This is a genomic window from Nostoc sp. (genome assembly GCF_036917935.1).
Lineage (GTDB): Bacteria > Cyanobacteriota > Cyanobacteriia > Cyanobacteriales > Nostocaceae > Nostoc.
In genome coordinates this window covers 346,030-403,700 of sequence record NZ_JBALEL010000037.1, presented here as the reverse complement: position 1 = coordinate 403,700, position 57,671 = coordinate 346,030, and the positions used below count along the sequence as shown (strand labels likewise).

Below are 57,671 nucleotides of genomic sequence, written 5' to 3'. Positions count from 1 at the left end.
CATTGTTGATTTTTTACCTACCCTTGAACCTCCTCTGCGTCCTCTACGCCTTCTCTGCGAGACGCTGCGCGTTGGCGAAGCCTCTTGCAGAGAAAGCGGTTCGTTCTTTTCCGAAATCCCCAACACAGGCGCAGCCCTCAAAACAACCGAAGATCAACTAGATAGCCTAATTTGTGCTTACGTTGGTGCATACTGGTGGTATTGGGGAGAACAACGTAACTTAGTTCTAGGCGATGTCTACGACGGGCTACGCCTACGCACCACAGGCTACATTATCATCCCTCAAAGAATATTAGCCTAAAATTGTAATATCCTAAGATTTAAGTCGAGGAAGTTTTATGCAAGGAGTTAGTTCTAACTTGAGTTTAAAAGAGCTTTATGAAATTGATGATCATCTCTGGTTAGAGGAAACAATCAAGCTATTAAAAGCTAACCATTTAGAAGAATTAGATTTAGAAAATTTAATCGATGAGCTAGAAAATTTGGGTCGTAGAGACAAAGCCAAGGTTGCTAGTTTATTAGAACAAATTATTAGACATCTTTTATTGCTGCAATATTGGACAGAAGAATCTCAATATAATTCTGGACATTGGAAAGCAGAAATTAGAAGTTTTAGGAATCAATTAAAACGTAATTTGACAACGAATTTATATCAATATTTAGAAAATGAATTAGCATCAATTTATGATGATGCTTTAGGGTATGTAATTGAGAAAACCCAGGGCAAGCTAGATAACTTACCTCAATATTGTACTTATACCTTAGAACAGCTACTAGATATTAATTATCTACCTGAAAAGTTGTAACATAAAAGGCGTTGCTAAACTTAAATCAGCAACGCCTATTCTTAAGTATTCAATAACTACTCACTACTCTTATTCTGCCCAAGCAATCAACCTTGGTTCATAAGGATTAGCCAGATTTTGATTTTTCGGCAATACACGCAAAGACAAGCCTTGCAAACCAGAAGCAGTATAGGTGATATTACCTGTGTAAATACTCAATTGCTGTGCATCTTCCCCTTGGTAATGCATCACCACTGGCACAGCGTTGACAATCTCACCATTGGCATCGATCGCACCTTGATATAGCTCCACCTGCACATCATCATTCGTCAAAGTTGCCAAGTCAACCTTGGCTTTGACAGCAACGGTTTGGTTAACCTCAATGTCGTCTGAAGCTGCCGATACGTCAATATCTTTAATTTTGATGTCGAACCAGTGTTCGCCCAGTTTTTCTTTCCAAGCAGCTAGTTCTTTAGCTGGGGCATAGTTATCAACAGTCAGGGTATGATAGCGATCGCTGGCCGGGAAATAAGCCCGCCCAGCATATTCTCCTACCATCCGCGCTGTATTAAAGAAGGGACAATTCAACCGAATTGCATCCTTCATTTTGGCAACCCACGGACGGGGCAAACCATCAGTATCCCGATGTTCATAAAATAACGGTACAACTTCCTTCTCTAACAACTCGTAGAGAGCATTTGCTTCTACTTCATCTTGGTAGTTGGGATCATCGTAATTTTCTCCATGTCCAATCGCCCAGCCCGTGCGGACGTAATCAGCTTCATCCCACCAGCCATCTAGTACACTTAAATTTGGCAATCCATTCATTGCCGCTTTCATGCCACTAGTACCAGAAGCTTCCCGTGGACGACGCGGTGTATTTAACCAGATATCGCAACCCGCAACCATCAACCGGGAGATGTGAATGTCGTAATTGGGAACAAACACTACCTGTTTTTCTAAATGTTGTTCGCGGATAAAGTGATTGATATCGCGGATCAGTTCTTTACCTGGGATATCCTTGGGATGTGCCTTACCAGCGATTACAAATTGCACTTTCCGGTCTTTGTTAGCCAGCAGAAGCCGCTTAATCCGATCCAAATCACGCATCCAGAGGGTAGCGCGTTTGTAGGTGGCAAAGCGACGGGCAAAGCCAATGGTGAAAGCGTAAGGATCTAAAACTTCTTGGGCTTGGACAATTTCTGAAGCCGAAGCGCCGCGATCGCGCAAGTGCTTAACTAAATGCTCTCGCACATACAAAACCATATCTAAGCGACAGCGTTCGTGATTCCGCCACAACTCCTCATCGGGTATAGCGTCCATCCGCTCCCACAATGGGCTATCTGGTGGTGCTGATGACCAATTTGGGCCCAGGTAGCGATCGTACAATTCTTGAGTTGATTTCGCCACACAACTCCGAGCATGGACACCGTTGGTAATTGCGGCGATCGGCACTTCCTCTACTGGCAGGTTCTTCCACAAGCCTTGGAACATTTGCCGTGACACTACACCATGCAGTTGTGCCACACCGTTAGAAAATGTTGCCATCTTCAGCGCCAGCACCGCCATACTGAAAGGCCCAGATAAATCGCCAGTATTCTCGCGCCCCAGTCCTAAAAATTGCTCTTTGGGCAACCCAAATATCTCTGCATAGTACCCCAGGTAGTACAACATTTTGTCGGGAGCGAACAAGTCAATTCCCGCTGGTACTGGCGTGTGGGTGGTAAAGATATTGCTGGAAGCTACCACCTGTCTAGCTTGGGCATAATTCAGTCCTTTTTCCTGAATCAGCAAGCGGATGCGTTCTAAGGCAGAAAAGGCGGCATGACCTTCATTCATGTGGTAGGCGGTGACTTTCAGCCCTAAAGCTTTGAGCATTTGCACACCACCGATCCCCAGCATGATTTCCTGGTGGATACGCATATCAATGTCGCCACCATACAGCTGGTCTGTGATGTCGTGGTCGTAAGTAATGTTGGGTTCAATGTTGGTGTCCAGCAGGTATAGAGGTACTGTTCCTACCTGTACGCGCCAAACTCTGGCATATACCTTGCGTCCTGGATAATCTACCGCAATCCGCAGTTCTGAACCATCAGCATTGCGCTCTAGATGCAAGGGCATATTGTAGAAATCGTTCATCAGGTAGCGTTCCTGCTGCCAGCCATCAGCATTCAAATACTGGGCAAAGTAGCCTTGCTGATACAGTAAACCTACACCTACAAGCGGTAGCCCCAAGTCACTGGCAGATTTGAGGTGATCCCCCGCCAGAACGCCCAAGCCGCCAGAATAGACGGGCAAACAATCTACAAGTCCAAATTCCGCCGAAAAATAGGCGTAGCATTCCTTTGGTTTATCTTCCCGTTGTTTTTGATACCAAGTCCGCTCTTGCAAATAATCTTCTAACTGACGGTCAGCTCGATCCATTTGCGCGAGAAAGCCTTCATCTTCGACAACTTCCAAAAGCCGCGATTGAGAGATAGTACCCAGCATTAACACCGGGTTATGATGGCTAGACTCCCACAGGTCAGAGTCTAATCGACGAAATAAATCTTTAGTATCAACGTTCCAATCCCAGTGCAAGTTATATGCTAGCCGCCGCAGTGGTTCGAGTCGCGGCGGTAGTGAAGGAGATACATTAAATGTGCGAATTGGCTGCATAGGTTGGCAAAACTCCAAGTTTAGCTATGGTTATTGTTTACTCTCTTTACCAATGTTGCCAATTCTTTATACTCTAGTTTGTGAAAAAGCGATGACTTTGTTAAGCATTGAGAATTCTCTTTAACCTGGTTGCTAAAGTTTACACCAAGGTGTTTCTAATTCTATGCCTGACTCTGAGTCATGTACTTGGTATATTAAGATTTAATCATTTACTGGCACTGCATCACTTAAAAAAATCTAGTTTGGAATAAATAATTTATATTTATTTTAGTATTGCTTCCGGGGATCAATTCTAGAGTCATGGCTGAAGGTGAAAATTCCCCATAGCTGTGTCTAGGAAAGTTAAATTTTTAATTATTTTTTAATAAAATGGCGCTGGGAAAGTTGCAGTGTCAGAAGGTAGCAGGCAGAAGGGGAACCGCATAAATAATCGGATGAAAACCGTACCAAGCAGTTAACCAGGAAAAGCGATGCCTGCGGCGGGCTACGCCGACTCTAACTACTTGGTATGAAATATTAGCACTAAATCAGGAAAATAACTTACGATGTGTTATCTTATGCACCTAGTGAAGGCTGATCTTTAGTATTTTTTGTCATTGTCAGAGCTACAGCTGCTGCATAAGCAATCTCTGCTGCCATTTGATAAGCAAGTTTGATACTTGATGAAGTGTCCTTGGCTTTAGGAGAGGGGGAAGCTTTTTTTCGGCGTGACTCTTGTTTGACACCACCTGCTGCAATAGCTCGCTGTAAAATAATCCAGGCATCTAGGTCTTCTGAGTCATAATTACTTTGAAGCTGCGATCGCAGTTGATCTTCGGCTACAACACTCAGATAGCCAGTATTTAGAGCTTCTTGTACAATTTCTTTAATTAAAGCCATAATTTGAACCAAGTGTGTGAGTTAAAACCGATACCTCAATTTGGGCAATGTGATATTGTTTTGTGAACTTCTCCTAGAAACTAAGTTAGGTTTTAGCTTTCTTTTAATAAAATTTATAACGAGTAGTACCAAGCACGCATCACCCGCTTGGCTCACCCGAATGGGTGATTTACAAATTTTTAGATCCAAATAATAGGGAAGAGGAATATTTGTAGCTCTTTGGCTTTTTAACGAAGAGACTATCATAATACCATTTCTTTGTGAGGCTGCGCCAAACCTTTTTAACTTCTTCTTTCTTTGTGCCCTTCTCTACGTTCGCGAACAGCGTGTCGCAGACAGAGGCTACACGAATACGGAATTAATTTCATCTAAGTGTATAAAATTATTTTTGAGTAGCGATCGCTCCAGTAAAAAAGTTAACTTATTTCCACCATTCTCATCAACAAGCAACCTGGAAATCAACTTCTTTAATCAGAGTGTTCCACTAAAAATAAAATGTGTTATCGTTAAAAACAATTGTTATTAAAAGCCATTCATGTAATTACAAACGTGAATTGGTTAGTCTGTAAATCATCCGTGTGCAACATGATTGGAGCAGCATACTCTAGAAATTCGTTGCAAGAAAGCCGTCATAGCAGTCGGGGAAGCGCTTACTTGTTTGCACCGATGGTTAACTTCAATGTGATGGCTGATGTGGGAGATAATCCACCCTAATTGGATTTTATTTGGGCAAAAATACCCAGAAAAATCCAACAATAATTACATTGTCATCCTAGGCAGAAATTTTATCTAAACTTTGAATATAGTCTAGTTAAATGTATTTTTTGTTGTCAAATAGCTTGTGAAACTGAGTTGTTTCAAAAGACTAAAACCGCTTGAGAGAAAATAGCCTCAAGACAAACAACACTATCCCTAGTTGCTTTAGGAGTGTTGTTAGCGGTAGCAAGCTTTTCCAATTTGCCGGATCACCAAAACAGTAGCCGATCTAAACCAGCAAATTTTCTCATCAGACAATTTAACAGTCTGAGTTTTGACCTTGCAATGCACTGAAATTGTTTTGTTAATTGATTTTGTGAAAAAGAAGCCAAAGTTTTACGTACATATAGTACGAAAGCTTCTAGCGAATTAACGCAATTGTGCATATTACTTGAGTAATTCTACACATCTAACCTCAAGAATCGCTCACATAGTCAAAGCCAGACTCTAGTTTTTCAACATTTGAAAAACCATCTAAAAATCTGGGGAAATTTTGGTGATCCTGCTGCCTTAGCTCATGTATTAACACACACAGAGCTTATTGGTATTGGCAGAAGATTAGGATACAGCCAAAACAACTTTCAACACTGTCAACAACAATTGATTGAAGAGATATGTAGCCATGCAGAACGAGCAATATTTTTCCCAATTGCAGCGCGTGCAAGAACTTTTAGTGACTACAGTGTTAGGAGATATTCCGACACTTCTTCTCGGCCCAAAGTTGCGTAATTTGGGATACCGTAGTATTTTTGCTCAGATAGGCAGCCCAGTCTATATTCAAAATGGTGTTGAATTTAACGGTACTTCTTGTATTGAGATCGGCACAGGAGTCTATATTTTCAACGGTGTGCGGCTGAATGCGAGAGGACACAAAAATAATAAAATTCATCTAGGAGATAGAGTCGCTATTGAGCGTAACGTTGATATAGGGTCTTTGGAAAATACGTATATACATATTGATGAAGACACCTTTATTGCTCCCAACGTGTGTATTGAGGGGCCAGGAGACATTAAAATTGGTAAACACTGCTTGATTGCTGCCCACTCAGGGATATATGCCAATAATCATAATTTTGCTGATCCGATGAAGCTGATTAAATACCAAGGTGTTACTCGCAAGGGAATTGTGATTGAGGATGATTGTTGGCTAGGACATGGAGTAACAGTATTAGATGGCGTTACTATCGGCAAAGGCAGTGTTATTGGTGCCGGAGCTGTTGTCAATAGAGATATTCCTCCTTTTTCCGTTGCTGTCGGCATACCTGCACGAGTAATCAAAAACCGAATTGGCAAAGATATAGCAAAGCTTCAAGCTGAGAAATAGGGTATGGGGTATGGGGTATGGGGAATAGTAACTATCCCCTGTAACCTGCTGCCTTTTTTGGGAAACCTTTGCGGTGAGTCAGCGTCACAAGAGTAAACAGTCTCTGAGTTATTTTTTAAGGGCATCTAAAGTCAGACAACTGACATCTTGCACCATTCTCAATAACCGTAGGATCGGCACTGCCAGTCCTTAGTCCCCAGAGTCCTCTAAAAAAGGGACGAGATTTGGGTAATATAAAGTAGCTATCTTTTCTGCATGGCAGATACTGAAAGAAAAGCTCTCTTTGTTTTACCCGTTGGAGATATTTCTATGCTGACTTTAAAAATCGCTGTTTATATTGTTGTTGCCTTCTTCGTAACTATCTTCATCTTCGGATTTTTGTCGAACGATCCAGCTCGTAACCCCGGCCGTCGGGACTTAGAGTAAAAGGGCGATAAATCATCCGCGACTTTGGAAGGCGGAAAATACTAAACGCCACAGAAACTTACTAAGCGAAAATTTAGTAAGTTTCTTCCTCCAAGTAGCTTGCTGTAGGTAGCAGAAGGCGACAGTCGGAAGGCAAAATGTATGTTTATCCTTCCCTTTGTTATTTGGCTGTTTGTTAGCCCGATTTTGCTCACTTATGCTTCATCCAGTTCTGCCACCCGATCCGCCTCCTATTGTTGAATCTTTACAACCTGTAAATCCCGCCTCATCTGCTAGTCATACAAAGTTTCTTTCAGGTGTAGATACTGGAATACACGAAAAAACAGATAAATCCAAGCAGCCAAAGGTTTTGGCTCAGTTGGCAATTGCGGGTAACACCAAGCGCGATCCTTTATTGTCAACTCCGATCAACTCAACTCCAGATGACTTGGTAGTTGCGGAAACGTCCTCTGTACCTCATTCACCAGAAACCTTCCCACCAGAAAGTTCCCCACTCAGGGATTCTGCAACTGCTGGGCTTTTGGGGCAGCCGCTGGTCGCTGGTTATCCCATACTGGAGGTTACAACCTCTAATCGCCAAAATCAAGAAGACACAAAGACAAATCCGAGCGTCGAACGCCGCCGCTCGGAACTTCTCCTCATGTCGGCGCTGCATAAACGGGAGATGCAAAGAGAAGCCGCTGTGTTGCAAAGAAAAGTTGCACTCGAGGCTTCCGACCGAGACGCAAAAGGTGAACCTTCTCCTCATGTCGGTGAGCGATCGCTACATCCAAACTCTAATGATGGAGAAAAACAAACCTTTTTGGACTCTTCTAGCTTTAGCTATAGAGTTTCTCCAAGTCCCCTTGTCGCCCAATCCCCGCGCCCTCTTCCAATTGCCCCAACTGTCACAAACAGCAACAAGTTAGGCAAATCCAAGGCGGAAATTTTAGCTGAGAAGTTAACCCAACAAAAACAGCAACGTGATATTACTGCACAACAGTCTCTAAAAAAAGACAATATCTCTGTATCTGCTGCCGATCTGGCACCGAGTTCTCAATCAGTACAAAATTTTATAACATTCAAGTCTCGTAACCCGACAAACAAACTCTCAACGCCCATCACTGTAGAATTTAAGTCCCAAGTCCAGCAACAAGCTCAAGTAACAACGCCCACTAATCAGCCGCAAGCTCAACCATCTGCTACAACTGCGCCAGCTACCACACCGCCAGCCGGGCCGAGAATTGTAGAAGTCACTTCAGATCGGCAAGAATATGACGAGCAACAGCGAATTATTACAGCTGTAGGTAATGTAGTTGTGCGATTTGATGGGGCGGTGGTGGATGCCGATCGCTTGCAAGTCAATTTGGATAACTTGATCGCTGCGGGGGAAGGCAACGTAACTTTAACACGGGGCGATCAGATATTGCGTGGACAACGCTTTACCTATAACTTTGTTCAAGATAGTGGGGAACTGGAAAATGGTAGAGGAGAAATTTACGTACCTTCAACACAAACCGATTTTGCTTTTTTACCCACCGATGTAAGTGCTGGTGGAGTCCCAAAACGTCCGCCAAGCGATCGCATTAGAGCTAATCAGCCCGTTTCCGGTGTGAGCAGCCCTGGAGGAATTGATCTGGGATTTGGTGGTCAAGCAGATGCTAGCAACATCCCAGTATCGAAAACAGGGGGTGTAGTCAATCGACTCAGGTTTGAAGCTGAACATATTGACTTCTACCCGCAAGGCTGGCAAGCGAGAGATGTCCGCATCACCAACGATCCTTTTTCGCCCCCAGAACTAGAATTACGCGCAGATAAAGTAACTTTGACGCGAGAATCACCCTTGGTAGACCGCATCAGGACACAGAAGCAGCGTTTGGTATTGGATCAAAGAATCTCCTTACCAATTCCGTTGAATGAGCGTACTATTGACCGCCGGGAGCGGGACGTTACACCTGCAATAGTATCCCCCGGCTATGATGGAGATAAGCGGGGTGGTTTATATATTGAGCGTGGCTTTCCAGTAATCGATACAGAGCAGACACGCTGGACAATCACGCCCCAGTTATTAGTACAGAGAGGTGTGCAAGAAGGCACGGGCGACTTAGGCGCACTGTTTGCTGTGAAGAGCAAGATAAATTCTGTTTTGAGTCCACGGACGATAGTTCAGGGAACTGGGGAGTTAACTAGTTTTAACTTGAACAATGTCGAAGACAATTTGCGGGTGAATTTGGGAGTACGCCAGACATTAGGGACTTCCCTTCCCCACACATTGAATGTGCAATATAACTACCGCGATCGCCTCTACAACGGTACTCTGGGTTTTCAAACTGTCCAGAGCAGTTTTGGTGGCATTATTACCTCTCCGGTGATTCCTTTAGGAAAAAGTGGCATCAACCTCAGCTACCAGGGAAGTGCCCAATATATTGATGCCAATACCGATCGCCAAGACTTGCTAGAACCAGTGCGGGAAAACGATCGCATCTCACTAGGTCGTTTACAAGGTAGCGTTGCCCTAAATACTGGGGTGTTGCTATGGCAGGGAAAACCATTACCACCTACTGCCACTGAGGGATTACGATACACGGCTAACCCTGTAGTTCCTTACTTGCAAGCGATCGCAGGTCTTACAGGCACTACCAGTTATTACAGCAATGGGGATAACCAAAGTACCTTAACTGGTACAATTGGCTTACAAGGGCAAATTGGTCATTTTTCTCGACCTTTTTTAGACTATACCGCCTTTAATATCAGTTTCTCTCAAGGCTTAAATAACGGATTATCACCCTTTTTGTTCGATCGCTCCGTTGACAACAAAGTTTTGACGGCTGGAATATCACAGCAAATTTACGGGCCTTTTCGCTTAGGCTTTCAAACATCTGTTAACTTGGATACTGGTAAAGAAACTAGCACCGACTACATTTTGGAATATAGCCGTCGCACCTATGGCATCATCTTGCGTTACAATCCGGTGCTGGAGCTAGGCGGCTTCAGCATCAGAATTAGTGATTTTAACTGGGGTGGCGGCACCGATCCATTTTCGGAAGTTAAGCCAGTAGTGAACGGCGTGCAACAGGATAATTAGTCTAAGGGCTGGGGACGATTTGACAGCCGATCGATCTCACAATTGGTTGATGCACCATCAGGTATTCTCAAGCTGGCATAGTCACCGCTTAGTTGAACGCGTGATGGTGGTTGGTGTAGGGTTACACAGCATCTGTGAACTGCGGCTTGGTACTCTCGCCATTGCTTACGGATTGCGATACTGGCAGCATCGTCACCTAAGTCGGAAAATCTTAGCCCCGCACGAATCAGCCAAGATTCCACCTCAGTTGTTTCACCAACTATTTTTGGAATGGGATTAATTTTTTTCATGAGTAATATCTTATACGTATATTCCCGATTACTCATTTCACTTTAAGAGAAAGTATCAATACTAGCCAATATCATTTTTTATCAAAATCATCAAAAAAAATGATTCATACCTGAATATGAATACTCAGGTATGACAGAATGAATTATTATTACGGCCGGTAAACATCATTACTTTAGCTTCCGAATAAGCCGTTTTCTAGCTCGTAATCACTAGAAGCGATAGCCTAATCCGGCTTGGAAGCTGACGGCATCAGCATCACTATTTCTGTAAGCGTCAATCCCCCATTTAGTATCGCCGTAGGCAATGACATTTTTGCTAACTTCTGATTCAATACCAAGGGTGACTACAGGTGAATTCTGATTGCCCAATGGGGTTTTTTGACCTTCGTCAGTTACAAAGGAATAACCACCACCGAAGTAAACGTTAGTATTTTTGGCGATGGGTGCATCATAAGTGACTAAGGGCATAATTGCAGCAGCATCACCACCATACAGCACAGAACCCCGCAGTGAAACAGGTGTTTTGGGAACGGCGTATCGTCCTTGAATATTACCACCAATTTGTGCTTCATCGTTTCCTTGTCCGCCACTGGTTGCACCAACCGCAACACCAGCACCGATGTAGTTACCGTTAGTACCTGCTGTTTGAGCAGATGCAATCCCAGCTGAAAGGACGATAGAAGCAATAGCAAGTGCAGAGGCAGCTAATTTTGTAAGTTTCATAGAATTATTCTCACTAGAGTTAGGTAAAATCAATGTTCTCTAGTACTAGAATCTCTTTTTTTACAAAATGTAACCTCGCACACCTGGTTCACCCAAGTGGCTGAATTATTTCTCACCCACTTGGGTGTAACAGTTATTTCTTCAAAAAACGCTGACGTAGACGAGATATAAATATATTCACCTCTGGTATTTTCAGCCATGAAGCGATCGCAGCAAACACCGCAATCCCTACGAAGCCAGATACACATAACTGCAACACCAAAATCAGTAAACCTGTTTTACCTAACAAGTGCTGAGAACCAACCAATGTCCCATAGCTAGCAACACCACCTAACACGCTACCAGCAGCCAAACCCAGAATCGGCAAACTCCACTCGCGCCAAGGTAAACCATTGAGTTTGCGATCGAGCAACCATAACAGCATTAACATTGAGCTACAATTTACACCCACCGTTGCTAACACCAAACCGGGAGCGCCAAAAGGTTTAACGAAAAACCAATCTAATAAGATGTTGAGCAAAATGTTAAAAATACTGATGCGAAAAGGTGTCTGTCCATCCCCCAAGGCATAAAATACCCGCACCAAAACATCACGCCCCAAATAGACAAACATCCCAATTCCATAAGCCACTAGCAAGGATGAAACTAGCTGTGTGGCTTCTGGCTTGAAAGCACCGCGCTCATATACCACCTGTACAATGGGTACAGATAGCGCCACCATCAGCGCCCCTAACGGTAGCATGGTGAAGGCAGTGAGTAGGAGTCCTTGGCGAATGCGTGATTTTAACTCTGGCCAATTTTCGGGGCCGGCAAGTTTGGCAAATATCGGTAATAGAGGCAGTAAAATGATATTAGAAATAATCCCCAAGGGAGTTTGTACTAATAGATTGGCATAGTTAAATCCCGCCGCAGCACCAGGGATAGGACTAGCAAAATAAAGGTCAGTGGCAACATTAATTGGCATCATTCCAGAGGAAACTGTTGCCGGAGTCATGATTTTAATTACTTCTTGAACGCCTGGGGATTTAAACTCAAACCGCAGACGTAATGTACCCAATCCTAACCGCCACTGGACAATTAGCTGCACTAACCATTGGAGAATTGCTCCTGCCAAGGTTCCCCAAGCTAACACCATTCCCCCGATTAAAGCGTATTCCGGTTTAATAATATCCTTGCCCAGTTGCATCGCCAAGATAGCAAGACCGCCAACAACGGTAATACTGGATAATAAAGGGCTAATGGAGAGTAACCAATATTGATTGGCTGTATTGAGAGTACCGAAGCCTATGCCAATTAAACCGGCAAATAAAGCCATCGGTGCCATAATGCGGAGTTGTTGAATGGCGATCGCTCTGGTTGTCTCTTCCAAACCATGACCGACTAAATCAATGATCGCATCCGCAAATAAAACTTGAGCAACTGTCACCAACAACAGCACTCCAGCCACCAGCGTTGTCACGGTTTCCACTAGGGGAGCCGCTTCTTCTCGCCGCCGCTTGGCTAAAACGCTGACGATCGCACTGTGTAATGGCCCATTTACACCACCCAGTAAGATCAATAGAAAGCCAGGGATAATATAGGCATAACTATAGGCAGTGGCAGCAGCACCAACACCAAATGCGGCAGCGATCGCTTGCTGCCGCACTAAACCGAAGATTTTACTAATTAATGTGGCTGCGGCAACAATGCCAGCAATTCCAGCGAAAGAACGAGAGGGTTTTTGGTCTTGTTGTGTCACGAATAATACCCGACAACTCTTGCAGAGTGCATACTTTAAAACATTTAACCTGAAATCCTGTAGTCTGTCAGGTAAATTTTGACAAATTAGTAATTTTAAATGCCTACGCCCAGAATTAAATTCCTGCGATCGCTATGATACAGCGAATTGCAAGTTAGTTAGATAACGATTCAAAGGGGGTCAGATCGCTTTTCTGATTTATCCCAGCCACACTAACTTAGTCATCTCCTTTCTTATGTACAAGCCAAAATTATTTTTTAACTCATTACGAGGATAGATCAAGAAAGGGGAACTATAACAATAACCATCTTCTCTGGTAAATAGTTGCACACTATACAAATTTGGAGTTTGTCATACTTTTGACACCCTTTAAGCCGATGAAGTTTGGTGTGAGGAACCCTTATATAAAAACGATATAATCCAGAGCAATGGAACCCAATTCAAATTTCACGGAAAATCAACTTCTCTTATCAAGCGCTCAACTTCAAGAGCAACTAGAGCAACAAAAGGCTTTGGCGAGTGTAATTGTCCGAATTCGGGAGTCTCTTGACTTAGAAACAATTTTTCAAACGACTGTTACACAAGTGCGTCAGTTGCTAAATGCCGACCGAGTAGCAGTCTTCCAGTTCGATCGGGAACAAAACTGGGAGGGAGAATTTGTTTCTGAAGATGTTGCACTTGGCTGGGACTCAGCAATGGCAGTAAAAGTTGACGACCACTGCTTTGGAGAACAATTTGCTAGTTATCAACAAGGTCAAGTGCAAGCAGTAGCAGATATTTACAAGGCGGGACTGAGTGATTGTCATCTGGCAATTTTGAGTAAATTTCAGGTACAGGCTAATCTTGTTGTCCCTCTAGCGCGGAAGAAAGAACTGTGGGGATTGCTTTGCATTCATCAGTGCAGTCAGGCTCGTGACTGGAAAGAATCAGAAATTGAGTTTATTCGTCAAATTGCTGACCATCTTGTTGTTGCGATTCAACAAGCAAAGCATCTCCATGAAGTCCAATTGCAAGCTGTAAAATTAGCTCAAGCAGTTCAGCGCGACCAAGTAATAGCTAAAATTGTTGATGAAATTCGCTCACCCCTTGATATTGAAACTATCTTTAAAACCACAACTCAAGAAATACGTAAGCTGCTGCAAGCTGACCGAGTTGCCATCTTTAGCTTCAATACCGATTGGAGTGGTAACTTTGTTGCTGAATCATTTACTCAAGGCTGGACTCCCTTAGTTGGTGTTCAGCCTACAATCGCTGATACTTATTTACAACAGACGCAAGGCGGACGTTACGTTAACAACCAGACATTTACAGTCAATGACATTTATCAAGCCGGATTAACAGACTGCCATGTAACCCTGTTGGAGCAATTCCAGGCAAAAGCCTTTGCAACTGCCCCTATTCTCCAAGGAGATCAACTTTGGGGAATCATCGCTGCCTACCAAAATGCCTCACCCAGAGAGTGGCAATCTTATGAAGTCGAATCATTGACCAAAATCGGTACACAAATTGGGGTGGCAGTGCGACACCATAAGTTGCTGGCATACGCCCAGTACCAAGCAGAGCAACAAAAGACATTAACTAGCGTGATTACTCGAATTCGGGAGTCTTTAGATTTAGATACAATTTTCCAAACTACTGTCACCGAGGCGCGGCAAATGCTGCAAGCAGACCGAGTGGCAGTCTTTCGTTTTGACCCGCAAAAAAATTGGGAAGGAGAATTTATTTCTGAGGATGTTGTACCTGAATGTAACTCGGTAATAGCAGAAAAAGTTTATGATTATTGCTTCAGTGAAAACTTTGTACCCCTTTACACACAAGGTCGAGTAAATGCGATCGCTGACATTTATCAAGAAAAGTTTCCCGGTTGCTATGTCCAAATCCTAGAAAAATTTCAAGTGCGGGCAAATATGGTCGCACCTCTATTGAAAAAAGGTGAACTTTGGGGATTGCTGTGTATTCACCAATGCACCGCTCCTCGTGACTGGCAACCCTCTGAAATTGAATTTGTCAGTCAAATAGCCCAGCAATTGGGAGTCGCATTAAAACAGGATACTTATTTAAAGCAAGTTCAAATGCAGGTTGTCCAGTTAGCAGAAGCCACCGAACGCGAGAAATCAATGGAACGGCAAGAATTGCTGGCTGCAACCATTGATAAAATCCGCCAGTCACTCGATATTAAAACTATTTTTAGAACCACTACTCAAGCTGTGCGAGAGTTGCTCGAAGTCGAACGAATTGCAATTTACCGCTTCAACCCGGATTGGAGTGGTAAATTTGTGGCAGATTCCTTTAAAGATGGATGGAAACCTGTTGCACATACCCAACCAATGATTATAGAAACTTTTGAGGACACAGACGACGATAACGAACTTCCGCGTAACGAAACCTTTGTTCCGATTCGGGAAGGTGAAAAATTATGGGGATTATTGGTTGCTTATCAAAATTCGCAACCGCGTTATTGGAAAAATGAAGAAATTAATTTACTGGCTCAAGTCGGGGTGCAATTGGGAATTGCGATTCAGCAAGCGGAATTACTCGAACAAACTAAACGTCAAACCTCAGAACTGACTCAAGCCCTGCAAGAATTAAAACAAACTCAGACTCGGTTAATTCAGGGTGAAAAAATGGCAGGTTTAGGACAACTACTTGCTGGAGTCGCTCATGAAATCAACAATCCTGTCAGTTTTATTTTTGGCAATCTCATCCATTTAAATGAATATGCTCAAGAACTGCTAAATGTAGTGAAACTTTATCGGCAAAACTCCTCCCTATTGCCAACTGTCCAAGAGCAAATTGACAAGGCTGATTTGGACTTTCTCATCGAAGATTTGCCCAAAACCCTTGAGTCAATGAAAGTAGGGACAGAGCGAATTTGTGAGATTGTGTTATCACTGCGAAACTTTTCTCGTACAGATGAAGCTGAATTAAAGCCAGTAGATATTCATGAAGGGTTGGATAGTACTTTGCTAATTTTAGGGCATCGCCTCAAAAATAATAACGATCGCCCAGCTATTGAGATTATTAAACAATATGATAATTTACCTTTGCTCGAATGCTATCCCGCGCAATTAAATCAAGTTTTTATGAATCTTTTGAGTAACAGTATTGATGCATTAGAGGAAAAGTTTAAAACTATACAGCAAAGATATTTGAAATTATTGCAAACGTGTCCGAGAATACCTTTGACTATCTGGATTAATACGCAAGCCGTTCATAACCAGATTGTAATCAGAATAGCTGATAATGGTCTGGGGATTCCCGAAGAAGTGCGATCGCACATATTTGACCCCTTCTTCACCACCAAAGCACCTGGTAAAGGTACAGGCTTAGGATTGTCTATCAGCTATCAAATAGTGGTTGAAAAACATCATGGTCAAATTAAATGTTCCTCCAAACCAGGGGAAGGAACAGAATTTTTGATTGAAATTCCCAGCGGTAATTAGAGGCGACTGATTTTTGACAATTTTAACAATACTATTTCACGAAATACCTGGTACAAATATATGGGTAGTGGCGTACCTAACTTTTCACGGTATCTGGAAAACCTCTCTCTAAATCTCTCTCCTAGAAGGAGAGAGATTTTGAATTCTCCCCCTTCCCGCGTCGGGAAGGGGGTTAGGGGGTTAGGTTTTCGTGGGACTTAACTGATGGTATTGAGGGAGGTGTTAATTTGAAGCGAGAAAACTTTTGATCGTCTTAACTATTTCTTGTTTCTCTTCAAACCCAGAACTATAGCACCCACTCAAAGGTACGGTTTCACCAGATACTAACATTAAGGTAACTCGATAAACAAAGCCACCTTCGCTAGAATCAGAACTTTCAACTTTAATATCAACAATTTCATTCAACGAGTACAAAAAAACTGCTTTTCCTAATTTTCCAAACCATCTATAGCGGCTGAGAGTGAAACTATTTGATTCTTTATCAAAATTACAGTTGATAAATGAACCTGTAGCTATTATGAATAAACCTAATAAAAAACAAAATAGGGTTCCGCCAATTGCGGCATAGCCTTTTGAGGTATCATCTTGCTTAACTACTAAACTTTGTTCTAAAGGTTGTGCTAAGAAATTATGAATTTTTAAAATTATCAACTCTGTTTCAGAAAAATAATCAGTGTAAGCAATTCGTGTAAACGGAACACTTTCTGTATTAGTTAATAACTGAACTCTGTATCTATATAGAATTTTTCCCTCTTTATCAGTCTCAGTTTTTTTTTCTAAACGACTTCCAATTAATCCAGAAATTTGTTTTTGGCTTTTTTGATGACCAAAAAAATCAAATTCTCTCAGTTGACATATAATTGTTGATGACTTTTGCTCAATACTTGAAGCTTTTAAATTTTGCGGAACACGATCACAATCAAGTTGGGTGACAGGTATAATCAGAAAAACACCATATAAGAAAATTATCCCTACTTGTCCAATAAAAAACCCAATAAACCGAAGTAACTTGGGCTGAATAGTGAAATTAAGTTTATTTTGTGTTTGCTCATGAATTTTTAGATTTTTACCTCTGGACAAAAACCAAAATAAAAGTAAATTGGTAACTAATAATACATAATTTAATAAAGAAGTTTGATTTTCCATTTTTTCGCAAAAATGTCTCTATCTTTATGCTCAAAGCGGAGATTCTTTACCTACAACCCAAACTCTCTCGCGTTGACACACCCGTAACCAGATTTGCGCCATCGGCTCTTTCACACAGCAACGACACTTGGTAGCGGTCAATTAAAGCATCGGTAAAATCAGCACCAGTGATATCAGCATCGTAAAAGCGACTGCTCGTCAAAGTTGCTTCAGTAAAGATGGCATTTTTCAGGTTAGCACCATCCATAGTGACGCGATCGACTAAAGCGCCGCTCAAGTTCGCATCTTCCAAATTTGCCTTTAATAAAACTCCTTTAGTCAGAATTGCGTTGGTTAAATTCGCTCCTTGGAAATTCGCCCCTCGCATTTCCGCCGCGACAAAAGTCACACCTGCCAAATCAGCATGAGAAAAGTCACGATTTTCTAAATTTATATTGTTGTAATTGATTGTGTTTATCTGAGCAAAAGCCGGTTTGGGATTAAGTATTATCCACCCAAAGGCTAGTAGCAAAATCGCAATCAAACCTAAAAAGCGCAGTAAAATCTTTTTCATAACTTTATTATTTTTCAGTAGTCCTTTGTCATTAGTCCTCTCTTACAAAGTTCTGTTAGCGTAGCTCCTCCGAAGGAGGCTCGGAGGAAACCTCCGCTCAGACTTTGCGCTTTGTCATTTAAGCAATGACTAATGACTAATGACTAATGACTCTTAGCTATTTCCAATCTTTCCCAATGCGGATTGTCAGATCGGATTCTAAATCACCAATGGCAGACACCTCAATTTGACCCAAGCCTAAGACTTTTTGCAAATCAACTCCAACTCGTCGGTTGCCTTTTTGGACAATAATCTGAGTTTGACGTTGAGTATCTGGCCAATCAGGCACTTTGTAAATATTATTAAAGCCTTTCTGTTTGAGATAAGCAATAACTTTTTCAGTTAGCTGAGGTTGATTTGAAGCATTTTGAATAGCAATTTTGAGGTTAGGAACCTGACGCATATCTGGTTTTAGACCAGGTACATTTACCCCAACATAATCATTCAACAGGCTCTGTTGTCCAGTCATATTCAGCCAATAGCTATCAGGGTCTTTGCTAAAACGGCTAAATGTACCAGGCAACACGGTCATTTGGAAATTATCTCGATCTAGGTTAAGACCGAAATTGACCAACGCCATCATTTCTTCCATCTTCAGGTTGGTATCAAAATATTTTCGCATTAGGCGAGTTAATTGAGGCAACCTGGGTAAGACGGTAGGACTATTTAAACGTTGCAGCAGGGCTGCTGTTAGTGCTTGCTGACGCTGCACTCTCGGCAAATCTCCCAAACCTGGTTCGCGGAATCGAGCAAACTGTTCTGCTTGTTCGCCGTTGAGGGTTTGCCAGCCACTGACTAAATTAATCGACAGGCGACTGCTAGAGTCTTTATATTCCATTGATTGAGGAACAAAGACCTCTACTCCACCTAACTGATCGACTAACTGACGTAAACCGCTGGTAGAAATACGGATGTAACGATCGATTGGGGCGTTATTTAAGGTACGGCTAACTACCCGTGCTGCCAAGACTGGGCCGCCTTTAGCATTGGCATCAGATACCTTAGTTAAACCCTTTTCTCCCTTTTCAGGGATGGCGATCATTGTATCTCTGGGAATGGAAAGCACCCTTACAGATTTTTCACTAGGGTTAAGTCGTACCAGTAGCATGGAGTCGCTTTTCCCTGCAAAGCTTTCTGGAGAACCATCAACGGTACCGCTGACTGGTTCAATCCCCATGATTAAAATATTCATCGGTCGTGAAAGCTGGTACTGGGAGAGTTTGCTCCATAACTCCCCTGGTAATGGGATTTTTACTTCGTCTTTAGCAGCAGTTCCTAAATCTTCATCTGTTCGATCTAGATTGCTCCATAAAGGAGTCCACAGCGCTAACGTTGACACCAGCAGCCCAGATAAGATGATGCCAATGACAACCGTCATAATCCATAACAGCCATCGAGGCATGGTTAAGCCCAGTCTCTCAGAAAGCTGATTGGGAAACGCGCCCACAGATTCGACGACGCTACGGTTCGGATTCGCTGGCTGGTTTAGTTCGACCTCCTCCTCCTCTGAGTCGGCTACTGGTGCAGGCGTTACTTGATTTTCCGTCCGTTGAAGTTGCGGCGATCGCACTTCATTTTCAAACTCTACAACTTGTTGAGATGTAACCGGATTTTCCGACCATTCGATTTGTTTTATCACAATTATTTCCCCACTCAACCACTCCCTAAAAGTATGTTAATCCAAGCTACAAATATTGCCAGTGGAAAAGCTCACTGTAAACTTGTAATGTTCTTCGGTAAGCGTGTATGACAACATGAATACTTTATTGTTCCCCGTAATCCTTGCTGGTGGTAAAGGTGAACGTTTTTGGCCCCTAAGCCGCAAAGACCGACCCAAGCAATTTTTAAGTCTTGATGGTAGCTCTAGAAGTCTATTACAAGCAACCGCCGATCGATTGATTGAACTCGGTGGCGGTTGGGATTCCTTGTGGGTCATAACTTCTAGTCAGATAGCTGAAGGGGTACGACAACAATTACCTGATCTACCAGTTGAAAACTTACTGATTGAGTCGGAAGGAAGAGACACTGCCGCAGCCGTTGCTTGGACAAGTTTAGAAATCAAACAGCGCTATGGAGAAGACGCTGTTATTGGCTTTTTCCCTGCTGACCACTGGATTGCTGACCAAAAGGCGTTTGCACACACATTAAGCGCGGCTACGCAACTGGCAGCAAGCACAGCAGCGATCGTTACACTGGGGATCAAGCCTACTTTTCCATCAACAGGTTACGGCTACATTGAACAAGGTGAAAAAATAGGTAGCTTTAATGAGTTGCCAGCTTATCACGTCAACCGCTTTACTGAAAAGCCCAACCGGGAAACGGCAGAGACTTTTTTATCTACGGGACGCTTTAGCTGGAATAGTGGAATGTTCGTTTTTCGGGCAGGGGTTGTTCTCAAGGAACTACATACCCATGCTCCAGAAATTATCGAACCTTTAGAACAACATGGCCCTGATATCTATCCCCAGTTGCCTAAGAAGAGTATAGACTATGCGCTAATGGAAAAGACAACTCTAGCATACGTTTTGCCAGTTGATTTTGGTTGGGATGATTTAGGAGATTGGAATGCGATCGAACGTTTACTGAAGACAGAGGAGACTCCAAACGTGGAACTCGCTACTCACGTAGGTTTAGATACGCAAGGGGCGATTATTTACGCCTCAAATCCAGAAGATGTAGTTGTTACTATTGGTTTAGAGGATGTGGTGATTGTGCGCGATCGCAATGTCACCCTCATTGTTAAAAAAGAACGTACTCAGGAAATCAAGCAGATCCTCAAAATTCTCCAAAGCGATTCCCGATTTACTGACCTGCTATAAAAGTTAGAACCCTTGGCAGAGGCGAAAAAGTCTATTTTTCCATTATAACTTGACTGTCGAAAAACAAAGCATTGGGTATTGAGCATTGAGCATTGGGCATGGGGCATTGGGCACAAGAGGCAGAGGGGCAGGGCGCAGGGGGCAAGGGGGAGAATTAAAAATTACCTCTTTCCCCTCTGCTCCCAGCTCCCTGCTCCCCTGCCTCATCTCCCCCATTCCCCACTCCCCACTCCCCACTCCCCACTCCCCATTCCCCATTCCCCACTCCCCACTCCCTACTCTCAAAAATGTTCCTCACCCAAACTGTTCCCCGTCAACGAGAAATCCTTGAAGTATTCCTTCGCAATGGCTGGGACTATATGCGAAGGTTACTTACTGGTGGCAAAGCTGATGAACCCCAGCTACCTACACCTGCGGTTTTAAAAAATATTTTGGTAGACTTGGGCCCAGTTTACGTCAAACTTGGTCAACTACTTTCCACCCGCCCCGACTTACTTAGCGCCGCCTACATTGAGGAACTATCAACCCTACAAGACGAAGTACCGCCAGTTCCTTGGTCAGAGATAGAAATAATCCTCCGTAAAGAATTAAAACGTCCACTCGCAGAAACCTTCAGCACAGTTAACCCGATCCCAGTAGCAGCCGGATCAATTGCCCAGACACATCGCGCTACATTAGCAGACGGTCGAGAAGTCGCTCTGAAAGTGCAACGTCCGGGAATTGATATTACTATTGCCCAAGATATTGCTTTAATTCAAGGTATTGCCGATTTAGTGGCGCGGACTGAGTTTGGGCAAACCTATGAAATCAAATCTACCGCTGAAGAATTCACTAAAGCTCTAGAAGCCGAGTTAGATTTTACACGGGAAGCGGGTTTTACAGACCAGCTACGGCGTAACTTATCTAAAAGTCGCTGGTTTGATCCCACGCAAATAGTGGTTGCGGAAATTAACTGGGAATTGACCACAGAAAAATTACTAGTGATGGAATGGCTGGATGGGGTGCCGTTCCTGGCGGCGGATTTGGATAGTGACCCCAACGTTAAAGACCCTGCTGTAAAGCGTAAAGAAATAACTACTTTGTTGTTTCGGGTATTTTTCCAACAACTATATATTGATGGCTTTTTTCACGCTGATCCTCATCCAGGGAACTTGTTTTATCTCAAAGATGGCCGTGTCGCTCTATTAGACTGTGGCATGGTGGGAAGACTTGATCCCCGTACACAGCAGATATTAACAGAAATGTTGTTAGCGATCGTTGATTTAGATGCTCAAAGGTGCGCTCAATTAACTTTGCAGCTATCAGATTCTGCTCAACCAGTAATTTTGTCGCGGTTGGAAAATGATTACGATCGCATGTTGCGAAAGTATCACAACGTCAGCCTAACGCAAATCAACTTCAGTCAGATAATTTATGAAGTTTTACAAGTTGCCCGCAACAATAAAATTAGGTTGCCTAGCAATATGGGTTTGTATGCCAAAACTCTAGCAAATTTAGAGGGTGTGGCGCGGACATTCAACCCAGAGCTTAATTTTTTTGATGAAGTCAAACCATTAATTACAGACTTGTTTCGTCGGCAATTACTGGGCGATAATCCGGTGCGATCGCTCTTGAGAACAGCCTTGGATCTGAAAAGTCTGTCTCTCCAATCTCCCCGCCAAATCGAACTGTTATTAGATCGAGTTACTTCAGAAACCTTACAGTGGAATCTCTCACTGCGGGGCTTAGATGGCGTGCGGCGCACTATGGACGATGCCGCTAACCGACTATCTTTTAGTATTTTAGTGGGTTCGTTGATTATGGGTGCGGCAATTATTTCTACCAGAGCGCAGACAACTCAGCTATCTTTTTTAAGCACCATCCTATTTGCAGTCGCCAGTTTATTGGGTTTGTGGTTAATTATTAGTACATTGCGATCGGGACGTTTACGGTAAAACCATTTTAGATTTTGTTAGCGCAGCGTTAGCGAGTCCACGTACTCTTACAGAGAAGCAAGCTAGCAAGAGCGTCTGTCTGCGACACGCTGTTCGCGTTCGTAGAGAGCGTCATTTTGAATTGAAGGAAAAATCTAAAATCTAAAATTGAATGACTCCTGTTGTAAACAGCGCTAAACACCAATTGTTTATGTGTGTTTACCACCGAAGTTCTGAGTGGCGACTTCCATCACTCAGACTTCCCTGTGTGTGCATCTGTGATTCTAAATATAAAAAATATGTCAATTATCATTGCGGAAAATCTGAGTAAATCTTATCCAGTAGCAGTTAAAAATCCGGGAATTAAAGGTACAATCACTCACTTTTTTCGCCGCACCTACCGCTCAATTAAAGCAGTTCAGGATGTTTCCTTTGAAATTGCCCCTGGTGAAATAGTGGGGTTTTTAGGCCCAAATGGCGCTGGTAAAACCACCACACTCAAAATGCTCACAGGGCTGATTCATCCCTCTAGCGGTAAAGTCAGAGTCGCTGGACAAGTTCCCTTTCACCGTAAAGAAGCATTTTTGCAAAAAATTACCTTGGTAATGGGGCAAAAACAGCAGCTAATTTGGGACTTACCAGCACTCGATTCTTTGAAAATTAATGCCGCTGTATACAATATCTCTGATAAAGAGTTCCAGCGGCGAGTGGGAGAATTAACAGAGATGCTTTCCCTAGAAGGCAAGCTTACCCAACCAGTGCGAAAGCTGTCTTTGGGTGAGCGGATGAAGGCAGAATTGTTGGCAGCACTTTTGCATCGTCCCCAGGTATTGTTCTTAGATGAACCGACGCTAGGATTGGATGTAAATGCTCAAGCAGCAGTGCGCGAGTTCTTGCGCGAGTACAATCAGCTTTATCAGGCTACAGTGCTGTTAACGAGTCATTACATGGCTGACATCACAGCTTTGTGTCAACGAGTACTGTTGATTCACCAGGGAAGCTTGATGTATGACGGCAGCTTAGAAGGACTGCTGGAACGTTTTGCTCCTTACCGAGAAGTGTATATAGAGTTAGCCCAACCTCTACCAATAGAAAAACTCATGACCTATGGTGATGTGAAACTCTTAGAAGGGCGAGCAGTGCGTTTTATGGTATCGCGAGAGGCGCTTACCCGCACCGTCTCTCAGATTTTAGCGGATTTGGAAGTAATTGATTTAACTGTCACCGAACCACCTGTAGAAGAAGTAATTGGACGAGTTTTTCAGGCGGGTGTTGTATAGAAAGTGGTGAAGGTGAGCAATTTTTGTAGTGGGAAGTGAATAAATGAAGCAGATAATCAGAAAAGCCCTAACTTTGCTGTCAGTATACTACGCCTATATGGTTGAGTATCGGGCAGAACTAATCTTATGGGTTTTAGCTGGGTCTTTACCCATTATCCTCATGGGTGTCTGGATACAGGCAGCACAAGGAGGACAGTTTGGGCTATCACCTGTGGCTTTTGCCCGTTACTTCATCACGGTTTTCATTGTTAGACAACTCACAGTTGTTTGGGTAATTTGGGACTTTGAAAGAGAGGTCGTGGAAGGAAAGCTTTCGCCCAAGTTACTACAACCACTCGACCCAGTATGGCATCACGTTGCATCCCATATTTCTGAAAGATTTGCCCGCTTAATGTTTGCTTTTTTATTAGTGGGATTATTTTTTATTCTCTATCCTCAAGCTTTTTGGATACCAAGTTGGGATAGATTTTTACTGTTTACATTGGCGGTGGGGCTAGCTTTTGCTTTGCGGTTTTTGATTCAGTACACCTTTGCCATGTTTGCTTTTTGGACAGAACGGGCTAGTGCTTTAGAAAATTTCTGGTTGTTATTTTATTTATTTTTATCTGGTTTGATAGCACCTTTAGAGGTCTTTCCAGAACCTGTGCGGAAAATAGTTATGTTTACGCCTTTTCCCTATTTGATTGATTTTCCCGCGAGTCTTTTGGTAGGGCTACCTGTGGATATAGGACGGGGATTTTGGTCAATGGTGGGTTGGATATTAGTATTTTTGGGTGCAAATCGCTTGCTTTGGCGTATGGGTTTGAAGCGTTATTCTGGGATGGGAGCATGAACAATTTTGCTAGAGATTTTATAAATTGCTCGGTATTGTCTTAAACTTCTGCGCCGACCCCAAAGAATAATCTTCTAATTTAAAATCAGCAAAAGGCTTCTTTTCTAACCTATTCCGTAGCGCCTCATCAAGAATTACACCTGGTGATTCTCTTTTAACACCAATGATTATAACACTTCTCTGATATGCAGTTAAATCCTTATTGACCTCACAATTAGGGCGCTGAAATTGACCCAAATTTAATAAGCGATAATTTTTGACCCTTGGTGTATTAATAAATAGTTTTTTTACTAAAAGTTGTATTTGTTTGGAACGTTCTAAAGCCACACGTTCTTGAACTGATGTATCACCTTTACAAGAAGCTATACCTAGAGAAATAATCTCACTGGGAGATTCCATTATCTTCTCTATATCTTCTTGTTCTAAGTTCAATTTTAAAAGGTCAACACTAATAATCTGATCATTATATTTAAGTTGAAAGCTACTACCTAAAAACCATTTATATTCTCGGGATAAAACCGCTATATTAAACTCAGCTATTCTTCCCTGACTATCTCTACCTTCTTTATAAGAAAAATAATCAATCTTACCTTTTTTTTCGGGATATTGTGTGTAATTTGATATTCCAGAAACCTCTGATTTTCGCGTTGCTAAAGCTCCTATACTAAGTAATCCTAATACCACTAGCAGCACTGCAAAAAATGTTAATAGCGGCACTTTGTCCGGTTGCTTATGTGGAGGTAATAAATCGTTATTAATATCTACAGGTAAATGTTCAATTTGAGAAAATTCTAGGAGATTACTATTTATCGGAGTAGTGTCTGTTAATTGAGTTTCGATTTCTTCTAGAGAATGCAAAATTTCCTGGGCATTGGCAGGACGTTTATCTATATCAGTTGCTATTAGCCAATCAATTAAATTTAATAGTAAGGGTGAAATATGGATAGCATGATTTTGCCAGTGTAATAAATTGTGCTGGACATCATACATCTCCAAAGGATGGTATCCGGTCAGCAAAAAGACAAAGGTGCGTCCCAAAGCAAAGAAATCTGATTGCGGTACTGCTTGACCATTCATTTGTTCTGGGGCGCTGTAGCCAGATGACATAAGTGCTGTCATCTTTTCGCCGTAGCTGAGTTGGTCTTGGTAGGTTTTAGTAATTTCACTGGCGGTGCCAAAATCAATCAGTACTAGATTCCCCCAACCCTTCTCAAGGGGGGATTTAATCATGATGTTAGATGGCTTAATATCTCGATGTAGGTACTGTTTGCTATGCACTACATCCAAAATTTCTATCAACTGTCTTAACCAGTCTATGGTTTGTTCTTGAGATATGGGGCTATTTTGCTGCTGTAGCCACTGTTCTAAGTTGTAGCCATCGATTTTTTCCATTGCAATGCAATGCAATGCAACACCATTTCGGGTTTGATACTGGAAGTAACTATCTTCTTTGGGAATGCCGGGATGCTTGAGTTGTCCCAATACGGTTACTTCTTGCTGAAATAGTTCTACTGCTTTGGCGTCGCCTGATAAATCCTCTTTGAGTATCTTGAGGATTTTGGGGGTATCTTGTTCGTATGCCTCATAAACTTTACTAAACCCTGTTTTGTCACTCAACAGGCACGTCACCCGATAACGCCCTAACAATTCTAGATGGGAACCACAACTTTGACAAAAGCGGTTTTGATGATTATTCGGATGATTTGGTTTAGAGCAAACGGGATTGATACAAAGGCTCATGACTAACTGGGGAGTGGGGAGTGGGGAAGGTGGGCCCCCTCTGGGGATAAGGGGTGATGGGGAATGGGGGAGATGAGGAAGATAAGGGAGATGGGGAGATGGGGAGATGGGGGAAATAACCAATGCTCAATGCCCAATGCCCAATGTCCAATGCGCCATGCCCCATGCCCCATGCCTAATGCCCAATCCCCCTAGACATCGCTCCTATTAATTCTTCTGTTGCCGTATGATAATCCCGTCCAATAATCATGAGATTTTTTATCTGTGTTCTGCCAAGAAAGCTGCCACAGTTTGGTTAAATGCCTCTGGTTGTGTCAAAAACGGCCAATGATTGCCGGGAACTTGGCAGATACGTAAGTTTTGAAGATAGGTTTTGTAGGGTTGGATTTGCCAATCTTGGCGGTTTAGTCCTTGTTTTGGTTGGACGAATAGGGCAGGGGTGTCAAGGGGAATTGTAAAACCGGGCACTTGCATTACTGCCTCAAAAATTCCGTCGCGGGCGGTTATGGTAAATTTGCTGCCCCAACTCCCATCGGGTTTTTGTTCTATTCCTGCTTGGAAGACTTGCTGTTGTAAGGAAGTCCATCCTTGATATTGCTTTAACTGCCGTGCTTGTTGTTCGGCTTCTTGGTGGCTGGCAAAAGGGCCCATACTTTTGAGAAAAGGCAAGAAGTGATATAACATCGGGAAAGTTACCCTGAGAAGACTGGGCATTTTCCAGATGAAAATCGGATCGACGAGAATTATACTCTGTAAACGCTTTGGATTTTGCCTTGCCCAGATAGCGGCTAATTTGCCTGTCCACGAGTGACTTACAATATGGGCAAAAGTCCATCCCAGATGATCCATGAGTGCTTCAAGGTCTGCGATCGCACTCTCAAAGCTATAATCTATCTCTGGCTTACTGCTTTGCCCATGTCCGCGCATATCTGGCGCAACTATATGGTAGTCTGCCGCCAAGTAATCTCCTAAGCTAGACCACACCAGAGCATGGTCGCCTAAGCCATGTAACAGCAGTAAAGGTTCTTGACCTTGGTTCCACTCTAAATAAGAAAGTTGGATATCAGGTTTTGATAAAGTTTGACGTACAGGCATCATTGCATATCCAGCTGTAGATAGTTTTGCGCTTATATGTTACTGCCAAAGGAGATGGGGGAGTGGGGAGTAGGGACTGGGGACTCGGAGACAAGGAAGAATAACTAATCCCCAATCCCCAATCCAATTGTTACCAAATACCACTTTGTGACTCTGAGGATTGTACCAATTGACACGAAACAATGAGGCTAATGAATGCCAAGATCAAGAAAAGGATGCCCCAAGGATATTAAAAGTACTATGCCAGAATTACACCAATCAATTGCCCAGCATTATCACGAACGGACTAAATACAACCCTGAGACTCTCGCCTCCAAAAGTCAGCGGTTAGACTGGACTAAACAGCCAGTGCCCTTTAAAGAGTACAAAATTGGCTCTACTTTTGATCTCAAACCCTATATTCAAGAAAAACCAGAGGCTTATGCTAATAACCCAGATGCTCAATGGTGGCAAAGACTCTCGCGGCTGTTGTTTCGCAGCTATGGATTGACGGCGAGAATGCCTTCTATGGGTAGTGCGGTGTATTTACGCGCTGCTCCTAGTGCAGGTGGATTATACCCTGCTGAGGTGTATGTGGTTTCCCGTGGTACGTCGTTATTGCCGCCTGGTCTGTATAACTACCAGTGTCGGACTCATTCTCTCATGCATTATTGGGAAAATGATGTTTGGCAAACTCTCCAAGCAGCTTGTTTCTGGCATCCTTCTTTAGAAAATACCCAATTGGCAATTATTGTGACTGCGGTATTCTATCGTTCGGCGTGGCGCTATGAAGATCGGGCTTACCGTCGGATTTTTCTGGATACGGGACACTTGTTGGGTAATATCGAATTGGCTGGTGCGATTACTAACTATCGCCCTCACTTAATTGGCGGTTTTGTAGATGAATCGGTTAACGATCTGCTTTATGTCGATCCTACACAAGAAGGTGCGATCGCTGTATTACCTCTGGCAGACTTGTTAGATGTCAATCAAAATTTGCCATTGGGATGTACTGCTTTACCTTCCGCTACCGAAACCAGTTATCCTCAAATCCCCGATGGCGAACTACTAACATATTTCCATCGACACACCCAGATCCAATCAGGTGTAACTGGCAATCTCAATCTACCAGTTATCAAACAAGAAAAATCTTTGGAGGATAAATACAATTTTCCTTTCTGTTTAAAAATTCCCACCACCACTGCACCTATAGACTGGGGAAAAAAGCTAGCAGAATTGGACATCACTATGTACAAGCGACGCTCTACCCGCGCCTATAATGGTGATGATTTAAGCTTCGATGAATTGAAAAATTTACTCGATTTCACTTACCAGCCGCAAAATTACATCGACCAAAGTTTAGATATTTCTCCAGACTACTTTGATCTAAATTTAATCGAAACATTCATTGCTGTTTGCGGAGTCAAAGGATTGGAGGCGGGTTGTTACTATTACGCGCCCAAAGCCCAAGAATTACGCCAAATTCGGTTTAAAAACTTTCGGCGAGAGTTACACTTTCTCTGTTTAGGACAAGAATTAGGGCGGGATGCAGCAGCGGTGTTGTTTCATACAGCCGATTTGAAAGCTGCGATCGCACAGTATGGCGATCGCGTTTACCGTTACTTACACATGGATGCTGGTCATTTGGGACAACGCCTGAATTTAGCCGCAATGCACCTGAATGTAGGCGTCAGCGGTATCGGTGGATTCTTTGACGATCAAGTAAATGAAGTTTTGGGTATTCCTGCTGATGAAGCTGTTTTATATATCACTACATTGGGACGCCCAAGATAAAAATAATCCCAGAGGCGTGGAGAATGCAGGGAGTTTCTTTCTGTGTCCTTTACGGCTCTGTGCAAGTTATATTTGCTTAGTGTAAACTATCAGACATACTTGACAGTGCAAGATTCGCATGAAGATTGAACCGACATATTACTATCAAGAGTTACTTGTAATTAGGCAAAATCCAGATTCCTACAATACATCAAACTTGAGGCAAAAGTTAAGGAAACTAATAGATGAGAAAGCACCAGAACGTGTATTTAAAACTAATCTTGAGACTCTTGAATATAGAGATTCAGGTGGTAGCAATAAGCCACTAAAATACTTTTTAATGACGGTTGAATATTACTACCAGTGGTATAAGAATGGTGCTGTAGTAAATCCCGAATGTGTAGACAAAAGTAGAGTTTATGACTTTGCTGGCACATCGATTGAACATATATATCCACAAAACGCAGAGATAAGTTTTTTAGACTCTAATCTAGAACCTCTGAAAAATACGTTGGGAAACCTTACCATTTTAGACCCTGCACAAAATACTTATGCTGGAAATGATACCTTTGTTGAAAAAAAACCACTTTATCAAGCTTCATCTATGTTATTGAATAGAGATATAGCAGTGCAAGCAAATTGGACTCAGCAAGAAATAAACAATCATAAAAATTTACTTGTAGATGTTGCTCTCAAAATTTTTTATCCATAAATTATAAGTTTTGACACATTGAAGTTAGAAGTTTAATATAATATCAGAAAAAACAAATTTTACAAATAATTAATGAGTATTTCCGATTAAAGTAAATTAAATCTAGTACATAATAAAACTTTTATCACACAACCACTAATGCTATTTCCTGAGAATGAAAGCCAAAGGAGTTTTAATCTACTTTTCTCTAAAAATCCCAATCCAATGTGGGTATATAACCAGAATAATTTGAAATTTTTAGATGTAAATGAAGCCGCTGTTGTCCACTACGGCTATTCACGAGAAGAGTTCTTGCAAATGCAAATAACTGACATTTGTCCTTCAGAAGATGTGCCTATTTTGCTGGAATATTTCAGACAAAAGTACTCTAACTTACATTTTGCTGGACAATGGCAACATCAGCGAAAAGACGGACAGATTATTGATGTTGAAATTTTCATACAGATAATAGAGTATGGAAATTATAACGCTCGGTTGGTTAATATACGAGACATCACAGAACATAAAGAAATAGAAAGAACTCTACAAGAAAGTGAAGCTAGATTTCGAGTCATTTCTGAAGCTATTCCTGTTCCATTTATTATTTCGCGTGTGTCTGATGGGTTGATTTTATACGCTAATGCAGAGTTGCTTCAAACATTTCAGTTTTCTCCAGAGTATTTAGTTAATCGCAAAAAATTTGGAGATTTATATCATAATTTGGCAGATTTAGAAGCGCTGTTAAAAATTCTTAATCAACAGAATTTTATTCATAATTATGAGCTTCAATTAAAAAGAGCAGATGGAACTCATTTTTGGGCGATCGCTTCATTACAATATTTAATTTTTAACAATGAATCAGCAATTTTAACAGTATTTAATGATATCAACGACCGCAAAAATGTCGAAACAAAACTCCAAGAGCAAAATGAGTTTTTGCGGATAATTTTTGAGAGTATCCCATTGATGATTGCCCTGATCAATGCCAATGGTAAACTCCAGTGGGTGAACCAAGAATGGGAAAATATTCTCGGCTGGAAATTTCAAGATTTCCAAACTTGCGATGTCTTGGAAGCGCTATACCCTAATCCTGAATATCGGCAGTATGTAATTAATTTTATTCACTCTGCACAACGCAATTGGGGTGACTTTAAAACTCAGGTGCATGATGGTCGTTTACTAGATACGTCTTGGACTAATGTTTACCTTTCAAATGGTCAAATTATCGTTATTGGGCAAGACATCACAGAACGTAAGCAAACTGAACTAGCTCTAAAAACCCAAGCCGAGCGGGAGCAATTGATGCGAACTGTTGCTCAACGGATTCGTCAATCTTTGAATCTCCAAGATATTCTGAATGCAACAGTTCAGGAAGTGCGAGATTTACTTGGGGTTAATCGAGTAGTAGTTTATCAGTTTGACTCAGAGATGATCGGCACAATTATGGCGGAATCGGTGGAACCTGGATGGACAGTTTCTTTGGGTGTAGAGATTCATGATACATGTTTTGAAACAGGCACAGAAGTGGAGTATTATCAGGGACGCAAACGAGCGATCGCTAATATTTATGAAGCTGGACTAACTGATTGCCATCTTCGCCTGTTAGAACAGTTTGAAGTGAAAGCAAATTTAGTTGTGCCCATTTTACTAGAAGTAAGTTCTCAAAACCCTGGCTCTCACCTTTGGGGTTTACTGATTGCTCACCAATGCTCTGGTTTTCGCGAGTGGGAAGAAAATCAATTAGATTTGCTCGATCAACTAACAGTCCAATTAGCGATCGCAATTCAACAATCCAGCATCTTAGAGCAAGCTCAAACTGAACTTGTTCAAAGACAAAAAGCTCAAGTCAAGCTAAAAGCTGCCTTAGCTGAAAAAGAAGTTCTTTTAAAGGAAGTTCATCATCGAGTTAAAAATAATTTGCAAATTGTCTCCAGTTTATTACAACTTCAGTCTCAAACACTCAAAGATCCAGAAGTAATCAAAGTTCTGCGAGAAAGTCAAAACCGAATTGAGTCAATATCTCTAATTCATAAAAATTTGTATACTTCCGCTAATATTGGGCAAATTGATGTTGCTGACTATATTAATAATTTGGCTGCAAGTTTGCTAATCTCCTATCAAATATGGCCTGGTAAAATTGCTCTAGAAACTGACATAGATCCATTGAGTTTGAATGTTGACCAAGCTATTGCTTGTGGATTGGTGATTAACGAATTAATCTCCAATGCTCTCAAGCACGCTTTTCCCAACCAACAAGTAGGCACAATCAGTATTGCTTTACGTAATGCTGGCAATAGTATCGAGATGACTATCCGAGATAATGGGATTGGTTTACCAGATAATTTAGATTGGACAAATACTGATTCTTTGGGTCTGTCGTTAGTATATGACTTGGTTACAGAACAACTGGAAGGCGACATTACTCTAGAACGCAATCATGGAACAGTATTCAAAATTAAATTCACGCAGTTAACTTTGCATCAGTAAATATCAAATGGGTCAAGCTAGGATTTTAGTCGTTGAAGATGAAGTGATTGTGGCTAGAACTATTGCTAGTCAACTCACTCAACTAGGGTACGTTGTTACGGGTACAGCTTCATCTGGAAAAGTTGCCATTGCCAAGGCATCGGAAACTCAACCAGAACTAGTATTAATGGATATTATTCTTAAAGGTGAAATGGACGGTATTGCTACCGCCAGTCAGATTCGCGAGCAGTTAGATGTACCTGTAATTTATTTAACTGCTTATGGCGACGATCATACTTTAGAAAGAGCCAAAATTACTCAACCTTTTGGATACATCGTTAAACCATTTACTACAAAAGATTTAAAAATCGCGATCGAAATCGGTCTTTTAAAACACCAGTTAGAACGTGAACTACGGGAGAATCGAGATCAGTTAGCAACCCTTTTAAACTCAATGAGTGATGCTGTAATTGCTACAAATGAGCAGGGAAGAGTAACATTTATGAATCCCGCAGCTGAGGCGCTGACTGGCTGGCAGCAAAAAGATGCTTTAGGAAATGAGGCAGCGAAAATTTTTCATATTGTCGATGAAGTGACAGAGACTACATTAGAAAACCCTGTGACAAAAGTTCTCCGGGAGCAACAGGTTGTTTATTTAGGGGAATTCACATCTCTGATTACAAAAAACGGCAAAAGAGTTCCAATTGGTGATAGTGCTTCACCACTGAAGCGAGGATCTGACCAAATAAATGGTGTAGTAGTTGTTTTCTGGGATCTTAGCGAACGACGCCAAACAAAATTGCTAGAGCAAGCATTAGAGAAGGAGCAAGAACTTAACCGTCTCAAGTCCCTATTTATCTCTACTGTATCTCATGAGTTCCGTAATCCTCTGACTGTTGTTCAAACGGCAGTAGAACTCATAGAAATGCAAGGAGCAAATTTGACAGATGCAAAAAAAGGCATCTATTTAAAGCGAATTCAAGGTGCTGTACAATCTATGGAAAAACTGATGGAAGATGTGCTGTTTATGGGTCGAGCGGAAGCAGAAAAACTCATATACAACCCTGCTCCACTTAACCTAGAGCAATTCTGTCGAGAGTTAATCGAAGATTTTTCGATTGTTAAAAGTAGCGGATGTGAAATTGTTTTTACCTGTCATAGTGCTAATACTAATGCTGTAATGGATGAAGTACTCATACATTACATGTTTGTAAATCTTCTCTCAAACGCGGTGAAATATTCTCCCAAAGGTGGCAATATTCAGTTTGATTTAATATGCGACTCGATTGAGAAAGTAGCAACTTTTTATATTCAAGATCAAGGTATGGGCATTCCTGAACCAGACCAAGCTGGAATTTTTGAATCATTCTACCGAGCCTCAAATGTCAAATCAATTCAAGGTACTGGATTGGGGTTAGTAATCGTTAAAAAGTGCGTTGATGCACACAGAGGTCAAATAAGTGTCACAAGTCAAGTTGGAGTCGGTACTACATTTACAGTAATTTTGCCCTTAAATTCCGAATTATCCTTGACTGAAGCTTCAGAATTGTGAATTCTTCTTCAACTTACATCCTGATTTTTGTTACCAACTTGGGTTTGATAGTGGCGCCATTTTTCCTGCTGACGCGCTCTTTTCTCTTCGGTGAGGCTATCGAAACAATAGGGACAAGAGATACCTTGCTCATATTTGGAAGATACCTTATCTTCCTCAGAAATCGGACGTCCACAACTGAAGCACCGCTCACAACTCCCTTCTTCTAATCCATGACTAACGGCTACCCGCTCATCAAAAACAAAACATTCTCCTTCCCATAAACTTTCTTGGGCTGGAACTTCCTGCAAATACTTGAGAATGCCACCTTTGAGATGATAGACTTCTGCAAAGCCTTGGGCAAGCATGAAGGATGAGGCTTTTTCACACCGAATGCCACCTGTACAAAAGAGAGCAACCTTTTTGTGTTTAGTTGGGTCGAGATGGTGTACCACATAATCGGGAAATTCGCGGAATGATTCAGTTTGGGGATTTTCTGCACCGTGGAAAGTACCGATATTCACCTCATAATCATTGCGGGTGTCAATCACGGTTACTTCTGGATTGGAAATCAAATCATTCCATTCTTGGGGATTGACATAAATGCCAACTTGCTCATTTGGGTCGATTTCTGGCAACCCCAAAGTAACAATTTCTTGCTTCAACCGCACCTTCATCCGCTCAAAAGGCGGGGTTTCGGTATAGGACTCTTTGTATTCTAAGTCTGCTAAACGGGGGTCAGAACGTAGAAACCAGAGAACAGAGTCAATGGCCTGACGCGAACCAGCAATTGTACCGTTAATCCCTTCAAGTGCCAGCAAAATTGTCCCCTTGACACCTTGCGCTTGACAGTAAGACAGCAGAGGATCTCGTTTCTCGGCACAATCTGGCAGCTTAACAAATTTATACAGTGCGGCGATAACTTGGATATTTTCTGGCTTCATCCCTTTGGTAATAGAACAATATAAGTTACAATAACAACGGTAATCAAAGTTATCTACTATTTTAACTTTATGGGGGTTTAGCTCAGTTGGTAGAGCGCCTGCTTTGCAAGCAGGATGTCAGCGGTTCGAGTCCGCTAACCTCCATTGGAAATGTTTGATTCAAATGTGCGATGCCTGGGGTGGTCACTGAGCTTTGTCGTACCACTTTCCTACGGGACGCTACGCGAACGTGGAAGCAAGCTAGGCGCAGCGTCTCGTAGAGAAGTGCGGGCTACGCCCTACGCACATTCAAATCAATCAAAACCCCATTCATTATCAAAAAATGGGGTTATTTTCCTTGGTAGGCAACGGGTTAGGGGAGAGGAAAGTATGGTATTACATCCATCCATTGCCCCGATTCAAAACCGTACTCAGTTAGAGGAATCTTTGGATAAGGAGGTGAACTCTGAATTGACGGTACTCAGGTAATTTTGATCGTTCAAAATTTGCGGTGGTAATTTGTTAGCACTGACAGCAGCCTTAACTAAATTTTCCGCAATAATTTTTCGGTTCTGGCGTTCAAAGATCAGAGTTCCTGCACTTAGTTCACTCGCTTGGTTGGATTGTTTCTCACCCATTCGGGTGAGGTTAAGAATTTGTCAGGAATAGTCTAGTAAAAAAGATTTAGTTTACTTGTTGGGAAAAGTGGAAATATCAGGCGATAAAGTACTGCTACAATAAGCGTCTGACTTGGCATTATCCAGAGCCAGTTAATCAAAAATTTACTTATATATACTTAGGGGGTTGTTTGAAAAAGCGTCCATTGGGGTTAGTGGCAATTGTTCTCTACAAATCATTTACCGCCTTGCTGCTTATGGTTACTTCGATCGCTTTATTATTGACATTAAAAAATTATCAAACTCTAGAGGCGTTTTCAGACAATTATGTTTTAGAAGGTAAATCGATAATTATTGATTGGCTTTTAAATAAAGTTGTTAACTTAAATCCTAGAACTCTGGCATTTAGCGGTATCGGAACCGGAATTTATGCTATTGTTACTGTTATAGAAGCCATTGGTTTATGGTACGAAAAGCGTTGGGCACATGTCTTGGTATTGGCACTTGTCGGTATCAGTATTCCACCAGAGATTTATGAATTGATTCGGGGAATATCTCTGATAAAAATATTAGTTTTTGTGTTGAATTTAGCTGTATTTGGTTATTTATTCCGAAATTTTCCTAAACATCCAAACTAATTTTTGATTCGATACTTACGGTCTATCTTTGAAGACTTTAGGAGTGCTGAGTAATCAAGAGAGGGAAACGTGGTGATTAAAATGTTTGACGATAAGAGGCTACGGGTTTACGCAAAACCAAGACCCCACGTTGTACAATCGCTAGAAATACAATCTGGAGAGCGACTTGCCTAGATCGATTCAGTCTACTCAACCACCACTGAAATTTATTCCCCAACGGTTGAACCCGCTGGTACTCCAGATTGTTCGGTGGTTACTGCCGATCGCACTACGGTTTCGCACTCGCCCTTGGCTGCCAGCTGGTATTGTCAAGATTGAAGCCAAGAATGTTGAGGTATTAGCTGAACTTTATCAACAATTCCAGACTGGAAAAATTCGCTTTTTGTTGGCATTTCGCCACCCAGAGGTAGAAGATCCCCTGTGTATGTTGTATTTGCTTTCTCACATTGTGCCACAAGTTGCTCGTCAAAAAGGTATTACACTACAATCCCTGGTTCACAGCTATTTTCTTTATGACCGAGGTATGACAGTTTGGGCTGGAAAGTGGCTAGGTTGGCTGTTCTCTCTGTTGGGGGGTGTGCCGGTTCGTCGTGGTAGGCGACTAGATCGGCAAGCTATCCAAAATGCACGGGAGTTGTTTGCTAATGGCGAACTACCGATCGCAGTTGCACCGGAAGGCGGTACTAATGGTCATAGTGGTATTGTTAGCCCCTTAGAACCTGGTGTTGCTCAAATGGGGTTCTGGTGTGTGGAAGACTTACAAAAAGCCAACCGTTCTGAGATTGTGATCGTTGTACCGATCGCCATCCAGTATCGCTATGTTGAGCCACCTTGGTCTAAACTGGATTGGCTGTTGAGTAAATTGGAAGCTGATAGCGGCTTGAAAGTTTTGGAAATTGATTCGGGCAATCACGAAGAGATTTACTATCAACGCCTCTGTAGGTTGGCTGAATATCTGATTACCGAGATGGAAGAGTTTTATCGTCGCTTCTATCATCAAGACATCCCAAAAACCATCTCAACTGATGAATCTGCTAGTGCTAATCAGGTATTGATTGCCCGACTCCATCGCCTACTGGATAAGGCTTTACAAGTTACCGAGCAATATTTTGAAGTTCAAGGGCAGGGTAATTTTATTGACCGCTGTCGCCGCTTGGAAGAGGCTGGCTGGAGTTACATTTACCGAGAAGATTTGCCAGATATGAATGCTTTAGCACCCTTCAAACGCGGTTTGGCAGACTGGATTGCTGAAGAAGCCGACTTGCGAATGCGGCACATGCGGATAGTGGAAAGTTTTGTTGCAGTCACAGCTACTTATATTCAGGAACAACCAACGGCGGAACGGTTTGCGGAAACAGCTTTACTGGTATTCGATATGCTTTCCCGAATTCAGGATACAACACTTCCAGGGCGACCTCGGTTAGGTTTGCGACAGGCACAAATCACAGTGGGGGAGCCAATTTCAGTTACCGAACGCTCTATAAATTGTCAAGGCGATCGCCAAGCGTCTAGACAGGCTGTGACCGATTTGACAAAAGATTTGCAAATCGCTTTAGAGAAGATGATTAGATAACGGAAATTCTAAGACTTTTTCGCTCGAATTTTGTCAAATATAGCACCTTTTATCACCGTACTGAAATCAACCAGCAAGAAACGGACGCTGTTCAACTAACCTTGATGCGACAACAAGCAATAATTGACCACGGTGACAACCAGTAGTTGTCCAAGAGTCACTCTGAAATCCTTATTCTTTCGTCAATAATGGGCACGATACACGATCTATTCAGCACTATCTAGGACACAAAAACATTCAGCATACGGTGCGCTACACAGAACTGTCTCCACAATGTTTTAGCGATTTCTGGCAAGATTAGGGCATCTTGAGGAGATCAGATTGAACTAGCAGTCTCCCTAGCAACTTCTCGCAACCGCTCCACATCACGCATCGGTGGGGCACCAAAGAGCCGCTTGTATTCACGGTTGAAGTGCGAGGCATCGTCGTACCCCACTCGATAGGCAGCACTGGTAGCGTCAAGGTTTTCCCCCAGCATCAGACGGCGAGCCTCCTGGAGCCGCAGTTGCTTCTGGAACTGCAAGGGACTCATTGCAGTCACAGACTTGAAGTGATGGTGAAAGCCCGAAACACTCATTCCCATTTCTCGGGCGATGTTTTCAATCTTGATCGGCTCGTTAAAGTCTTTACGAAGTCGCTCGACGGCTCTGGCGATGTGGTAGGTATAGCCACCCAGAACTGCAATATGACGGAGCCGATTACCTTGGTCTCCCATCAGGAGTCGGTAAATGATTTCCCGCTTAATCAGTGGTGCCAGAACATCAGCTTCAGCAGGGGAATCTAGAAGCCTGACGAGCCGCACCACAGCGTCCAAGAGATTTACATCCAACGGACTTACGTCAATCGCTTTCACATCAGCACTGTTGCGCGATGAGGGATACCCTGCCTCGACCATGACTGAGCCAACAAGGATGGGGTCAAGATCGAGGCGAAGGCTAAAGTACGGTTGCGCCTTGGATGCTTCCAGAATTTGGCTGACAATCGGCAGTTCGACCGTAGCAAGCAGATAATGCATCGGGTCGTACTGATAGCGATCGCTACCCAGAAGAACTTCTTTGCTGCCCTGAGCGATCGCACAAAAGGCAGGGATAGAGACACTATGAAGGCATTCCGAAGGCGAGGAGGCGCGGTTGAAGTGCAATCCTTTCAGTGGCTCAATCGTCCCATCATGACGAATAGCCTGTGCAATACGCTCTTTCAGTTCGTCTCTGTTGGCTTGCGCTCTGTCTGCCTCGCGCTTTGCTTGCGGGTCATTCATTAAATCGATATCGGACTTTTCACTCGTTTTGGCAGCGTTCATTTCTAAGTTTGCAGGATTGTACAACAATCTTAGACGATCGTCCTATTACTTATTCTTCAGGATTCTTAGAATGAAGCTAAAGCAATCAAAAATGATTTCGGCTTCTTGTAAACATTCTGGATTTTTATTCAAGAGAAAACTCAGTTTTGATTGGGCAAGAGACTTGCCTGCTAGCCACGAAAATGGCATCAAGTGAAGGAATTAAGAAAATGGATATCAAAAAAAGTGGCTCACAGCCTTCCGCCAAAGGAGCGGCTGAGTATTTTACCGGCACTGTCCGCATTGACCCCCTATTCGAGGCACACGATCCAGCACGCACGTCTGGTGCCAGTGTCACCTTCGAGCCTGGTGCTAGGACAGCATGGCATACTCACCCGTTGGGACAAACTCTGATCGTGACAGCTGGCTGTGGCCTCGTACAACGCTGGGGCGGCTTGATCGAGGAAATTCGACCGGGGGACGCGATCTGGATCTCGCCGGGTGAGAAGCATTGGCACGGTGCTACAGCAACCACGTCCATGACGCACATCGCCATTCAGGAATGGCTCGACGGCAAGGCTGTGGACTGGATGGAACAGGTGAATGACGAGCAATATCCCAACTGATCTCCGCATCCGGTGGTTTTAAGACCTTGTTAGGTGAAAAATTGAAGGAGAAAAATAATGACAACGAACGAGAATGGAAACTACACAGGAAAAGTTGCGTTTGTGACCGGAGCAGCGAACGGCATCGGTCGAGCTACGGCGCTGGCATTTGCACGTGAAGGGGCTAATGTAGTGGTCGCTGACATTTCAGAAGAGGGCAATCAAGAAACGGCCCGCATGATCGAGGAACTCGGCGGGCGGGCGATCGCACTCAAGTGTAACGTAACGCAAGCCGAAGACGTGAAGGCAGCTCTTTCCAAGACCATCGAGACCTTCGGGCGGTTGGACTTTGCTTTTAATAACGCTGGTGTGGAACAGAAGAATGCAGCAACAGCAGAAATTGAAGAGCAAGAGTGGGATCGGATCGTAGACACCGACCTGCGCGGCGTTTTTCTGTGCATGAAGTATGAAATCCCGCTGTTACTCAAGCAAGGCGGTGGCGCGATCGTGAACACATCATCGGGTGCCGGCATCATAGGCATCAAGGGCGGAGCCGCATACACCGCCGCAAAACACGGCGTGATCGGACTCACCAAGTCGGCGGCTCTCGACTACGCTTCGCAGAACATCCGCGTCAACGCCGTTGCCCCCGGTTACATTGACACATCGATGATGGATCGCTTCACCGGCGGCACTTCTGAAGGCCGCCAAAAGGTGGTCTCAGAGGAGCCGATTGGAAGGATGGGTCAGCCCGAAGAGATCGCCAATGCCGTCGTCTGGCTGTGTTCGGACGCGTCCTCCTTCGTCGTCGGACACGCCTTGGTCATCGATGGCGGTCAAACGGTGTAGTGAGGTTCGGAGCAGCCGTCTTCGCCATGAGCCAGTCGGAAAACGTGGATGTGAACGAGATTCTGTTCCAACCCACGAGCCAAGTGATCTAAAGACTCGTAATTGACGAACAAAGGCAAGCAATCGTTTTTCACAAGGAGATTGTTCGATGAAAGCAAGCGTTAACAATACCAGTCGCCAAAAGTAAACAAATAGGAGCATCAATTCATGTACAACACGAAAGCTTATTCCGCAACCAGTGCAACATCACCCCTGTCCTCCACCCAGATCAAGCGTCGCGATCCAACTGAACACGACGTGCAGATCGAAATCCTCTTCTGCGGCATCTGCCACTCCGACCTCCATTCGGTGCGTAACGAGTGGAGCAGTATCATGTCCACCGTCTACCCAATTGTACCAGGTCATGAGATCGTGGGCCGCGTCACCAAGGTTGGCTCGGCAGTTACGAAGTACAAGTCAGGCGACCTCGCTGCGGTCGGCTGCCTGGTCGATTCGGACGGTATCTGCCCCCAGTGCAAGGCTAGTCTTGAACAGTTTTGCCCCAACCAGACCCTCACCTTCAACTCCCCGGACAAGCATCTTGGAGGTGTCACCTATGGGGGCTATTCCGATAGCATCGTCGTCGATGAACGCTTTGTGCTGCGCGTTCCCACCAACCTCGATCTCCCTGGAGTCGCGCCACTCCTCTGCGCCGGGATTACAACCTACTCCCCCCTGCGCCACTGGGGCGTCACCAAGGGCAAGAAGGTCGGTGTGGTTGGTCTTGGCGGGCTGGGACACATGGGCGTGAAGTTCGCCCGTGCGTTCGGTGCCCAGGTCGTCGTCTTCACCACCTCGCCCGACAAAACAGAAGACGCGCTCCGCCTCGGTGCTGACGAAGTGGTCGTCTCCCGCAACACCGATGAAATGCAGAAGCATGCTGGCAGCTTTGATTTCATCCTCGACACCGTCTCCGCCAAGCACGACATCAACGCCTATCTCAACCTGCTCCGCCTCGATGGCAACATTACCCTTGTCGGCGCACCTGAGAAGCCCCTGGACGTGTCGGCATTCAGCCTGATCATGGGTCGCCGCAGTCTCTCCGGCTCTAATATCGGCGGCATCGCCGAAACCCAAGAGATGCTGGACTTTTGCGGGGAACATAATATCACTGCTGATGTTGAAGTCATCCCCATCCAGAAGGTCAACGAAGCCTACGAGCGACTGCTCAAGTCTGATGTGAAGTACCGTTTTTGTATCGATATGGCATCCCTTAAATCTGCATAACCGAGGTGGAACTCGATCTGACGCAGGACGAATTGAAGAGCATCGACGAGGCATTGGCGCAAATTACAGTGGAAGGCGTGAGCTATCCTGAAGAGTTGGAAAAGCGAACGGGATTACGGTTACAGGCGACGCGCCAATGAAGAGCTATCGAAATCAACAGACGGTTCGTTCTAGCGATCGCGCAAGAAGTATCATCATCAAATCCACGGCCATGATGCACATCGCCATTCAGGAACAGCTCGACGGCAAGACCGTGGACTAAATGGAGCAGGTCAGCGACGAACAATACCAGACCTGATCTTGGAGTAGACAGTTCCGACCTTTAATTCACCTTTAATTCAAAGACAGGAGTTCAAAAAATGCAAAAGCGCAAACTTGGAAACAGTAATCTGGAAGTCTCGGCTATGGGGCTTGGCTGCATGGGAATGAGCTTTTCTTATGGCCCGCCCAAAGACACGCAGGAGATGATTGCTCTTCTGAGGTCTGCCGTCGAACGCGGCATTACATTCTTTGATACCGCCGAGGTCTACGGCCCGTTCTTGAACGAAGAGCTTGTGGGCGAAGCCCTCGCTCCCTTCCGGGGGCAAGTGGTCATTGCCAGCAAATTCGGATTCGACCTGAGTCCTAATTCTGATCCCCGTGGCATGAAGGGTTCACCAGGACTGAATAGCCGACCGGAGCATATCAAGCAGGCCGTGGAAGGCTCGCTCAAGCGACTCAAGATTGAGACAATCGACCTGCTCTATCAGCACCGGGTTGACCCGAACGTGCCGATCGAAGACGTGGCAGGAGCGGTGAAGGAACTGATTGAGTCAGGTAAGGTTAAGCACTTTGGACTCTCTGAAGCAGGAGTGCAAACGATCCGTCGCGCACACGCGGTTCAGCCGGTCACTGCTCTCCAGAGCGAATACTCCCTGTGGACGAGGACTCCTGAAAAGGAAGTGATACCGACCCTTGAGGAACTCGGAATCGGCTTTGTCCCGTACAGCCCTCTGGGTAAGGGTTTTCTCACTGGCAAGATGGACGAAAGCACGACCTTCGATAGCTCCGACTTCCGCAGCACTTTACCTCGCTTCACGCCGGAGGCGCTCAAGGCGAATCAAGCACTGATTAATCTGCTCGGCGGCATTGCAGAACGGAAGCAGGCGACACCTGCTCAGATCGCGATCGCCTGGCTGCTGGCCCAGAAGCCCTGGATTGTTCCGATCCCAGGCACCACGAAGCTGCATCGCTTGGACGAAAACATCGGGGCAGTCTCAGTCCAACTCACGCCCGACGATCTGCGTGACATCGATGACGCCGCCTCAAAGATCGCGGTGCAAGGGGCTAGGTACCCCGAAAAGCTGGAGCAAATGACCGGTCGTTGAGCGGCAAAAAATGTGTTCTCTGCTTGCATTTTCCTTGCCTTCCTCTCCCTCTCCGTCGTGCGACAATTGACAACCATTAGTTGTCCTTTGAGAACAACAAGCATAAAGTGACCTTTTTGGACAACTAGTGCTTGTTGTCGCACTTGACAGGTTTTGACTAGGTAGGTTTTAAGAATGGAGCTAAGCGGATTCGAACCGCTGACCCCCTCAATGCCATTGAGGTGCGCTACCAACTGCGCTATAACCCCTTAAAATCCATTATACATAATGGCTTAATTATTAGTACTTTGTCAAGCTTTTTGGGGAAGCTAAATTTTAAATATCTCCTCTGCCATTCAGCACTTACAATGACACTTGCAACAAATAAGTCATACAGTGCCCCATCAAAAAGTAAACTACTAACATGGCAGCAGCAGCCAAAGCAACCAATGTACCAGCTAACATGAGAGAAAATTCCTTACTCTCGTAGGCTCTTTCCATTAAGTGCAGTGACCACGCTACCAGGGCTACATCAAAAAGTAAAATAGGAAGCAACATATTTTTTAATATTTGTTAATACTTGTAAAATAATATTAACACCCTTTTAAGGAAGTGTGTCTAACCTCAGATGGATGTCATTAAATGGTAAATGGTGTGTCAAAAGAATGTTCTGACTGGCACGTTGCGATCGCGCAAGTAATTTTTAATTTCTGCTACGCTTAGATGTCCGTAATGTAATAGGGATGCGAGTAATGCTGCTTCAGCTTTGCCTTCAGTTAGGGCTGTGTAGATATGTTCACAATTACCTGCACCACCAGAAGCAATAACTGGAATTTCTACAGCATCGGCAATTGCCCGTGTGATCTCAATGTCATACCCGGCTTGGGTTCCATCAGCATCCATACTTGTGACTAGCAGTTCTCCGGCCCCCCGTTTTTCAACTTCTTGTGCCCACAATAGGGCATCTAAGCCTGTATTTTCCCTGCCACCCCGCACATACACATCCCAACCTGGGTTTTCCGGGTTATTTCTGCGTCTGGCATCAATAGCAACAACTATGCACTGATTACCAAAGCGATCACTAGCCCGATTAATCAAGTCTGGATCGCGCACCGCCGCAGAATTAATACTAACCTTATCTGCCCCCGCTCGTAACAAAGCTTTAACATTTTCTAAGGATTGAATGCCACCACCCACAGTCAATGGAATAAAGACCTGTTCAGCAGTCCGGTAGACCACATCTAAAATTGTAGCTCGGTCTTCATGAGTAGCTGTAATATCCAGAAATACTAACTCATCAGCACCGGCTTCGTTGTAAACCTTGGCCAGCTCTACCGGATCGCCTGCATCTTGGAGATTGACAAAGTTAACTCCTTTTACAACGCGTCCCGCCTTCACATCTAAGCACGGTAAGATTCTTTTAGATAACATAATAACTTTTGTACTTCTGGGTAATTGACCGGAATTTAAATTTTAAATTGGCGCGGGTATTCTCAAACGAAAATTTTCACGGACATGGGGCATTGGTTATTCTTTCTCCCCTGCCCCATGCTCCCTCTGCCCTACTACCCCAGTTCCCAGTCCCCAGTTTCCAGTCCCTTAAAAGTAGATAGCTGAATTATGGCGATAATCTCCTCGAAAAAACAGCCTCCAGAACCCAACGGACAACCAAAGCAGCTTCGAGAGTCGGTGAAAGCACCATCCACAGAAAATATTTTGAAGCCTGAAGCTGCTATTGATGAACAAGAACAGCAGGAAGAAGGTATTCGACCGCACCGATTTGCTGATTACATTGGGCAAAAAGATTTAAAGGATGTGCTAGATATTGCCATCAAAGCAGCCAAGTCTCGTGGTGAGGTGCTGGATCATTTGTTGCTGTATGGGCCGCCGGGATTGGGCAAAACTACAATGGCCATGATTTTAGCATCGGAAATGGGGGTAAATTACAAAATTACCAGTGCGCCAGCCCTAGAACGTCCACGGGATATTGTCGGGCTACTGGTGAACCTCAAGCCAGGGGATATCTTATTTGTGGATGAAATTCATCGCTTGTCGCGAATGACGGAGGAAATTCTCTATCCGGCGATGGAAGATTATCGCTTAGATATTACTATTGGTAAGGGTTCTGGCGCTCGGATTAGAAGTTTGCCGCTGTCAAAGTTTACCTTAGTTGGGGCTACAACGCGTGTGGGTGCTTTAACTTCACCACTGCGCGATCGCTTTGGTTTAATTCAAAAACTGCGATTTTACGAAGTTGACGAACTGACTAAAATTGTACTGCGAACTGCTCAATTACTCAAAACCCCCGTTACAGAAGATGGTGCCACAGAAATTGCCCGTCGTTCACGCGGAACGCCACGTATTGCTAATAGGTTACTGAAGCGGGTACGTGATTATGCGGAGGTAAAAATATCTGGGGAGATTAATGAAAACATTGCATCCGAGGCATTGCAACTATTCCAAGTAGATCCTTGCGGTTTAGATTGGACAGACCGCCAGATGCTGAGTGTGATAATTGAACAATTTAACGGTGGGCCAGTGGGGTTGGAAACAATGGCAGCAGCGACGGGTGAAGATACCCAAACAATTGAAGAGGTGTACGAACCTTACCTCATGCAAATTGGGTATTTAACTCGGACTCATCGTGGGAGGATGGCGACTAAGGCTGCATATAAGCATCTGGGGTTTACGCCGCCGAATGAACAGTTGTCATTATTGTAATTATGGGAAATTGGGCAATTCAATTTTGGATTTTGGATTTTAAATTTTGGATTAAATTTCAATCTAAAATCCAAAATCTAAAATCTAAAATTCTTGCTCCCCCACTCCCCATGTTCAAAAGAGACACAGGTAAACCTAGATGATTAAGTTGATTGGTATTTTTCTCAGTCTGTTAATTGTGTTTGGCTGGAGTACTCCAGTCATGGCACAATCTCAACCGCCCATTACTCAAGAACAGTTAAAACAAGGCGATGAGTGGGCAAATCAAGCGTTTATAGCGACGAATCAAGGTGATTTTGCCACGGCTGAAACTTACTGGACAAAGATTATTGAGCAATTTCCCACTAATGCGGGGGCGTGGAGCAACCGGGGAAATTCGCGGGTGAGTCAGAATAAGTTACAAGAGGCGTTGGGAGATTATAACAAAGCCATAGAACTAGCGCCGAACGTCACCGATCCTTATTTGAATCGGGGGGCGGCGTTGGAAGGGATGGGAAAATGGTCAGATGCGATCGCAGATTATAATCATATCTTAGAACTCGATCCTAACGATGCGATGGCGTACAACAATCGCGGCAATGCCAAAACAGGTTTAGGAAAATGGTCAGATGCGATCGCAGACTACAAAAAATCTAATCAGATCGCCCCAAATTTTGCCTTCGCCCGTGCTAACTATGCCCTCGCTCTTTACGAAACTGGTCAAAAAGAGCAAGCAATCCGCGAAATGCGAAATATTGTCCGTAAATATCCTAAGTTTGCTGATGTGCGTGCCGCCCTGACAGCTGCATATTGGGTAAATGGAGAACAAGGCGAAGCTGAAAGTAACTGGGTAGCAGCTTATGGACTTGATAGCCGCTACAAGGATATCGACTGGGTAACAAATATTCGTCGTTGGCCGCCCAGTATGGTATCAGCTTTAGATAAATTCTTGAAAATCAAATAGAGGCATTAACTATGACTCATTTTGGCATCATCTGTCCTGGTGCAACAAATGGCCCCCTCAACACTATGCTTCCCTTGGGGCAGGAACTTCAACGGCGTGGGCATCGCGTCACCCTCTTCGGAACACTAGATACTCAACCTAAAGCACTGGCAGCAGGAATAGAATTCCAATCAATTGGTGAAAAAGATTTTCCCTATGGCTCAACAGCAGAATTTTTTACCAAGTTGGGGCAACTGCGTGGATTGGCTGCATTTCGACATACTATTGAACTGCTGAAGCATATTTCATCTGTGACACTGCAAGAGGCTCCAGCATCACTTAAAGCAGCAGGCGTAGAAGCATTACTAGTAAACCAAAGTTCAGTAGAGGGAGGAACAATTGCCGAGTTTCTCCAAATTCCTTTTATTACTGTATGCAGCGCTGTGGTGCTGAATCGAGAACCTAGCATTCCTCCTTTTTTCACAACTTGGAACTATAACCCAGCTGCGTGGGCACGCTTACGCAACCAAATAGGTTACACGTTACTTAATAGCGTCGTCAAACCACTTGAAGATTTGATCAATGAATATCGTCGAGAGTGGAAATTACCCCTGTACTCTAATCTTAAAGATAGCTACTCTCCACTGGCTCAAATAAGTAATGCACCTGCTGAGTTTGAATTTCCCAGGGAAGAATTAGCTCCTTGGTTCCATTTCACAGGAAGCTACCATACTTCAGCCAGTCGCATACCTGTTTCTTTCCCCTACGAAAAATTGACAGAGAAACCGTTAATTTACGCTTCGATGGGAACATTGCAAAATCGTCTGATTTGGGTTTTTCAGACTATCGCTTCAGCTTGTGAAGATTTGGATGCTCAGTTAGTGATTTCTCTGGGAGGTTCTGCTAAACCAGAATCACTGCCAGAATTGGCAGGAAATCCTTTAGTTGTGGAGTATGCACCTCAATTAGAAGTGCTGGAAAAAGCCACCCTCATGATTACTCATGCGGGAATGAATACAACAATGGAATGTGTGAAAAAAGGAGTACCAATGGTGGCGATTCCAGTTGCTAACGACCAGCCAGGAGTAGCAGCGCGTATCGCTTGGACAGGGGCGGGTGAGCTTGTCACTCTCAAGAAACTGAATGTTCCCACATTGAAAAATGCGATCAAGCGGGTGTTGACAGAAGAATCTTATAAACAGAATGCCCTGAGATTACAAGCAGCTACTCACGCTGCTGGAGGGGTAAGTCGAGCCGCTGATATTATTGAGCAGGCTGTTTCTACAGGCAAGCCTGTATTGGCTGAAACAAATTAATTAACAGATTAATTATCAACAAATAAAATAATATGAACTGGGACAAAAACTCAATCGTAATTTATTCCAATTTTCACTTCTATGTGGAAGATTGGGCACCTCCTTCTGTTAAAAAGGGTATTGGAGGCAGCCAAGAAGCCGTCATTTACTTAAGTCAAGAACTAGTGAAATTGGGTTATCAAGTCACAGTGTTTAATAGATGCGGTGACATGGAGGGGGAATATAATGGTGTAGTTTATCAGTCTGTTGATAAATTTAATCCTCAAGACAACTTTAATGCCTTAATCTTTCATCGCGCTTGGACGCAACCGATGATGATGAAAGTAAAGTCAAAAAAAACTGCTATTTGGATGCAAGACAACCCTAAATTACTTCCTTCAGTAGAAGATTCTCAGCAATCAGAATTTTTAGCAAGTTTTGACAAGCTGTTTATGCTGTCAAATTTCCATAAAGCTATGCTCCCAAACTGGATTCCTGAAGAAAAAATCTTTCTGACAACTAATGGTATTAATCTAGAAGATTTTAATTTAACAGGAATTTCTAGAAATCCCAAAAGACTGATTTCGATTAGTGACTATACAAGAGGCATTGAACATTTACTTACTCAATGGGACAAGATTATCCAAGAAGTACCTGATGTTGAATTGCATATTTTCTATGGTTGGCAAGTAATTGATGCGCTGATTAATTCACCTAACATTACTAGATTTCCACAATTACCAAATAAAAAGAAGCAAATTTTGCAACTTTTTGAGCAAAAAAATGTCTATGAACATGGCAGAATTGGGCACAAGCAGTTAGTTGAAGAATTATTTAAATCTGGAATCTGGGTTTATCCTTGTCATACTGATGTCGAGACTTTTTGTATTAGTGCTTGGAAAGCTCAGGCGGCTGGTTGTGTTCCTGTAGTAACAACTTACGCCGGCTTAAATGAGACTGTTAAATCTGGTGTCAGAATTAAGGGGCCTGCTGGAGATGAACAGACAAATAATGCTTTTATTGAAGCTGTAATTGACTTGTTGAAAAATCCAGAAAAACAAGAAAGTCTAAGAAAGGAAGCATTATCTCTAAAAGATTCCTTTGGTTGGGATAAAGTTGCTAAACAATGGCACGAGGAATTTTTATCTGTTTAAATAAAACACAGGGTTGTGCCGCAGCTACGCCCATCGTAGACATCGCTCCAACCCTATCCCATACCATTTTCTCACTCTTCACGCTCAACTAGAGCTAGTCTGAAGGATAGGCTGATTTTGAGGATATCTCCCCTTCACCACCATCCGAACACCCCCTGCTGGCACAAATAGAATGGCATGACGCACTGGCTGCACCGGTTTACTATCAGCCAGTTCCATTTGCCAGTGAGATAGCACTGTCGCCAATACCAGTTTCATCTCAAACAAGGCAAATCCCATGCCAATACAGCGGCGGTTCCCGCCACCAAAAGGTAAATACTCAGATGGAGAAAATTGCCGTTCCAGAAAACGCTCTGGCTTAAATTGCTTTGACTCAGGATATAAATCTTCTCGATGATGGGTCAAATAAATAGAGGGAGTTAGCAAAGTCCCAGGCTCAAAGTTGTATCCCCCAATTTGTAGCGGTGATTTGACCACTCGATTTAGGGCCGATATCGCCACTGGGTAAAGACGTAGCGTTTCAGAACAAACAGCATTCAAATAAGGCAATCGGAAAACAGCATTTGGATCTGGTTGTTCACCCAACTTATCTAATTCTTGCAGCAGTTTTTCCCGCACCTGTGGCAGATGATGAATCCAGTACAGCGCCCATGATAAGGAAGTTGCAGTAGTTTCGTGACCCGCCACTAATAGGGTCATCAGTTCATCACGTAATTCCAAGTCTGTCATTGGCTCTCCTGCTTCATCACGAGCAGCCATCATCAAAGATAGAATATCAGTCCGAGATGGATCGGGTTGTGTTTTGCGTTCTTGAATCTCGGCGTAGATAAGTTGATCAATTTGCTGCCGTAAACGCAAGTATTTTCCCCAAGGACTCCACGCTCCTAAATCCTGTCGCATTGATGGGAAAAGAAGCAGAACTGTTCTTAATATAGGGATTTTGGGATTCAGGATTGCAATCAGGAGTTCATTGAGTTTCTCGTAACGTGGCCCATCTTCTAGACCAAATACAGCCTTCAAAATTACTCGGAAAGAGATTGCTTGCATTGATGGCAGAACTGCAAAGCTTTCTCCAACCTGCCACTGATTAGTCATTTGCTCAGTGATGTCGCGGATTAACTCACCATAAGTTAGCATTCGTTCCCCATGTAAGGGCGGTGTCAACAGCTTTCGTTGTCGCTGATGAGGCTTTCCGTCCAGCGCCAGTAGTGATTGGCGTCCTAATAAAGGCGATTTAATCCCTGCTGACTCACCAGAGTCCAACTGTTTTGGATCTGTAGTAAAAATCTGCTGAATTGCCTGAGGATTGCTAATGAAAACTTGAGGATCAACATTCTGTCCTAGCTGAAGGGTGAAGATATCACCGTAACGTTTAGCACAGTCTTCTATGTATTCTAAGGGATTAGTAAGCCATTGATACATCTGTACCCAAGGGTGAGTTTCAGGGCCGTTAGGTAGTTTAAGTGCAGACATTTTTATTAATTTCCCAATGATTAAAGCAAGATTGTTATCAGCCAGTCATTCATGCACCTGTGGCTTGATTGATCTTAGAACACAGATTGGGCAAATGAACTTACTAATTTCTGAATCTGCTTTGGAGTCAATTCTTGCACATTACGCAAAACTACTGCTGCTCCTGCTGCTATTAGTGTCTCACTGTATGCATCACTACGGGCTGTTGTTTCCTGTACGTGGGGCGGTAAAACCCCTACTCCAATCCAAGTGCGAGCAGAATCTAGATTCCGCGCTTTTTCAACGGTATACATATCTGCTACCGTATCTCCCACATACACGATCGCTAATCTTTGCTCAATTTCATTATCTAACTCCCGAACTGTGGCGAAAAGTCCAGTAGGGTCTGGTTTACCTGGTGCATCTTCCATCGCAATCAACACTGGAGATTCTAAGCCCAGGCGTTTTTCTAAGACATAGTTGGCGGAAGCACGAGTCGCACCGCTAAAAAATCCCCACGCAATCCCAGCTTGGGTAAGTTGTTCTAAATAGCTAGGTTGTAATAATAAAGGTTCATTACAGATATATCCAGTAAAATTATTTGGGTCTGGGCCGCGGTAACGCGATTGAAAAAAAGCAACGATCGCACTGTAATCTAGTTGCAGTTGCTCGCGGGTCTGTTGTTGGGTTTCAAAGTAGCGGTAAATTAATTCCTGTGATGCTTCCCAATCATTATTCCACACCCCTTCAGACTTCAGTTGGTCAATATCTACTGGAGTTGGACGATATGCTTGGTTAGTAAAATATTCTACGGTATCTGCGATCGCTCGGCGATAGGAACCACTCACATCGCGCACAACGCCATCAATATCGAAAACAACGATTGCTTTTGCAGAAGTTTGTTGAGTCATGGGTAGGGAGGAAAAGAGTTTTATATCTGATTTTAGTCATCTTGCTCTATGTATTCATCCTTTCATAATCATTTGAGACTTCTGCAAACTTGGTGGTGTCGTAGCAGAAGACCGCTTTCAACCCCAGCGGAAAGTTTTTTTCTAACTCTGCGATTTGCCCTTCTACGCCTTTGGCAGTATTCAGCGCATTGCTTCCTGGAAGCTGATAGCTCAACATAGCAACGCCCGCTGTGCCCTGTACTATTGCCGAAGTTGTATAGTCCTTCGCGCCCAACTCGACTCGTTCCACATCCTTGAATTTTACCAGCGTCCCCTTGGTTTCGGTCTTGCTCGCCAAGTTCTCGAATTCCTTGACATCTTTTAATTGTGTTGTTTAGGTAATTTATTTTTCTTTGAAAACCCCTTGCTTACCCAGCCAAAAAAAGCTATCTCTGAATGCAAGTTGGTATCATTGTGCAAGACTACCCTAATCTGGTAGCGATCGAGTTACGATCTTGTCACACCCCTTTTTTGATTTGAGAAGTCCTATTCCAGAATTTTCTGGTTAAAATAGTATATCTGTTCTACTCAAACTCCAAAACCAACACTCCTTAAAACCATATATTAAGAGGCATTAGAGGCAGGAATGGCTATCAACACCGATACTTCTGGCAAGCAAAAAGCGCTGACTATGGTGCTCAACCAGATTGAGCGCAGCTTTGGTAAAGGAGCAATCATGCGCCTGGGCGATGCTACCCGGATGCGGGTGGAGACAATTTCCAGTGGGGCGCTCACCTTGGATTTAGCATTGGGTGGTGGTTTACCCAAGGGTCGGGTAATTGAAATTTATGGGCCGGAAAGTTCCGGTAAGACTACAGTAGCGCTACATGCGCTCGCCGAAGTGCAAAGAAATGGCGGTATTGCTGCCTTTGTTGATGCTGAACACGCCCTTGATCCCACTTATGCTGCGGCATTGGGTGTAGATATCGATAATTTGCTGATTTCCCAACCTGACACTGGCGAATCAGCTTTAGAAATTGTCGATCAGCTTGTTCGCTCTGCTGCGGTTGATATTGTAGTCATTGACTCAGTAGCAGCACTAGTTCCCCGTGCTGAAATTGAAGGCGATATGGGTGATATCCACGTCGGTCTTCAGGCTAGGTTGATGAGCCAAGCTTTACGTAAAATTACTGGAAATATTGGTAAATCTGGCTGCACTGTAATTTTCATTAACCAGTTGCGGCAAAAAATCGGTGTTACCTACGGTAGCCCAGAAACCACAACTGGCGGTAACGCATTGAAGTTCTACGCTTCAGTGCGCTTGGATATTCGCCGGATTCAAACTTTGAAAAAAGGTACAGATGAATATGGGAACCGCGTCAAAGTTAAAGTCGCTAAAAATAAAGTAGCTCCGCCTTTTAGGATTGCGGAATTTGACATTATTTTTGGCAAAGGAATTTCTACCTTGGGTTGTATTGTAGACTTGGCAGAAGAAACTGGCGTGCTTGTCCGCAAGGGAGCTTGGTACAGCTACAATGGCGACAACATTTCTCAAGGACGAGACAACGCCATTAAGTATCTAGAAGAAAAGCCTGAATTTGCTGAACAAATTAAGCAACTGGTGCGTGAAAAGCTAGATAAAGGCGCTGTTGTTTCTGCTAACTCTGTAGCTAAACCCACTGAAGAAGATGAAGAGGAAGAAGTCGATTTAGAGCCAGAATAATCAAGAATGTGGATTTATTAATCTACAACTGCTAATAAATGGTGCGTTACGAAGACTGCTAACGCACCTTATTTTTTTCTAAAAATCGAGATTTGAGCATTGTTAAATACAAGCCGAAATCCAGACAGTGAATACATTTAGACTGATAAACACATCCTACTTGATATTTTGGCGTAGGTGTAGCCCATCGTAGACATCGCACTGGTTTGTCACCAATGAACCCATCAATTTAACCTTGACAGACTACTAATTAGGGAAAAAGGAAAAAATACTAGATCAGGGTTTCAGCCTTACATTGACACTAATGACCAGCTATATGGTAATATTTCATAGCATTATGCTAAAAAACTTTGTCTAGAATCAAAGAGTAGCCAGCCCATGAGTTTAGCTGTAATTAAGTTCTCTTCAGAAGAGTGCGGCATCTGCCACAAAATGTCTTTTTATGACAAAAAGGTGGCTGAAGAACTGGGTTTAGAATTTATCGATGTAAAAATGCAAGATACGACTGCTTACCGCAAGTATCGCAAGATTTTATTGACTCAATATCCCGATAAATCAGAAATGGGATGGCCTACTTACATCATCTGCAATTCTCCAGAGGGGGAATTTCAGATTGTTGGTGAGGTAAAAGGAGGTCATCCCAAAGGGGAGTTTAGAAGCCGTCTGCAAGAAGTTCTGAATTCTACAGCTAATCAGAACTAATTACCTCAAAAGATTTGACTTCCAGAACAGGGCCAATCATGGCAGTAGTCATGATATCTTCGCGCACCTGTCCTTTTACTTTTGCTGTTTGTCCGGCTTTGAGTAAGTCTTTGTCAGCCCCTCTGAGGATTTCATAAGTAACGCCCTCTTCTGTGACTAACGCCCATGCGCCTGTGCCAATATCACGACGTTCGATTGTACCTGTAAGTGTAATGCTCATAACAGTGCTGATTTGTGAGTGCTGTTAGCGGATAGCTAAGGTTTAGCCCGTGCTGATTTTTGAGTGCTGAGTGGGGGAGTAGGGAGTAGGGAGTTAGGAGTTAGGAGTTAGGAGTTATTAAGAATTCTTTCCCATTTCCAATTCCCCATTCCCCATTTACGCTATTTTTTCTTCGTTTTTCAATGCTAAACGAGCAAGTCCATAACATATTAGGGCATTGGCAATGAGGAAGAGGCGTGCTAAATTACCACTTCCTAATCCCCAAACTGCCGGATCGAAAAACGCACTTATAGTTAAGCACGCAGCTACACCTAAAGTTGAACCAATGGCAAACAATTTCCAAGTAGGATGTCCCAGCAGCAATCCCATTAACACAATGGGAATTAGTACGCTAGCAAACAGGGGATTCAACGCATCAGTTCCCTGGAGGGTATTGCCTAATTCGGGAATTGAACTGCCCAAAACCCGCAAAGGCCATTGGGGAAGATCAAAAATATAGATTCCTTTGAGGAAGAATAACCCAGAACTGCCGGCAATTAGTCCACTGGATAAAGACCAACTCCAAGTGAAGGGGAAGTAAACCCGTAAAAACCAAGCCAGTAGATAGGAACCAACTACCATTAAAACCTTGGGTAACAGTGCTACCGCACCACCATCAATCCAAAAGCCGGGGTTAAGATAGCCGTTATCCCGTAACCACCGGAAGAAATCTGGAAAACTGATTTGCCCCCCAAAGGCTAGTCTGACTGCCGCTTCTGCATTGAGTTGTCCAGCACCATAATAGTTCAAACCATCATCCTGAATAACTCGTGCGGACTGCTTGAGAACTTTTAAAACTTCATCTGGTTCTTTAATGCCAGCAGCTTTGATTAATGCCGCAACACCAGCAACGTGGGGAGAAGCCATACTTGTACCCTGGAAGCCCAGAAATACGCCTTCGCCCTTTTCATCGATAGTTTCTTGGAGAATCTTACCAGCTTCACTACCACCAGGAGCAGATATATCTACCCCTGCACCAAAGTTAGAATAAGGCGCTCTTTCGCCATCTGGGCCAATTGCCGAAACGCCGATGACGTGGGGATAGCGGGCTGGATAGCTTGCCCCATTGGTGTTTTCATTCCCGGCTGCGGCAACAATAACTACACCTTTTCTATGGGCATACTCGATCGCTTGTTTCATCAACTTGCTTTCACCAGTACCGCCTAAGCTCATATTAATCACATCTGCGCCTTTATCAGCAGCAAATTTAATTGCTTCGGCAATATCAGCAACAGTACCCCCGCCATACGAACTGAGTACCTTCAGCGGCATCAGAGTTGCTTCGTAGGCAATTCCAGCGACACCATATTTGTTATTTGTGGCTTGGGCAATAGTTCCAGCAACATGAGTTCCGTGACCATTATCGTCTGTGGCTTCTTCTCGGTCGTTAACAAAATCATAGCCCTTGACGAATTTTGTCTCATACAAGTCGCGAACCTTGGTAATCCCGGTGTCAATCACTGCAACTGTGATGCCACTGCCTTTGGTTTGACTCCATGCGCCTTCAATACCGATTTTGTGCAAGTTCCACTGCTTGCTGTAATATTGGTCATTGGGGCCAGTTAATGAAGGAGTTGTTTCTTCATCTTCTTGGGGTCTTAAAAATTCACTTAGCCAAGCGGCTTTACCTGGTTGGGGAATCTTGCTGTAGATATAGTTTGGTTCAATGAATTCTGTCGCTTGGGCAAACTGAGATTTTTTCAGTTCTTGGAGCCGTTGGCGATCGCCCTTGATAATATACACATTATCTTTTTTGGAAAACTTGTTGTCTAATTGGGGTGTAACGTTGTATTGTTTGGCGATCGCTTGCAGATTCTGTTCCACCACAAGTGATGGAATATCTTCCCGAAAATCAAGCACAATCGTCTCAAACTCTCCTTTAGCTGCCAATCCCTGGAAATTCAGGAAACCAAATATGGCAGAAACAAGCCCAATGACAAACAAGCACCATAATATAAGCTTTCTCATATTAACTCATCACCGCTTTTTGCCAGTTTGCTCACTACCATAACTTATTTGCATCCCTTATTGGTGGATTTTGCACTTTTAGTTACAAGTTTCATTCAGGACTCAGGATTTTTAAACGATGGAACGTGGTCTTTTGTGGTTGCCGCTGTTAGTAATGTTTTTCTGGTTGGCTTGGCAAGGCTCGAAGGAGTATCAAAAAGTTGAAGCCTATCGCGTCTGGGCAGAGCAATTTGAACGGGCTAAGTATGATATTTATGCTGTATTGGGTCAAAAAGGCAACAATATAACTTGGGGAAAACCCACACCTCAAGGGCCGATTAAACTAGAAACATTCTCTTTGCTTGATGTCAAACAAATCCAGCTTTTAGTCGATAACAAGTCAGTAGATGTAGAGAATCCACCGGAGAAGGGTCGTTCTATAGAATTAGAATTTATATTTTCCGAATCTATTAACTCAGTGCGGGTTCCCTTTACAGAAATCCCTTTGGCAGCAGAATGGGGTAAGTTTTTGCAGAGGGTATTACAAGACTTGCAATCAGAACCAGAGCAGTAGTTATATTGAAACTACAAGTTCCAGATACTACGGCTATTTCTGGTCAAAAAGTTAGATCGCTAGTGGTGATATTATTTATGGGCAACGACGTTTTTATTGGAAAGATGTTTTTTGGAATGACTTTATACTTGACTACCATCTATTTAGACATCTCCATAAATTAAATATGCGTTATCCATAACCTTTGTAGAGACGTAGCAGTGCTACGTCTCTACATTCTTTTTCACCAGATGTTTATTGCGCCCCTATCGATGTGGTCTATTTAATTGAAAGCCGCATTGAAAGTCGATTCATGTTTGGATTACACTTTTACTCAGTTGACCCAACCCAGCTATGCTTGAATGATGAAGTCAGAGGCAGTAAGATTGGGTGCACCAGTAAGTTGTGCAAATTGACCACCACTGCCGAAACCAGCAGCGCTACCATTTTGATTGTATAGTAACTGCCCAGTCATCGAGTCGTAAACAATCACAGCATTGCTAAGTGCCCCTAAACTGCTGATTTGAAAATCACTGGCGTTACTAAAACCGGTTCCCACAACAGAAGTAATGGCACTAAAGGTGGTCTGATTGAGGACAATCTTGTCACCACTAGAGCGATTAAAGTCAGCGATGGTATCAACACCCACAGCAGCGCTATTAAAGGCACCATTGGTGTCGTAAAGGAAAGAGTCAGCACCTGTACCACCCACAAGAGTATCATTGCCTTGTCCACCAATGAGAAGATCATTGCCAGTACCACCCCGCAGCAGGTCGTCACCACCGGCGCCATCGATGGTGTCATTGCCCCCTTGACCATTAATCACATCGTTGGAATTATAATAACCGCTGATGTTATTATCCAAGTCATTGAGGAACGTGACGATGTTTCTGGTGGAAATATACGTTTGATTGGACTTGGCATCAATCACATCAAAGCTTTTGGCAACACTGGCTTCTCCGTCAAATACGATATTACCGATGGCAGGTCTTGTTGTCGATGCGGCTAAGTTAT

At 43.4% G+C, this 57,671-nt stretch carries 48 protein-coding genes, 2 tRNA genes and 2 pseudogenes (2 of these 52 only partly in view); 30 read left to right on the top strand and 22 right to left on the bottom strand.

Going from position 1 to position 57,671, the window contains the following annotated elements; all coding sequences use genetic code 11:
- Together V7K62_RS16880 and V7K62_RS16875 are read left to right on the top strand one after the other, a co-directional pair.
- Positions 1-301 carry the 3' portion of a DUF429 domain-containing protein gene (locus V7K62_RS16880; RefSeq protein ID WP_334866039.1) on the top strand. The gene continues 503 nt to the left of window position 1, outside the view, so 301 of the gene's 804 nt are visible here — the last part of the coding sequence; the start codon falls outside the window, past its left edge; its stop codon occupies positions 299-301.
- Positions 302-338: 37 nt separating this feature from the next.
- Positions 339-806, top strand: coding sequence for a DUF29 domain-containing protein (locus V7K62_RS16875; protein ID WP_334865844.1), 468 nt, complete (start codon positions 339-341; stop codon positions 804-806).
- 69 nt (positions 807-875) lie between these two features.
- Here V7K62_RS16875 and glgP read toward each other — a convergent pair whose 3' ends face one another.
- Complete coding sequence (gene glgP, locus V7K62_RS16870) at positions 876-3,443, bottom strand: alpha-glucan family phosphorylase (protein ID WP_334865842.1); 2,568 nt, start codon at positions 3,441-3,443, stop codon at positions 876-878.
- Positions 3,444-3,998: 555 nt separating this feature from the next.
- A complete protein-coding gene (locus tag V7K62_RS16865; RefSeq protein WP_334865840.1) occupies positions 3,999-4,322 on the bottom strand; it encodes a hypothetical protein in 324 nt (107 codons plus the stop codon).
- A 576-nt stretch (positions 4,323-4,898) separates the two neighbouring features.
- Here V7K62_RS16865 and V7K62_RS16860 point away from each other — a divergent pair.
- The 4 genes from V7K62_RS16860 to V7K62_RS16845 all read left to right on the top strand — a co-directional run bounded on the left by V7K62_RS16860 (position 4,899) and on the right by V7K62_RS16845 (position 9,892).
- Entirely contained in the window at positions 4,899-5,036 is a 138-nt protein-coding gene (locus tag V7K62_RS16860) for a hypothetical protein (RefSeq protein WP_174707946.1), read from the top strand.
- Between the two features lie 664 nt (positions 5,037-5,700).
- Positions 5,701-6,402, top strand: coding sequence for an acyltransferase (locus tag V7K62_RS16855; RefSeq protein ID WP_334865838.1), 702 nt, complete (start codon positions 5,701-5,703; stop codon positions 6,400-6,402).
- Between the two features lie 309 nt (positions 6,403-6,711).
- On the top strand, positions 6,712-6,828 hold the full coding sequence (locus V7K62_RS16850; RefSeq protein WP_041566417.1) for a photosystem II reaction center protein I: 117 nt from the start codon (positions 6,712-6,714) through the stop codon (positions 6,826-6,828).
- 196 nt (positions 6,829-7,024) lie between these two features.
- Positions 7,025-9,892 (top strand): DUF3769 domain-containing protein, encoded by a 2,868-nt coding sequence (locus V7K62_RS16845; RefSeq protein WP_334865836.1) that lies wholly within the window; start codon positions 7,025-7,027, stop codon positions 9,890-9,892.
- Here the strand turns inward: V7K62_RS16845 and V7K62_RS16840 are convergent.
- The 3 genes from V7K62_RS16840 to murJ all read right to left on the bottom strand — a co-directional run bounded on the left by V7K62_RS16840 (position 9,889) and on the right by murJ (position 12,643).
- Positions 9,889-10,182, bottom strand: coding sequence for a hypothetical protein (locus tag V7K62_RS16840; RefSeq protein ID WP_334865834.1), 294 nt, complete (start codon positions 10,180-10,182; stop codon positions 9,889-9,891). The two genes, V7K62_RS16845 and V7K62_RS16840, sit on opposite strands and share 4 nt — an antisense overlap.
- Before the next feature lie 210 nt (positions 10,183-10,392).
- The gene (locus V7K62_RS16835; RefSeq protein ID WP_334865833.1) at positions 10,393-10,905 is read right to left on the bottom strand and encodes an outer membrane beta-barrel protein; all 513 of its coding nucleotides are present in this window, start codon (positions 10,903-10,905) and stop codon (positions 10,393-10,395) included.
- 133 nt (positions 10,906-11,038) lie between these two features.
- Complete coding sequence (gene murJ / locus V7K62_RS16830) at positions 11,039-12,643, bottom strand: murein biosynthesis integral membrane protein MurJ (RefSeq protein ID WP_334865831.1); 1,605 nt, start codon at positions 12,641-12,643, stop codon at positions 11,039-11,041.
- Positions 12,644-13,071: 428 nt separating this feature from the next.
- On the opposite strand from murJ, the gene V7K62_RS16825 reads away from it, so the two are divergent.
- Entirely contained in the window at positions 13,072-16,086 is a 3,015-nt protein-coding gene (locus V7K62_RS16825) for a GAF domain-containing sensor histidine kinase (RefSeq protein WP_334865829.1), read from the top strand.
- A 222-nt stretch (positions 16,087-16,308) separates the two neighbouring features.
- On the opposite strand, the gene V7K62_RS16820 is transcribed toward V7K62_RS16825, so the two are convergent.
- From V7K62_RS16820 to V7K62_RS16810, 3 genes are all read right to left on the bottom strand, one after another.
- Entirely contained in the window at positions 16,309-17,232 is a 924-nt protein-coding gene (locus tag V7K62_RS16820; protein WP_334865827.1) for a hypothetical protein, read from the bottom strand.
- Between the two features lie 46 nt (positions 17,233-17,278).
- Positions 17,279-17,785, bottom strand: coding sequence for a pentapeptide repeat-containing protein (locus V7K62_RS16815; protein WP_334865825.1), 507 nt, complete (start codon positions 17,783-17,785; stop codon positions 17,279-17,281).
- Between the two features lie 157 nt (positions 17,786-17,942).
- Positions 17,943-19,463, bottom strand: coding sequence for an LCP family protein (locus V7K62_RS16810; protein WP_334865823.1), 1,521 nt, complete (start codon positions 19,461-19,463; stop codon positions 17,943-17,945).
- 115 nt (positions 19,464-19,578) lie between these two features.
- Between V7K62_RS16810 and V7K62_RS16805 the strand changes: the two genes are divergently transcribed.
- The 4 genes from V7K62_RS16805 to V7K62_RS16790 all read left to right on the top strand — a co-directional run bounded on the left by V7K62_RS16805 (position 19,579) and on the right by V7K62_RS16790 (position 24,668).
- Complete coding sequence (locus tag V7K62_RS16805; RefSeq protein WP_334865821.1) at positions 19,579-20,643, top strand: mannose-1-phosphate guanylyltransferase; 1,065 nt, start codon at positions 19,579-19,581, stop codon at positions 20,641-20,643.
- 287 nt (positions 20,644-20,930) lie between these two features.
- Positions 20,931-22,577 carry an ABC1 kinase family protein gene (locus tag V7K62_RS16800; protein WP_334865819.1) on the top strand — a complete coding sequence of 549 codons (1,647 nt, stop codon included), beginning with the start codon at positions 20,931-20,933 and terminating at the stop codon, positions 22,575-22,577.
- A 278-nt stretch (positions 22,578-22,855) separates the two neighbouring features.
- Positions 22,856-23,836 carry an ABC transporter ATP-binding protein gene (locus V7K62_RS16795; protein WP_334865817.1) on the top strand — a complete coding sequence of 327 codons (981 nt, stop codon included), beginning with the start codon at positions 22,856-22,858 and terminating at the stop codon, positions 23,834-23,836.
- A 43-nt stretch (positions 23,837-23,879) separates the two neighbouring features.
- Positions 23,880-24,668 (top strand): ABC transporter permease, encoded by a 789-nt coding sequence (locus V7K62_RS16790; protein WP_334865815.1) that lies wholly within the window; start codon positions 23,880-23,882, stop codon positions 24,666-24,668.
- 18 nt (positions 24,669-24,686) lie between these two features.
- On the opposite strand, the gene V7K62_RS16785 is transcribed toward V7K62_RS16790, so the two are convergent.
- Complete coding sequence (locus V7K62_RS16785; RefSeq protein WP_334865813.1) at positions 24,687-26,408, bottom strand: serine/threonine-protein kinase; 1,722 nt, start codon at positions 26,406-26,408, stop codon at positions 24,687-24,689.
- A 258-nt stretch (positions 26,409-26,666) separates the two neighbouring features.
- The gene (locus tag V7K62_RS16780) at positions 26,667-27,503 is read right to left on the bottom strand and encodes an alpha/beta fold hydrolase (protein WP_334866037.1); all 837 of its coding nucleotides are present in this window, start codon (positions 27,501-27,503) and stop codon (positions 26,667-26,669) included.
- A 240-nt stretch (positions 27,504-27,743) separates the two neighbouring features.
- On the opposite strand from V7K62_RS16780, the gene V7K62_RS16775 reads away from it, so the two are divergent.
- The 4 genes from V7K62_RS16775 (at position 27,744) to V7K62_RS16760 (ending at position 33,964) form a co-directional block, all read left to right on the top strand.
- Positions 27,744-29,276: a SagB/ThcOx family dehydrogenase gene (locus V7K62_RS16775; protein ID WP_334866035.1), complete on the top strand. Its 1,533-nt coding sequence runs from the start codon at positions 27,744-27,746 to the stop codon at positions 29,274-29,276.
- Positions 29,277-29,394: 118 nt separating this feature from the next.
- Complete coding sequence (locus V7K62_RS16770) at positions 29,395-29,967, top strand: HNH endonuclease family protein (protein ID WP_334865811.1); 573 nt, start codon at positions 29,395-29,397, stop codon at positions 29,965-29,967.
- Between the two features lie 138 nt (positions 29,968-30,105).
- On the top strand, positions 30,106-32,433 hold the full coding sequence (locus tag V7K62_RS16765; protein WP_442937296.1) for a PAS domain S-box protein: 2,328 nt from the start codon (positions 30,106-30,108) through the stop codon (positions 32,431-32,433).
- Between the two features lie 7 nt (positions 32,434-32,440).
- Entirely contained in the window at positions 32,441-33,964 is a 1,524-nt protein-coding gene (locus tag V7K62_RS16760; protein ID WP_334865809.1) for a hybrid sensor histidine kinase/response regulator, read from the top strand.
- Between the two features lie 8 nt (positions 33,965-33,972).
- On the opposite strand, the gene trhO is transcribed toward V7K62_RS16760, so the two are convergent.
- Positions 33,973-34,887 (bottom strand): oxygen-dependent tRNA uridine(34) hydroxylase TrhO, encoded by a 915-nt coding sequence (gene trhO / locus V7K62_RS16755; protein ID WP_334865807.1) that lies wholly within the window; start codon positions 34,885-34,887, stop codon positions 33,973-33,975.
- A 71-nt stretch (positions 34,888-34,958) separates the two neighbouring features.
- Between trhO and V7K62_RS16750 the strand changes: the two genes are divergently transcribed.
- Positions 34,959-35,031 (top strand) — tRNA-Ala (locus V7K62_RS16750).
- 266 nt (positions 35,032-35,297) lie between these two features.
- Here the strand turns inward: V7K62_RS16750 and V7K62_RS16745 are convergent.
- Positions 35,298-35,504, bottom strand: coding sequence for a hypothetical protein (locus tag V7K62_RS16745; RefSeq protein WP_334865805.1), 207 nt, complete (start codon positions 35,502-35,504; stop codon positions 35,298-35,300).
- 170 nt (positions 35,505-35,674) lie between these two features.
- Here V7K62_RS16745 and V7K62_RS16740 point away from each other — a divergent pair, with 170 nt between their 5' ends.
- From V7K62_RS16740 to V7K62_RS16730, 3 genes and pseudogenes are all read left to right on the top strand, one after another.
- Complete coding sequence (locus V7K62_RS16740; protein WP_334865803.1) at positions 35,675-36,121, top strand: DUF2127 domain-containing protein; 447 nt, start codon at positions 35,675-35,677, stop codon at positions 36,119-36,121.
- 166 nt (positions 36,122-36,287) lie between these two features.
- On the top strand, positions 36,288-37,694 hold the full coding sequence (locus tag V7K62_RS16735; protein ID WP_334865801.1) for a lysophospholipid acyltransferase family protein: 1,407 nt from the start codon (positions 36,288-36,290) through the stop codon (positions 37,692-37,694).
- A gap of 190 nt (positions 37,695-37,884) precedes the next feature.
- Positions 37,885-37,995, top strand: a pseudogene (locus V7K62_RS16730) (tyrosine-type recombinase/integrase); the annotation flags it as partial.
- A 15-nt stretch (positions 37,996-38,010) separates the two neighbouring features.
- Here V7K62_RS16730 and V7K62_RS16725 read toward each other — a convergent pair.
- Complete coding sequence (locus tag V7K62_RS16725; RefSeq protein WP_334865800.1) at positions 38,011-38,994, bottom strand: AraC family transcriptional regulator; 984 nt, start codon at positions 38,992-38,994, stop codon at positions 38,011-38,013.
- 182 nt (positions 38,995-39,176) lie between these two features.
- Here V7K62_RS16725 and V7K62_RS16720 point away from each other — a divergent pair, with 182 nt between their 5' ends.
- From V7K62_RS16720 to V7K62_RS16705, 4 genes are all read left to right on the top strand, one after another.
- Positions 39,177-39,599 carry a (R)-mandelonitrile lyase gene (locus tag V7K62_RS16720; protein WP_334865798.1) on the top strand — a complete coding sequence of 141 codons (423 nt, stop codon included), beginning with the start codon at positions 39,177-39,179 and terminating at the stop codon, positions 39,597-39,599.
- Positions 39,600-39,656: 57 nt separating this feature from the next.
- A complete protein-coding gene (locus V7K62_RS16715; RefSeq protein WP_334865796.1) occupies positions 39,657-40,427 on the top strand; it encodes an SDR family oxidoreductase in 771 nt (256 codons plus the stop codon).
- A 207-nt stretch (positions 40,428-40,634) separates the two neighbouring features.
- Positions 40,635-41,693 carry an NAD(P)-dependent alcohol dehydrogenase gene (locus tag V7K62_RS16710; protein WP_334865794.1) on the top strand — a complete coding sequence of 353 codons (1,059 nt, stop codon included), beginning with the start codon at positions 40,635-40,637 and terminating at the stop codon, positions 41,691-41,693.
- A gap of 359 nt (positions 41,694-42,052) precedes the next feature.
- Complete coding sequence (locus V7K62_RS16705) at positions 42,053-43,060, top strand: aldo/keto reductase (RefSeq protein ID WP_334865792.1); 1,008 nt, start codon at positions 42,053-42,055, stop codon at positions 43,058-43,060.
- Between the two features lie 175 nt (positions 43,061-43,235).
- On the opposite strand, the gene V7K62_RS16700 is transcribed toward V7K62_RS16705, so the two are convergent.
- The 3 genes from V7K62_RS16700 to hisF form a co-directional block, all read right to left on the bottom strand.
- A tRNA-Ala gene (locus tag V7K62_RS16700) sits at positions 43,236-43,308 on the bottom strand.
- A gap of 94 nt (positions 43,309-43,402) precedes the next feature.
- A complete protein-coding gene (locus V7K62_RS16695) occupies positions 43,403-43,597 on the bottom strand; it encodes a hypothetical protein (protein ID WP_100901219.1) in 195 nt (64 codons plus the stop codon).
- A gap of 99 nt (positions 43,598-43,696) precedes the next feature.
- On the bottom strand, positions 43,697-44,470 hold the full coding sequence (gene hisF / locus V7K62_RS16690; RefSeq protein ID WP_334865790.1) for an imidazole glycerol phosphate synthase subunit HisF: 774 nt from the start codon (positions 44,468-44,470) through the stop codon (positions 43,697-43,699).
- A 189-nt stretch (positions 44,471-44,659) separates the two neighbouring features.
- Here hisF and ruvB point away from each other — a divergent pair, with 189 nt between their 5' ends.
- The 4 genes from ruvB (at position 44,660) to V7K62_RS16670 (ending at position 49,131) form a co-directional block, all read left to right on the top strand.
- Positions 44,660-45,760: a Holliday junction branch migration DNA helicase RuvB gene (gene ruvB, locus V7K62_RS16685; protein ID WP_334865788.1), complete on the top strand. Its 1,101-nt coding sequence runs from the start codon at positions 44,660-44,662 to the stop codon at positions 45,758-45,760.
- A 139-nt stretch (positions 45,761-45,899) separates the two neighbouring features.
- Positions 45,900-46,703, top strand: a complete 804-nt coding sequence (locus V7K62_RS16680) for a tetratricopeptide repeat protein (protein WP_334865786.1) — start codon at positions 45,900-45,902, stop codon at positions 46,701-46,703.
- Between the two features lie 11 nt (positions 46,704-46,714).
- On the top strand, positions 46,715-47,998 hold the full coding sequence (locus V7K62_RS16675) for a glycosyltransferase (RefSeq protein ID WP_334865784.1): 1,284 nt from the start codon (positions 46,715-46,717) through the stop codon (positions 47,996-47,998).
- Between the two features lie 32 nt (positions 47,999-48,030).
- Positions 48,031-49,131, top strand: a complete 1,101-nt coding sequence (locus V7K62_RS16670; protein WP_334865782.1) for a glycosyltransferase family 4 protein — start codon at positions 48,031-48,033, stop codon at positions 49,129-49,131.
- 84 nt (positions 49,132-49,215) lie between these two features.
- On the opposite strand, the gene V7K62_RS16665 is transcribed toward V7K62_RS16670, so the two are convergent.
- The 3 genes and pseudogenes from V7K62_RS16665 to V7K62_RS16655 all read right to left on the bottom strand — a co-directional run.
- Positions 49,216-50,604, bottom strand: coding sequence for a cytochrome P450 (locus tag V7K62_RS16665; protein WP_334865780.1), 1,389 nt, complete (start codon positions 50,602-50,604; stop codon positions 49,216-49,218).
- Positions 50,605-50,678: 74 nt separating this feature from the next.
- Positions 50,679-51,494 (bottom strand): TIGR01548 family HAD-type hydrolase, encoded by an 816-nt coding sequence (locus V7K62_RS16660; RefSeq protein ID WP_334865778.1) that lies wholly within the window; start codon positions 51,492-51,494, stop codon positions 50,679-50,681.
- A 46-nt stretch (positions 51,495-51,540) separates the two neighbouring features.
- A pseudogene (locus V7K62_RS16655) lies at positions 51,541-51,852 on the bottom strand (efflux RND transporter permease subunit); the annotation flags it as partial.
- Between the two features lie 267 nt (positions 51,853-52,119).
- On the opposite strand from V7K62_RS16655, the gene recA reads away from it, so the two are divergent.
- Both recA and V7K62_RS16645 read left to right on the top strand, forming a co-directional pair.
- Entirely contained in the window at positions 52,120-53,196 is a 1,077-nt protein-coding gene (gene recA / locus V7K62_RS16650; protein WP_334865776.1) for a recombinase RecA, read from the top strand.
- 378 nt (positions 53,197-53,574) lie between these two features.
- Positions 53,575-53,898 carry a thioredoxin family protein gene (locus tag V7K62_RS16645; protein ID WP_094327275.1) on the top strand — a complete coding sequence of 108 codons (324 nt, stop codon included), beginning with the start codon at positions 53,575-53,577 and terminating at the stop codon, positions 53,896-53,898.
- On the opposite strand, the gene V7K62_RS16640 is transcribed toward V7K62_RS16645, so the two are convergent.
- Positions 53,885-54,118, bottom strand: coding sequence for a hypothetical protein (locus V7K62_RS16640; RefSeq protein WP_334865774.1), 234 nt, complete (start codon positions 54,116-54,118; stop codon positions 53,885-53,887). The genes V7K62_RS16645 and V7K62_RS16640 overlap by 14 nt on opposite strands.
- Positions 54,119-54,274: 156 nt before the next feature.
- The gene (locus tag V7K62_RS16635; RefSeq protein ID WP_334865772.1) at positions 54,275-56,125 is read right to left on the bottom strand and encodes a S8 family peptidase; all 1,851 of its coding nucleotides are present in this window, start codon (positions 56,123-56,125) and stop codon (positions 54,275-54,277) included.
- A 118-nt stretch (positions 56,126-56,243) separates the two neighbouring features.
- Here V7K62_RS16635 and V7K62_RS16630 point away from each other — a divergent pair, with 118 nt between their 5' ends.
- Positions 56,244-56,678, top strand: coding sequence for a hypothetical protein (locus V7K62_RS16630; protein ID WP_334865770.1), 435 nt, complete (start codon positions 56,244-56,246; stop codon positions 56,676-56,678).
- Between the two features lie 331 nt (positions 56,679-57,009).
- On the opposite strand, the gene V7K62_RS16625 is transcribed toward V7K62_RS16630, so the two are convergent.
- Positions 57,010-57,671 carry the final stretch of a choice-of-anchor D domain-containing protein gene (locus V7K62_RS16625; RefSeq protein WP_334865768.1) on the bottom strand. Its footprint extends 2,227 nt past the window's final position, so 662 of the gene's 2,889 nt are visible here — the last part of the coding sequence; its start codon lies off the right edge, out of view; it ends in the stop codon at positions 57,010-57,012.

Bases quoted from the DNA above. Each gene is read 5' to 3' on its own strand.
- V7K62_RS16875 (WP_334865844.1), top strand. From the start codon at position 339: ATGCAAGGAGTTAGTTCTAACTTGAGTTTAAAAGAGCTTTATGAAATT.
- glgP (WP_334865842.1), bottom strand. From the start codon at position 3,443: ATGCAGCCAATTCGCACATTTAATGTATCTCCTTCACTACCGCCGCGA.
- V7K62_RS16865 (WP_334865840.1), bottom strand. From the start codon at position 4,322: ATGGCTTTAATTAAAGAAATTGTACAAGAAGCTCTAAATACTGGCTAT.
- V7K62_RS16855 (WP_334865838.1), top strand. From the start codon at position 5,701: ATGCAGAACGAGCAATATTTTTCCCAATTGCAGCGCGTGCAAGAACTT.
- V7K62_RS16850 (WP_041566417.1), top strand. From the start codon at position 6,712: ATGCTGACTTTAAAAATCGCTGTTTATATTGTTGTTGCCTTCTTCGTA.
- V7K62_RS16845 (WP_334865836.1), top strand. From the start codon at position 7,025: ATGCTTCATCCAGTTCTGCCACCCGATCCGCCTCCTATTGTTGAATCT.
- V7K62_RS16840 (WP_334865834.1), bottom strand. From the start codon at position 10,182: ATGAAAAAAATTAATCCCATTCCAAAAATAGTTGGTGAAACAACTGAG.
- V7K62_RS16835 (WP_334865833.1), bottom strand. From the start codon at position 10,905: ATGAAACTTACAAAATTAGCTGCCTCTGCACTTGCTATTGCTTCTATC.
- V7K62_RS16825 (WP_334865829.1), top strand. From the start codon at position 13,072: ATGGAACCCAATTCAAATTTCACGGAAAATCAACTTCTCTTATCAAGC.
- V7K62_RS16820 (WP_334865827.1), bottom strand. From the start codon at position 17,232: ATGGAAAATCAAACTTCTTTATTAAATTATGTATTATTAGTTACCAAT.
- V7K62_RS16815 (WP_334865825.1), bottom strand. From the start codon at position 17,785: ATGAAAAAGATTTTACTGCGCTTTTTAGGTTTGATTGCGATTTTGCTA.
- V7K62_RS16805 (WP_334865821.1), top strand. From the start codon at position 19,579: ATGAATACTTTATTGTTCCCCGTAATCCTTGCTGGTGGTAAAGGTGAA.
- V7K62_RS16800 (WP_334865819.1), top strand. From the start codon at position 20,931: ATGTTCCTCACCCAAACTGTTCCCCGTCAACGAGAAATCCTTGAAGTA.
- V7K62_RS16795 (WP_334865817.1), top strand. From the start codon at position 22,856: ATGTCAATTATCATTGCGGAAAATCTGAGTAAATCTTATCCAGTAGCA.
- V7K62_RS16790 (WP_334865815.1), top strand. From the start codon at position 23,880: ATGAAGCAGATAATCAGAAAAGCCCTAACTTTGCTGTCAGTATACTAC.
- V7K62_RS16785 (WP_334865813.1), bottom strand. From the start codon at position 26,408: ATGAGCCTTTGTATCAATCCCGTTTGCTCTAAACCAAATCATCCGAAT.
- V7K62_RS16780 (WP_334866037.1), bottom strand. From the start codon at position 27,503: ATGCCTGTACGTCAAACTTTATCAAAACCTGATATCCAACTTTCTTAT.
- V7K62_RS16775 (WP_334866035.1), top strand. From the start codon at position 27,744: ATGCCAGAATTACACCAATCAATTGCCCAGCATTATCACGAACGGACT.
- V7K62_RS16770 (WP_334865811.1), top strand. From the start codon at position 29,395: ATGAAGATTGAACCGACATATTACTATCAAGAGTTACTTGTAATTAGG.
- V7K62_RS16765 (WP_442937296.1), top strand. From the start codon at position 30,106: ATGCTATTTCCTGAGAATGAAAGCCAAAGGAGTTTTAATCTACTTTTC.
- V7K62_RS16760 (WP_334865809.1), top strand. From the start codon at position 32,441: ATGGGTCAAGCTAGGATTTTAGTCGTTGAAGATGAAGTGATTGTGGCT.
- trhO (WP_334865807.1), bottom strand. From the start codon at position 34,887: ATGAAGCCAGAAAATATCCAAGTTATCGCCGCACTGTATAAATTTGTT.
- V7K62_RS16745 (WP_334865805.1), bottom strand. From the start codon at position 35,504: ATGGGTGAGAAACAATCCAACCAAGCGAGTGAACTAAGTGCAGGAACT.
- V7K62_RS16725 (WP_334865800.1), bottom strand. From the start codon at position 38,994: ATGAACGCTGCCAAAACGAGTGAAAAGTCCGATATCGATTTAATGAAT.
- V7K62_RS16720 (WP_334865798.1), top strand. From the start codon at position 39,177: ATGGCATCAAGTGAAGGAATTAAGAAAATGGATATCAAAAAAAGTGGC.
- V7K62_RS16715 (WP_334865796.1), top strand. From the start codon at position 39,657: ATGACAACGAACGAGAATGGAAACTACACAGGAAAAGTTGCGTTTGTG.
- V7K62_RS16710 (WP_334865794.1), top strand. From the start codon at position 40,635: ATGTACAACACGAAAGCTTATTCCGCAACCAGTGCAACATCACCCCTG.
- V7K62_RS16705 (WP_334865792.1), top strand. From the start codon at position 42,053: ATGCAAAAGCGCAAACTTGGAAACAGTAATCTGGAAGTCTCGGCTATG.
- V7K62_RS16695 (WP_100901219.1), bottom strand. From the start codon at position 43,597: ATGTTGCTTCCTATTTTACTTTTTGATGTAGCCCTGGTAGCGTGGTCA.
- hisF (WP_334865790.1), bottom strand. From the start codon at position 44,470: ATGTTATCTAAAAGAATCTTACCGTGCTTAGATGTGAAGGCGGGACGC.
- ruvB (WP_334865788.1), top strand. From the start codon at position 44,660: ATGGCGATAATCTCCTCGAAAAAACAGCCTCCAGAACCCAACGGACAA.
- V7K62_RS16680 (WP_334865786.1), top strand. From the start codon at position 45,900: ATGATTAAGTTGATTGGTATTTTTCTCAGTCTGTTAATTGTGTTTGGC.
- V7K62_RS16675 (WP_334865784.1), top strand. From the start codon at position 46,715: ATGACTCATTTTGGCATCATCTGTCCTGGTGCAACAAATGGCCCCCTC.
- V7K62_RS16670 (WP_334865782.1), top strand. From the start codon at position 48,031: ATGAACTGGGACAAAAACTCAATCGTAATTTATTCCAATTTTCACTTC.
- V7K62_RS16665 (WP_334865780.1), bottom strand. From the start codon at position 50,604: ATGTCTGCACTTAAACTACCTAACGGCCCTGAAACTCACCCTTGGGTA.
- V7K62_RS16660 (WP_334865778.1), bottom strand. From the start codon at position 51,494: ATGACTCAACAAACTTCTGCAAAAGCAATCGTTGTTTTCGATATTGAT.
- recA (WP_334865776.1), top strand. From the start codon at position 52,120: ATGGCTATCAACACCGATACTTCTGGCAAGCAAAAAGCGCTGACTATG.
- V7K62_RS16645 (WP_094327275.1), top strand. From the start codon at position 53,575: ATGAGTTTAGCTGTAATTAAGTTCTCTTCAGAAGAGTGCGGCATCTGC.
- V7K62_RS16640 (WP_334865774.1), bottom strand. From the start codon at position 54,118: ATGAGCATTACACTTACAGGTACAATCGAACGTCGTGATATTGGCACA.
- V7K62_RS16635 (WP_334865772.1), bottom strand. From the start codon at position 56,125: ATGAGAAAGCTTATATTATGGTGCTTGTTTGTCATTGGGCTTGTTTCT.
- V7K62_RS16630 (WP_334865770.1), top strand. From the start codon at position 56,244: ATGGAACGTGGTCTTTTGTGGTTGCCGCTGTTAGTAATGTTTTTCTGG.